We start from the raw sequence: 40,612 nt of genomic DNA on the forward strand, positions 1-40,612 counted from the left end.
CAGCCACGGACACACCCCGGCCGCCTGGACCGGTGTCATCATCTCGTTCATCGGCTTCTGCGTCGCAGGCGTCTTCATGGTCGCGGCCAACCCGGTCGGCTTCTGGGCCGGTTTCGCGGTCATCCTCATCGGCGGAATCGTCGGTTTCGCGATGAAGGCCGCCGGCCTCGGCACGCCGAAGGAGTCGCCCGAGATGGCCGCCGCCCGGGCGCGAGCCGGGCAGGCCCAGGTGTCTTCCTGACGCCGGTCGGAACATCGTGAAAGGCGCAGCCCGGGCCGGGCTGCGCCTTTTCGCGTGAGCGGGGACAATCACCGGGTGGACGCCTCGCCTTCTCCCGCAGACGCACCGGGCCCCTCCGGTCGACAGCCCGCGCAGGCCTTCGTGCCGGTGCCCGGTCAGCCGGCGCCGGCCTTCCCGCCGGCACCCGTGCCCGCGTCACCCCTCCGGCGGCTTGCCACCCCGGTGGCGGTCATGGGCGCCGTCATCGCGGCTTTCGGCTACGTCGGCGCCGTCGACCCCAACCAGCCGGGCCACTACCCGGTCTGCCCGATGCTGCAGGTCACCGGCCTGTTCTGCCCCGGCTGCGGCGGGCTGCGCAGCGCCCACGCCGTTGCCCACGGCGATATCGCCGCCGCCTTCGGCTCCAATGCCCTCGCCGTCGTCGGCTACGCGATCTTCGCTGCCGTCTGGGTGGTCTGGATCGTCCGCGCGAGCAGAGGAATGCCCGTACGGATCAACCTCGCACCGGCCTACTGGTGGGGGATCGGCGCCGTGCTGCTGATCTTCACCGTTGTTCGGAATCTGCCGTTCGGATCAGTACTGGCGCCGTGAATGCCCAGCCAGTGGGACATTCGGCGGCCGGATGCGGGCCCTCGGCCCTCCTGCGGATACCATCGAGATGGCTGATCCTGTTCCCTCATCACCGTCCCGGAAGGGGGCCGCTCGCGTGAGTGTGCTCGACGAGATCATCGACGGCGTCCGCGCCGACCTCGCAGAGCGGCAGGCGCGTGTCAGCCTCGACGAGCTCAAGGAACGCGCGGCGCGCGCTCCGGCGGCCAAGGACGGAGTCGCCGCCCTGCGCGGCGAGGGCGTGACCGTCATCTGTGAGGTCAAGCGCTCCAGCCCCTCCAAAGGAGCCCTCGCGGCGATCGCCGACCCGGCCGCACTCGCCGCGGACTACGAGGCCGGTGGCGCGTCCGTCATCTCCGTCCTCACCGAGGAGCGCCGTTTCGGCGGTTCGCTCGCCGACCTGGAGGCCGTCCGCGCCAAGGTCGACATCCCGATCCTGCGCAAGGACTTCATCGTCACCTCCTACCAGCTCTGGGAGGCCCGCGCCTACGGCGCCGACCTCGCCCTGCTGATCGTCGCCGCCCTCGACCAGGAGGCCCTCGTCTCCCTGATCGAGCGCGCCGAGTCCATCGGCCTCACGCCGCTGGTCGAGGCGCACGACGAGGAGGAGGCGGAGCGCGCCGTCGACGCCGGAGCGAAGATCATCGGTGTCAACGCGCGCAATCTGAAGGACCTCAAGGTCGACCGCTCCACCTTCGAGCGGGTCGCCCCCGAGATCCCGGCGGGCATCGTCAAGGTCGCCGAGTCCGGCGTCCGCGGCCCGCACGACCTCATCGCCTACGCCAACGCCGGCGCCGACGCCGTACTCGTCGGCGAGTCCCTGGTCACCGGCCGCGACCCGCGGACCGCAGTCGCCGACCTGGTCGCCGCGGGCGCCCACCCGGCCCTGCGGCACGGACGGGGCTGACCCGCACCATGTCCGCCGACCGTCCCCTGCCCCGCACCCGGCCGCGCCTGCGCCTGGCCATGGTGACGGCTGCCCGGGACCCGCACGCACCGCTGGCGCGCGGTTGCCGCCCCCGCGGCTGCCGCGCCCCCGCGCGCCGCGTGCACGGACGGCGGGTGCGGTACGTGATCGGCGACGAGCCCGGCCAGGTCAACGGCATGCGATGGCGCACGGGGACCGCGCTGTAGCGAGCCCCGGCCGACGTACTCGCACCACCCTCTCGTACGTACGACCGAACCGTCCGACCGTTCCGGTCGCGGCGGCGCTCTGCCGACGGCGCATACGGTGAACCCACCCGTTGCCATGACGAGGAGCACGTCGGATGTCATCTGACTTCTTCATTCCGGACCCCGAGGGTCTGATTCCCAGCGCCGAGGGCTACTTCGGCGCGTTCGGCGGCAAGTTCATCCCGGAGGCGCTCGTCGCCGCCGTGGACGAGGTCGCCGTCGAGTACGACAAGGCCAAGGCCGACCCGGCCTTCGCTGCCGAGCTCAATGAGCTCATGGTCAACTACACCGGCCGGCCCAGTGCGCTGACCGAGGTGCCGCGCTTCGCCGAGCACGCGGGTGGCGCCCGGATCTTCCTCAAGCGCGAGGACCTGAACCACACCGGCTCACACAAGATCAACAACGTGCTGGGCCAGGCGCTGCTCACCAAGCGCATGGGCAAGACCCGGGTCATCGCCGAGACCGGCGCAGGCCAGCACGGCGTCGCCACCGCGACCGCGTGCGCCCTTTTCGGCCTCGAATGCACCATCTACATGGGGGAGATCGACACCGAGCGGCAGGCACTGAACGTGGCGCGGATGCGGATGCTCGGCGCCGAGGTCGTCGCCGTGAAATCCGGCTCCCGCACGCTCAAGGACGCCATCAACGAGGCGTTCCGCGACTGGGTCGCCAATGTGGACCGCACCCACTACCTCTTCGGTACGGTCGCGGGCCCGCACCCCTTCCCGGCGATGGTCCGCGACTTCCACCGCGTCATCGGCGTCGAGGCCCGACGGCAGATCCTGGAACGGACCGGCCGGCTGCCGGACGCCGCGATCGCCTGTGTCGGCGGCGGCTCCAACGCCATCGGCCTGTTCCACGCCTTCATCCCGGACGCGCACGTCCGGCTGATCGGCTGCGAGCCCGCCGGACACGGCGTGGAGACCGGCGAGCACGCGGCGACCCTGACCGCGGGCGAGCCCGGCATCCTGCACGGCTCGCGCAGTTACGTCCTCCAGGACGACGAGGGCCAGATCACCGAGCCGTACTCCATCTCGGCCGGTCTGGACTACCCGGGCATCGGCCCCGAGCACGCGTACCTCAAGGACATCGGCCGCGGCGAGTACCGCGCGGTCACCGACGGCGCCGCCATGCAGGCGCTGCTGCTGCTCTCCCGTACCGAAGGGATCATCCCGGCCATCGAGAGCGCCCACGCGCTGGCCGGAGCCCTGGAGGTCGGCAAGGAGCTCGGCAAGGACGGGCTGCTCGTGGTCAACCTGTCCGGCCGTGGCGACAAGGACATGGACACGGCGGCCCGCTACTTCGGGTTGTACGACGCGGACGCGACCGTCGAGGCGGACGCGGGGAACGGCGACGCCGAGATCGAGGAGGACGCCAGGTGAGTGGCAACATCGAGCTGTTGAGTGCCACCCTCGCCGCCGCCAAGGCGGAGGACCGTGCCGCGCTCATCGCCTACCTGCCGGCCGGGTTCCCGACGGTGGACGGCGGCATCGAGGCCGTCAAGGCCGTCGTCGCCGGTGGCGCCGATGTCGTCGAGGTGGGGCTGCCGCACAGCGACCCCGTGCTCGACGGGCCGGTCATCCAGACCGCCGACGACATCGCTCTGCGCGGCGGCGTGAAGATCGCCGACGTGATGCGTACGGTCCGCGAGGCGTACGAGGCGACCGGCGTCCCGATCCTTGTCATGACGTACTGGAACCCCATCGACCGGTACGGCATCGAGCGGTTCACCGCCGAACTCGCCGAGGCGGGCGGCGCCGGGTGCATCCTGCCCGACCTGCCGGTCCAGGAGTCCTCGGTGTGGCGCGAGCACGCCGACAAGCACGGTCTCGCGACCGTCTTCGTCGTCGCACCGAGCAGCAAGGACGAGCGCCTCACCGCCATCACCGCGGCCGGCTCCGGTTTCGTCTACGCGGCGTCACTGATGGGGGTCACCGGCACCCGCGAATCGGTCGGCGAGCAGGCGCAGGACGTGGTCCGGCGCACCCGCGCCACGACCGAGCTCCCGGTCTGTGTCGGCCTCGGCGTCTCCAACGCCCGGCAGGCCGCCGAGGTCGCCGTCTTCGCCGACGGGGTGATCGTCGGCTCCGCCTTCGTCAAGCGGATCCTGGACGCCCCCGACGAGGCATCCGGTCTCGCCGCGGTCCGCTCATTGGCGGGCGAATTGGCCGAAGGCGTTCGAAAGCGCTGACATCGGGTGTAATCCATACGGGTGGACCTGGGGCCGGGGAGGCACGCACGTGCCTCCCCGCTTCGTTGCTGCGGGTGTGAGCGAGAAGAACCAAGAGGGAAAAAGGCCCGCGCGCGACCGGCTTGTCCAGCAGCGCGAGCAGGAGAAGGCGCGCGAGCGCCGCCGACGCACGCTGATCGTCTCGGCCGCCGTGGTGGGTGTGCTGGCGCTGGCAGCGGTCATCGGCGTGATCGCCGCGAATTCGGGGGGCAAGGGCAACAAAGCGAGCGAGTCGGGGCCTGCGGTCGCACCGTCCGGGGCGACCGGCAAGGACAGCCTGGTCATCCAGGTGGGTGCGGACGACGCCCCGTCCACGCTCACGGTCTGGGAGGACTTCCGCTGTCCGGTCTGTGCCCAGTTCGAGAATGCGTTCCGGGAAACGATCCACGAGCTGGAAAACACCGGACAGATCAAGGTCCAGTACCACCTGGCCACGCTCATCGACGGCAACCTCGGCGGCACCGGGTCGCTGGACGCGGCCAATGCGGCCGCCTGCGCACAGGACGTCGGGAAGTTCTCCGCGTACCACGACGTCCTCTACCGCAATCAGCCGCCGGAGACCGACGACGCCTTCGGTAAGAGCAGCAAGCTGATCGACCTGGCGGGCAAGGTCCCGGGCCTCGACACGCCCGCCTTCCGCGGTTGCGTGGAGGATGGCACGCACAACACCTGGGTCCAGAAGTCCAACGCCGCGTTCCAGAACGGTGGATTCACGGGCACGCCGACCGCGCTCCTCAACGGTGAATCGATCTTCCCGAAGAAGGGGAACGAACCGATCACCGTGGCGAACCTGAAGAAGTGGGTCGCCGAGGCGAACAAGGGCAAGCAGCCGGCGAAGGTCACCCCGTCGCCGTCCGTTTCCTGAGCTGAGAGCCTGTCGGGCGACCTCTGATCGGGCGAAGGTCACCCGACAAGCTCTGAGGCACCCCGCGGACGTCGGCTCCGGGTCGGCCGGGTGGGGAATGGATGACCGGCTCGTTACCCAGAAGTTGTCGGGCGGGTTGCCGCACCTCCCGCCCGGCAAGGTAGCGTCGACCCTGCCATGGACCTTGCCTACATTCCCAGCCCGTCGACCGGCGTGATCAATCTCGGCCCGATCCCGCTTCGCGGCTACGCGTTCTGCATCATCATCGGTGTGTTTGTCGCCGTCTGGCTCGGCAACAAGCGCTGGATCGCCCGGGGCGGCAGAGCCGGTACGGTCGCCGACATCGCCGTCTGGGCCGTGCCCTTCGGTCTTGTCGGCGGCCGGCTCTACCACGTCATCACCGACTACCAGCTGTACTTCGGCGACGGTGAGAACTGGGTCAACGCCTTCAAGATCTGGCAGGGAGGCCTCGGTATCTGGGGCGCGATCGCGCTCGGGGCGGTCGGCGCCTGGATCGGCTGCCGCCGTCGAGGGATCCCGCTGCCCGCCTGGGCCGACGCGCTCGCCCCCTGCATCGCCATCGCCCAGGCGTTCGGCCGCTGGGGCAACTGGTTCAACCAGGAGCTGTACGGCAAGCCGACGGATCTGCCGTGGGCACTGAAGATCAGCGAAGGTCCCAACCGGGTCGCCGGAACGTACCACCCGACGTTCCTGTACGAGTCGCTGTGGTGCGTGGGCGTCGCCCTGCTGGTGATCTGGGCTGACCGCCGCTTCAAGCTCGGACACGGACGGGCCTTCGCGCTGTACGTCGCGGCGTACTGCGCGGGTCGCGCCTGGATCGAGTACCTGCGGGTCGACGAGGCGCACCACATCCTGGGCCTGCGCCTGAACGTGTGGACCGCGCTCATCGTGTTCGTCCTGGCGGTGACGTACATGGTGATCTCGGCGAAGGTACGGCCGGGGCGCGAGGAGGTCGTCGAGCCGGGAGCGGTCGAGGACACCGAGGGCGTCGAGGACACGGCGCCCGCCGCGGATGCCGCCGGTGACGCGGACCGTGACGGCGACGGCGTCGGCGATGCGAAGGCGCCCGATGCCGAGGTGCCGGAGAAGAACGGCACCGCAGAGGCAGCGAAGAAAGCCTGACGCCACCCAACTGTACGAAAGGCCCCGAACCGAACGGCTCGGGGCCTTTCGCTGTTCCCCCACCGGGGTCTGTGCGCCCGGACCCCCGCTCCTCGATCGCCGGGGAGGCTGGATTTACCGCCGTCACCCCACCCGTTCCGCCAGCGCCAGCGTCCGGCGGGCCGAGGCCACCACCGCCGCGTCCACGAAGCGGCCGTCCGGCAGCGCCAGCGCACCCGCGTCCGTCAGTGCCGCCGCCACGATCTCCTGCGCCGCCTCGATCTCCTCCGCCGTCGGCCGGAATGCCCGTTCGATGACCGGCAGCTGCCGGGGGTGGATCGCCGCCCGGCCGACGAACCCCAGCCCCCTCCCGTGCACGCAGGACTGCCACAGCCCGTCCAGGTCCAGGACGTCCGGGAACACCGACTGGGTCGGCGGGGCGAGCCCCGCCGCGCGGGCGGCGACCACCACCCGGCTGCGCGACCAGTCCAGGCCCATGTCGTCCCGTACGCCCAGATCGGCCCGGAGATCGATCTCGCCGATGGCGATGGAGCGGACCTGGGGGTGGGACGCCGCGATCGCGTACGCGTGCTCGATGCCGAGCGCCGACTCCAGCAGCGGACAGAGCGCGACGCCGGGCGCCAGAGCCGCGATGTGATGGACGGTCGTGGCATGCGTGATCTTGGGCAGCCGCAGTTCGGCCAGGCCGGGCAGTCCGGCCAGGGCCAGGATGTCGGTTTCCGTGTGGACCCGGACGTGCATCGGCACACCGTCCGTGCCGGCGAGCGGTTCGGCGAGGAGTTCGGCAGTGGCGGACCGTGCATACGCCTTGCGGTCCGGCGCGACCGCGTCCTCCAGGTCGACGATCACCACGTCCGCGCCCGAGTCGCGCGCCTTGCGCACCACGTCCGGCCGGTCCCCGGGGGCGTACAGCCAGGTCAGAGGCACCGCTGCAGCCGCCGTCACAGCACGCTCCCCGCTCGCAGTGCGGCGATATCCGGATCGGTCAGACCGAGCCCGGTGAGGATCTCGTCGGTGTCCGCGCCGTGCGGCCGGCCCGCCCAGCGGATCGCCCCCGGGGTCCCGGACAGCCGGAAGAGGACGTTCTGCATACGCAGCGGGCCCAGCTCCGGGTCGGGGACCTCGGTGATGGAGTCCAGGGCCCCGTACTGCGGGTCATCCATCACGTCCCGGATGTCATGGATCGGCGCGATGGCTGCCTCCGCCTTCTCGAAGGCGGAGATCGCGTCGTCGCGGGTGTGCCGGGCGATCCAGGCGCCGACCGCCTCGTCGAGTTCGTCGGAGTGGTCGGCGCGGGTGGCACCGGAGGCGAACCACGGCTCGTCGATCAGTTCCGCGCGGCCGACCAGATGCATCACCCGTTCGGCGATCGACTGGGCGGACGTGGACACGGCGACCCACTGACCGTCGGACGTGCGGTACGTATTGCGCGGGGCGTTGTTGCGCGAGCGGTTACCGGTGCGTTCCTGGACGTATCCGAGCTGGTCGTACCAGATCGGCTGCGGGCCGAGCACGGTCAGGATCGGCTCGATGATCGCCATGTCGACGACCTGCCCCTTCCCGGTGCGGTCCCGCCCGGCCAGCGCCGTCATCACGGCGTACGCAGTGGCGAGTGCCGCGATCGAGTCGGCGAGCCCGAAGGGCGGCAGGGTCGGCGGCCCGTCCGGCTCCCCGGTGATCGCGGCGAACCCGCTCATGGCCTCGGCGAGGGTGCCGAAGCCGGCCCGGTGCGCGTACGGGCCGAACTGGCCGAAGCCGGTGACCCGGGTGAGCACCAGCCGCGGGTTGACGGCGTGCAGCTCCTCCCAGCCGATGCCCCACCGTTCCAGCGTCCCCGGCCGGAAGTTCTCGATGATCACGTCGGTGGACGCGGCCAGCCGCAGCAGGACGTCGCGTCCGCCGGGAGCGGAGAGGTCGAGGGTCAGATTGCGTTTGTTGCGGCCGAGCAGTTTCCACCACAGGCCGATGCCGTCCTTCGCCGGGCCGTGTCCGCGCGACGGATCGGGCCTGCGCGGATGTTCGACCTTGATCACCTCGGCGCCGAAGTCGCCGAGCATGGTGGCCGCGAGGGGGCCCGCGAAGAGCGTGGCGAGGTCGAGGACCTGCAAACCGGTGAGGGGCGCTTCCCCGGGCGCGGTCATGCGGCGTCGATCTCGCTGCGGTACGGCATGGAGGTCGAGGCACCCGGCTTCTGCACACAGAGCGCGGCGGCCGACGACGCCCAGGCCAGCGCCTCCGGCACGGCACGCCCCTCGCCGAGCGCCACGGCGAGCGTGCCGACGAAGGTGTCCCCGGCGCCGGTGGTGTCCACGGCGGTGACCTCGGGCGCGGGAAAGTGGATCTTTTCGCTGCCCCGGGACGCGTACAGGCAGCCCGTCGCGCCGAGCGTGATGACGACCTCGGGGACCTGCCGGAGCAGGACGTCCGCCGCCGCGTGGGGTTCGGAGTGCCCGGAGAGCGCGGCGGCCTCGTGCTCATTGGGAATCAGGAGATCGATGGCGTCGAAGAGTTCGTCCGGCAGCGATTGCACGGGGGAGGGGGTGAGAATCGTCCGTACGCCCTGCGCATGGGCGACCCGCGCCCCTTCCAGCACCGTGGACAGCGGCAGTTCCAGCTGCAGGAGCAGCAGGTCGGCACCCGCGATGGCGGCCTTCTCCTCGGGGCCGAGGGAGGTGACGGTGCCGTTGGCGCCGGGGATCACCACGATCGAGTTGCCGCCCGCGTCGTCGACGACGATGTGCGCGGTGCCGCTGGGGCCCTCCGCGGTGTGCAGCAGGTCGGTGTCCACGCCCGCGTGCTCCAGTGCGGACCGCAGCTGCGCCCCGTAGGCGTCGTCACCGACCGCGCCGATCATCATCACGTCGCCGCCCGCGCGGGCGGCGGCGACGGCCTGGTTCGCGCCCTTGCCACCGGGGACGGTGCGGAACTCCCGTCCGGTGACGGTCTCTCCGCGCTGCGGAGCCCGTGCGACGTAGGCGACAAGGTCCATATTGGTGCTGCCGAGCACCGCGATGCCGGTCATGGGCGGCGTGCCTCCTCGTGGATGAGCCGGTGGGTCATTTCGGCGAGTGCGTCGAAGCCGATGGAGTCGAATCCGGGAACGGACGTGGCGAGCCGGTTCCCCAGCGGGGTGGTCCATCGGCCAGGCAGCGCCTCGGGCCGGCCGGCCAGCAGACCGGTCAGCGAGCCGGCAGTCGCGCCGTTCGAGTCGGTGTCCCAACCACCCGCCACCGCACGGCAGATGGAGTCGGAGAAGTCGCCGTCGGCGTGGGTGAGGGCGGCGGCGAGCAGCGCGGCGTTGGGCAGTACATGGACCCAGTGGTACGTGCCGAATTCGGCGTGCAACCGGTCGACGACCTCGTCGAAGTCCTCCTCACCGCGGGCCGCGTCGATCCCGGTGCGGACCGCGTGCGCAAACCGCGAGCGGGGCGGCACGACGCGCAGACCGGCCTGCAGACAGCCGTGCACATCCGCGTCGCCACCGGCCGCCACGGCGAGCGCCGCGGCGGTGAACATCGCCCCGTACACACCGTTGCCGGTGTGTGTGAGGACCGCGTCCCGGTGTGCCTGCTCGGCGGCGGCAGCCGGGTCGCCGGGGTGGGTCCAGCCGTGCACGTCGGCGCGGATCCGGGCGCCGATCCACTCCCGGAACGGGTTGCGGTGCCGGGCGGTGTCCGGCGGTTCGATGCCATCGAGCAGATTGCGGTACGCGACCCGCTCTGCGGTGAACGTACGGCCGGCGGGGAGTTCGTCGAGCCAGAGCCGGGCGAGATCGGCGGTACCGAACGATGGCCCGTGACGCTGGATCAACAGCAGTGTCAGGAGCGGGTGGTTGAGGTCGTCGTCCTCCGGCATCCCGTCGATGTTCTCGGCGAGCGAGGTGGGTGCGGAGCGACGGTTCCAGGGGTGGGCGGCTGCCAGTCCGGCGGGCAGACCCTTCGCCGTGAACCAGGTGCTGAGCGGCCAGTTCCCGGTGGCCCGGGCCAGCGCACGGATCCCCGCGAGGGGCAGCTTCTCGACGGGTTTGCCGAGCAGGCAGCCGGCCGCACGCCCCAGCCATGCCGCCTCCAGCGGGGCGGTACCGGCCGGTGGAGGGTCCGTGCGGGGCGCCGGCCAGTACGGGCAGGCCGCCCGGATCGCGGCGAGATCCGTCGGCTCGTCGACATGCAGCGGCGAGGTGAGCCCGGCGAGTTCGTCGAGCAGGCGCCCGGCGAGCGCGCGCAGGGCGGGTGGCGCGGGGGATTTCGATGCGCCCGCGCGCTCCGGGGCGGGCGCGCCGCCCGCCGCGTACCACCGGCGCTCGATGTGCCGCGCGTCCCGGCCGTCCTCGGCCGCCTGGCGCAGCTCGTGCCCGATCAGGTCCTCGGGCTGCACCCAGGTGACCCGCACGGTCATGGCGTGCCTGCCAGTGTCGCGAACGCCGCCTCGTGCGCACGCCGCCGGGCGGTGTCCCGTCCGAACACCTCGCGGGCGACGTCCGTCAGCGTCCGCGCCGGTGCGTGCAGATCGAGGCGGCTGGCCTCCGCCACCGTTTTCACCCAGGTGGCGGGGATCGCCGCTTCACCGTGCAGCGCGCCCGCGAGCGCGCCGCTCATCGTGGCGATCGAGTCGCAGTCGCGGCCGTAGTTCACCGATCCGAGCACCGCGTGCCGGTAGTCGCCGTCCGCGACGAGCAGCATTCCGAGGGCGATCGGGAGCTCCTCGATGGCATGCAGCCGGGACGGTCGGCGGGCGCCGAGGGACGGGGAGCGGTAGTCGGGTCCGACGGTGTCGAAGGGGGCCACCGCGGCACGCAGTGGTGCCAGCGCCGTCTCGAAGTCCTGGTGCTGGACGGCCACTTCGCACACGGCCTCGATGGCGGCCCGGGTTCCGTCCTTGGCGAGCGACAGGCAGGTGTCGACGACGTTGGCGGGCGTCGCGTCCGGGGCGCAGGCGGCGGCGACGGCCGCCGCGAAGACCCCGGCCGCCTCCCTCCCGTACGACGACTGATGGGCGCCCGCGAGGTCCAGCGCCTCGGCGTACGCGGCCCGCGGATGCGCGGCGTTGACCAGTCCCACCGGCGCCATGTACATCGCCGCACCACAGTTCACGATGTTTCCGGAGCCCGCCTCGCGCGGATCGACATGGCCGTAGTGCAGCCGGGCGACGATCCACTTCTCGGCGAGGAAGACCCGTTGCAGTGGCAGCGCCTCGGCCTGCAGCTCCGGAATCCAGCGGGGGTTCGCGATCAGCTCCGGTACGAGGTGGTCGGCCACGGAGTACGCGTCGAGATGGTCCCGTACGGCGCCGTACACCCGTACCAGCGCATGGGTCATCAAGGTGTCGTCGGTGACGTGCCCGTCGCCCTTGTAGTACGGGGCGATGGGGCGGGCGGTGCGCCAGTCGTCGCCGTCCCACGGGCCGACGATGCCGGTGACCCGGCCGCCGTGGCGTTCGGCAATCTGCTCGGCGGACCGGCCTTCGACCGGGCCGCCGAGCGCGTCGCCGACGGCGGCGCCGACGAGGGCGCCGCTGATCCGTTCATCGAGGGCGAGCGCGGTGGGTGGTCTGTTCCCTGGAGGCGTCATGAGCTTCATGGGCATCATGTCCGAATTGTCCACCCGGAGGGACTGGTTCCGTGTCTGTCAGCAACCCGGCGAGTTCGATGAGATCCGTGCCCGCGAGTCGGGGCAGCGCACACCCGGCAAGGGTGCGGCAGGCCTCGCGCCAGCCGTCCGGGACGGCGGCGATACCGCCGAGCGCGCCGGTCAGCGCACCGGCCAGGGCGGGTGCCGAGTCCGCGACCCGCGATAGACAGGCCGCCGCCGGAATGGCCTGGGCGATCTCGCCCCGGGCAGCGGTGGCGAGGGCGAGCGCGACCGGCACGGTCTCGGCGGCGGCGATCCCGTAGCTGTACACGTGATCGACGATCTGATGCTCCAGCACCGGTACGAGCGCGAAGGCGCCCGCCGCCTCGCCGACGAAGTCCCGGGCGATCCGGACGGCGTGGGCGGCATTGCGGGCGATCTCGGTGCCGTCGGGGAGCTGGGCGAGTGCGGCGTTCACCACGGCGTCGACATCGGCCCCGCCCAGCGCTTCGGCGATCGCGGCGGCCATCGCACGGGCACCGTGCACACCGTCGCCGTCCTGGGTGTATCGGGCATCGAACTCGGCGAGTTCGGCGGCGGGTCCGGGCTCGCCGGGGTGGACGACCGCCAGCACGGCGGCCCGGACACAGGCCGCGTCGTCGAAATAGTGCGGGTTGTCGTGGCCGGTGGCGGGCGGCCGCAGCCCGGCGGCGAGATTGCCGAGCCCCGCCCGGACCGAGATCCGGGCGCGCAGGGGGAGCACCGCCGACTCGACCTCCGGCGCCTGCGCGGCAGCCGCGGCGACCTCAGCGGCCAGTGCGTTCCAGGAGAGGTCGATGGCGGCCTGCATCCGGCGCTCGGGGGAGAGGTGGTGCAGCGACGCCGCCTCCGAGGCGAGCACGGTACCGGCGGCGAACGCGGCCCATTCGGCATCGTCCGACGGCCCGAGCTGCAGCGGCTCGGGTGGCTGGTTGAGGGCGATCGGTACGGGCAGGGTGGTGGTGGCGTTCTGCTCGGCGAAGGTGTCGAGCTCTCGGGTGAGGCGCCGGGTCCACTCCGGCATCCGGGCCGCCCGGTGGCGCGCGGCGGGCCACCCCGCGGCATCCCCCGAGGCGAGCCCGAGGAGCAGTCCCTCGATCCGGGCGCGGCGCCCCGGCAGGGGCCGGGCAGGGAGGGAGGCGGAGTCGCTGGTGCGGTGAGTGTTGCGAGCAATGGTCATGACACCACCACCGCCGGTTCGCCTGCGTTGCCGACTGCCCCGCCCGCCTTGCCGGTCCCGCCCATCGGGTCCGCCTCGTCCGGGGTGAGCAACTCCGCGATGTCCAGGACGTGGTAACCCCGCATCGACGGCAGACAGCTGCCCCGGACCGGTCCGATCGCCTCGCCCCAGATCCGCGGGATCGCGGACACCCCGTGCAGTGCCCCGGCCAGCGCTCCCGCCACGGCCGCCGTCGTGTCCGCGTCACGGCCCATGTTGACCGCGGTCAGCACCGCCGTACGGAAATCGCCACGCGCCGCCGCGAACGCGCCGAACGCCAGGCCGACCGCCTCCGGAGCCAGATCCGTCCATGGATATCCGCCGACCACCACCGCGGAGCGCACGGCCCGCTCCGTGGTGAGGCGGTCGGGATACGCGCGCTGGGCGGCCGCCACCGCGCGGCGCAGCGAGCGCGCCGTCCAGGAGTCCATCGGTACGACGGACAGCGCGGCCGCGATCACGGACGCGACCCCCGCACCGACCATCGCGGCGGCCACCCCGGCCGCCACCGCCTGGCCGCCGTAGATGCCCTCGCCGTCGTGGCTGACCCGGCCGTCGACCGCGACCAGGCGCGCGGCCTCCGCGGGCCGGCCCGCCGCGAACACGCCGAACGGCGCCGCCCGCATCGCGAGTCCGTCGCTCCAGGCGTGCCGGTGCTGGGCGGAGATCGGAGCGGCGAGACCCCGGCGCAGGTTCTCCAGCGTGCCGCGCTCGCTGAACCCGGCGCCGCGGAACGGCCCCTCGTCCAGGTCGGCGATCCACAGGTGCCAGGCCCGCTCGACCTGGGTGACGGTCAGCGCCGAACCGTGCCGGGCGAGCAGCAGCCCGGAGAAGATCGCGTACTCCGTGTCATCGGTGCCTGCCGGGTCGTCGCTGACGAAGCCCTCGATCCGGCCCCAGCGTCGGCGGATCTCGGACGGCCGCAGGTTCTCCGCCGGTGCGCCCAGGGCGTCACCCACGGCGAGCCCCAGGAGGGCGCCGCGGGCCCGGTCGGCCCGGTCGAGGCGCTCGGCATCGTCCGCGAGGTCCGCATGGGCTGATCGGCCCGTGCCGGGTGTGTCCGCGTCGCGCCGGGCGGCCTCCCCCGCACCGCCTGCGCCCGCACTGCCCGCGTTCGTTCCGCCCGCGCTCGTACGGCGCGTCCGCCGCTCTGCCGGATTGCCCGCAATCGACTCCATCGCGTCGACCCTTCGCTCGTACCGAGCCAGTTCTCGTACCTGTCCGATCTGTGCCACGCGGAGACCCGACAAAGGCCGATAAGCGTGACAAAAGGTCCAGTCGGATGACGAGGCCCCTCTCCTGAGGCAGGCCGTACTTACCTGGTCAGAGGGCAGGTAAGTACGGCCTGGCTTGCTGGCGGGGTGCTCTTTTCGTGCGTACTTTCGATGGTGTTGAGGGGGCGGAGCGAGTGAATCCCGCTGCCGGAGAAGGGGAGAGTTGTGTCCATCATCGAGACCGACGCCGTCCTGCATGAGGCGCATCGTGACAACCACACCCACCGTGATGTCAACGGCGGCTGGCTGCGCCCGGCGGTCTTCGGCGCGATGGACGGGCTCGTCTCCAACCTCGCGCTGATGACCGGCGTCGCGGGCGGCTCGGTGTCCCAGCAGACGCTCGTGATCACCGGTCTGGCGGGCCTGGCCGCCGGTGCGTTCTCCATGGCGGCCGGCGAGTACACCTCCGTCGCTTCGCAACGAGAGCTCGTCGAGGCCGAACTCGATGTCGAGCGCCGCGAATTGCGCAAGCACCCGGTGGACGAGATGGAAGAGCTCGCCGCGCTGTACGAGTCCCGCGGTGTCGAGCCCGGACTCGCCCGCGAGGTCGCCCGGCAGCTGTCCCGCGATCCTGAGCAGGCCCTGGAAATACACGCCCGCGAGGAGCTCGGCATCGACCCGGGCGATCTGCCGTCGCCGCTCGTCGCCGCTGTGTCGTCGTTCGGCGCGTTCGCGCTGGGTGCGCTGCTGCCCGTACTGCCGTATCTGCTCGGAGCGCACGCCCTGTGGCCCGCGGTGCTGCTGGCGCTCATCGGGCTCTTCGGCTGCGGCGCGGTGGTGGCCAGGGTGACGGCGCGCAGTTGGTGGTTCAGCGGGCTGCGGCAGCTGGTGCTCGGTGGTACGGCTGCGGCGGTCACGTACGGGCTGGGCATGGTGTTCGGCGTGGCCGTCGGGAGCTGAGACCGACCCGGCACATGGGGGACGCCGCCTCCCATGTGCCGGTCGGTCTGAGGGCTGTCCGACCCGGCAGGTAATACGGGACAGCCCTTGGGGTCGCTCGTTCGGATCATGCTGGGCTCGCGGGGTTGGGCACGCACCTATGCGGCGCTGCCGTCGGTCTTCGCCAAGCTCTCGGCTTCGCTCGAGCAGGGGAGACCCATTCGCCCCGCAGGGGGGTGCGACCGGGCCTGCGTTCGTCGTTTTGCTCGCAATAAGCCCTCGCAGGCCGGGCGGGATCGGCTGTGGCGCCTGTCCGGCCTTGCGCGTGGACGGTCCGGGGTGTGCGCGTAGATCATGCCGGTGACCCGGGCGCCATTCGTGTGACGTACGTCTTGGCCACCGCCTCTGGGCGGAACCCCGCCGCAGACGTAAAATGAGTCCCTATACAAGGCTCCACATAAGTAGCCGTTACTCGGCGGTTTCGATTCCTTTGCCGCCGGGCATGAGCCGTAGACACCGCAGGCAACGACGCCTGCTCTCTGCGGTCTCCCCGGGCGCCGATCCTCCGACTGCGACCCAAACCCCCGCCGCTCCGCGAGCGGTGTCCGCATGTTGGAACAGCCTTTCCGCTTCTTGAGAAGCGCCCCATTATGTAAACCTGCATGAAATTTCGCAGAGGGCCAACGTCGTCCCTCGGCACTGCATATGCCACGACGACGACGGGAGAGCCGATGCGTTCCGACGCCTGGTCGCCCATGGACGGTCGCCCCGCCCAGCAGGGGATGTATGACCCCCGTAACGAGCACGACGCCTGTGGCGTCGGGTTCGTGGCCACTCTGACCGGTGTGGCCAGCCATGAGCTGGTCGAGCAGGCGCTTACCGTACTGCGCAACCTCGAACACCGCGGCGCCACCGGATCCGAGCCCGACTCGGGTGACGGCGCCGGAATCCTGCTCCAGGTGCCCGACACCTTCCTCCGCGCAGAGGTCCCCTTCGACCTCCCGGAGGCCGGTGCCTACGCCGTCGGTATCGCCTTTCTGCCCGCGGACGACTCCACCGAGGCCGTCCAGAAGCTTGAGAAGATCGCCGCCGAGGAGGGCCTCAAGGTCCTCGGCTGGCGTGAGGTCCCGGTCAGTCCTGACCTCCTCGGCAGCGGCGCCCGCGCCACCATGCCCGAGTTCCGTCAGCTCTTCGTCGCGGACGGTGAGAGCGCCGGCATCGTGCTCGACCGCAAGGCCTTCGTGCTGCGCAAGCGCGCCGAGCGTGAGACCGGGGTGTACTTCCCCTCGCTCTCCGCCCGCACGATCGTCTACAAGGGCATGCTCACTACCGGGCAGCTGGAGCCGTTCTTCCCGGACCTCTCCGACCGCCGCTTCGCCACCACGGTCGCGCTGGTCCACTCCCGTTTCTCCACGAACACGTTCCCGAGCTGGCCGCTCGCCCACCCGTACCGCTTCGTCGCGCACAACGGCGAGATCAACACGGTCAAGGGCAACCGCAACTGGATGAGGGCCCGCGAGTCCCAGCTCGCGTCGAGCCTCTTCGGTACGGAGCAGCTCGACCGGATCTTCCCCGTCTGCACCCCGGACGCCTCCGACTCCGCCTCATTCGACGAGGTCCTGGAGCTGCTCCACCTCGGCGGCCGCTCGCTGCCGCACTCGGTGCTGATGATGGTCCCCGAGGCGTGGGAGAACCACGACTCCATGGACCCAGCCCGCCGCGCCTTCTACCAGTACCACTCCACGATGATGGAGCCCTGGGACGGCCCGGCCTGCGTCACCTTCACCGACGGCACCCAGGTCGGCGCGGTCCTCGACCGCAACGGTCTGCGCCCGGGCCGTTACTGGGTCACCGACGACGGCCTCGTCGTCCTTTCCTCCGAGGTCGGGGTCCTGGACATCGACCCCGCGAAGGTGGTCCGCAAGGGCCGCCTGCAGCCCGGCAAGATGTTCCTCGTCGACACCGCCGAGGGCCGCATCATCGAGGACGACGAGATCAAGGCGGGCCTCGCCGCCGAGCAGCCCTACCAGGAGTGGCTGGAGACCGGCGAGATCGAGCTCGAGGATCTCCCCGAGCGCGAACACATCGTGCACACGCACGCCTCCGTCACCCGCCGCCAGCAGACCTTCGGCTACACCGAGGAAGAGCTCCGCGTCATCCTCGCGCCGATGGCCCGCACCGCCGGCGAGCCGCTCGGCTCCATGGGTACGGACTCGCCGATCGCCGCCCTGTCCGAGCGCCCCAGGCTGCTCTTCGACTACTTCACCCAGCTGTTCGCGCAGGTCACCAACCCGCCGCTGGACGCCATCCGCGAGGAGCTCGTCACCTCGCTGCGCTCCACGCTCGGCCCGCAGGGCAATCTGCTGGAGCCGACCGCCGCGTCGTGCCGCAGCGTCACGCTGCCGTTCCCGGTGATCGACAACGACGAGCTGGCCAAGCTGATACACATCAATGCCGATGGCGACATGCCGGGCATGAAGGCCGCCACGCTCTCCGGTCTCTACCGGGTCAGCGGCGGCGGTGAGGCTCTCGCCGCGCGGATCGAGCAGATCTGCAGCGAGGTCGACGCCGCCATAGAGAACGGCGCCCGCCTGATCGTCCTGTCCGACCGGCACTCCGACGCCGAGCACGCGCCGATCCCGTCGCTGCTGCTCACCTCGGCCGTCCACCACCACCTCATCCGCACCAAGCAGCGCACCCAGGTGGGTCTGCTGGTCGAGGCCGGGGACGTCCGCGAGGTCCACCACGTCGCGCTGCTGATCGGTTACGGCGCCGCCGCGGTCAACCCGTACCTGGCGATGGAGTCCGTCGAGGACCTGGTCCGGGCCGGCACGTTCATCGAGGGCACCGAGCCCGGGAAGGCCATCCGGAACCTGATCTACGCGCTCGGCAAGGGCGTCCTGAAGGTCATGTCCAAGATGGGCATCTCCACCGTCGCCTCCTACCGCGGCGCGCAGGTCTTCGAGGCCGTCGGCCTGGACGCGGCCTTCGTCGCGAAGTACTTCAACGGCACCGCCACCAAGATCGGCGGCGCCGGACTCGACGTCGTCGCCGAGGAGGTCGCCGCCCGGCACGCCAAGGCGTACCCCGCCTCCGGCATCTCCGCCTCGCACCGCGCGCTGGAGATCGGCGGCGAGTACCAGTGGCGCCGCGAGGGCGAGCCGCACCTCTTCGACCCGGAGACGGTCTTCCGCCTGCAGCACGCCACGCGCAGCAAGCGGTACGACATCTTCAAGAAGTACACGGACCGGGTGAACGAGCAGTCCGAGCGCCTCATGACGCTCCGCGGCCTGTTCGCCCTCAAGACACATGAGAACGGCAAGTCGGACCGCGAGGCGATCTCCATCGACGAGGTCGAGTCCGTCTCCGACATCGTCAGGCGGTTCTCGACCGGCGCCATGTCGTACGGCTCGATCTCCCGCGAGGCGCACGAGACCCTCGCCATCGCCATGAACCAGCTGGGCGGCAAGTCCAACACCGGTGAGGGCGGCGAGGATGCCGACCGGCTGTACGACCCGGCGCGCCGCTCGTCCATCAAGCAGGTCGCCTCCGGCCGCTTCGGTGTGACCAGCGAGTACCTGGTCAACGCGGACGACATCCAGATCAAGATGGCGCAAGGTGCCAAGCCCGGCGAGGGCGGCCAGCTGCCCGGCCACAAGGTCTACCCGTGGGTCGCCAAGACCCGGCACTCCACCCCGGGTGTCGGTCTGATCTCCCCACCGCCGCACCACGACATCTACTCCATCGAGGACCTGGCTCAGCTGATCCACGACCTCAAGAACGCCAACCCGGCGGCCCGCATCCACGTGAAGCTGGTCTCGGAGGTCGGCGTCGGCACGGTCGCCGCGGGTGTCTCCAAGGCGCACGCGGACGTCGTCCTGATCTCCGGCCACGACGGCGGAACAGGCGCCTCCCCGCTCACCTCGCTGAAGCACGCGGGCGGCCCCTGGGAGCTCGGCCTCGCCGAGACGCAGCAGACCCTGCTGCTCAACGGCCTGCGCGACCGCATCGTCGTGCAGACCGACGGCCAGCTGAAGACCGGCCGCGACGTCATCATCGCCGCGCTGCTGGGCGCCGAGGAGTTCGGTTTCGCGACCGCGCCGCTCGTCGTCTCCGGCTGCGTCATGATGCGGGTCTGCCACCTCGACACCTGCCCGGTCGGCATCGCCACCCAGAACCCGGTCCTGCGCGAGCGGTTCTCCGGCAAGGCCGAATACCTCGTCAACTTCTTCGAGTTCATCGCCCAGGAAGTCCGCGAGCTCCTCGCCGAGCTCGGCTTCCGTACGATCGAAGAGGCCGTCGGCCACGCCGAGCTGCTGGACACCGACCGTGCGATCACGCACTGGAAGGCGCAGGGCCTCGACCTGGAGCCCCTCTTCCACGTCCCGGAGCTGCCCGAGGGTGCGGTCCGCCACCAGCTGATCGAGCAGGACCACGGTCTCGACAAGGCCCTCGACAACGAGCTGATCAAGCTCGCCGCCGACGCCCTGAACGCGAATACTGCCGAGGCCGCCCAGCCCGTCCGGGCCCAGATCGCGATCCGGAACATCAACCGGACCGTCGGTACGATGCTCGGCCACGAGGTGACGAAGAAGTTCGGCGGCGCGGGTCTGCCGCAGGACACCATCGACATCACCTTCACCGGCTCCGCCGGCCAGTCGTTCGGCGCGTTCGTGCCGAGCGGTGTGACGCTGCGACTGGAGGGCGACGCCAACGACTACGTGGGCAAGGGCCTCTCCGGCGGCCGCGTCATCGTCCGCCCGGACCGCGGCGCCGAGCACCTCGCCGAGTACTCCACCATCGCGGGCAACACCATCGCCTACGGCGCCACCGGCGGCGAGCTGTTCCTGCGCGGCCGCACCGGTGAGCGGTTCTGCGTCCGCAACTCCGGCGCGACGGTCGTCTCCGAAGGCGTGGGCGACCACGGCTGCGAGTACATGACCGGCGGTCACGCCGTCGTCCTCGGCGAGACCGGACGCAACTTCGCCGCCGGTATGTCGGGCGGTGTCGCGTACGTCATCGATCTGGACCGCGACAACGTCAACGTCGGCAACCTCGGTGCGATCGAGGCGCTCTCCGACAGCGACAAGCAGTGGCTGCACGACGTCGTGCGCCGCCACCGGGAGGAGACCGGGTCCACGGTCGCCGAGAAGCTGCTTGCCGAGTGGGACAGCGCCGACGGCGGTGTCTCCCGCTTCAGCAAGATCATCCCGTCCACCTACAAGGCAGTGCTCGCCGCCAAGGAAGCCGCTGAGCTCGCCGGTCTCTCCGAGCAGGAGACCACCGAGAAGATGATGGAGGCGGCGACCCATGGCTGACCCCAAGGGCTTCCTGACCACCGGGCGCGAGGTCGCCAAGACCCGCCCTGCGGGCGAACGCGTCAAGGACTGGAACGAGGTCTACGTTCGGGGCTCGCTGCTCCCGATCATCAGCAAGCAGGCGGGCCGCTGCATGGACTGCGGCATCCCGTTCTGCCACAACGGCTGCCCGCTGGGGAACCTCATCCCCGAGTGGAACGACTACGCCTACCGCGAGGACTGGGCGGCCGCGTCCGAGCGCCTGCACGCCACGAACAACTTCCCGGAGTTCACCGGGCGGCTGTGCCCGGCTCCCTGCGAGTCGGCGTGCGTGCTCGGCATCAACCAGCCGGCCGTCACCATCAAGAACGTCGAAGTCTCGATCATCGACAAGGCGTGGGAGAGCGGCGACGTCACGCCGCAGCCGCCCGAGCGCCTCTCCGGCAAGACGGTCGCGGTCATCGGCTCGGGTCCGGCGGGTCTCGCCGCCGCCCAGCAGCTGACCCGGGCCGGCCACACGGTCGCCGTCTACGAGCGCGCGGACCGCATCGGAGGCCTTCTCCGGTACGGCATCCCCGAGTTCAAGATGGAGAAGTCGCACATCAACCGCCGCATCGAGCAGATGCGCGCGGAAGGCACCAAGTTCCGTACGGAGGTGGAGATCGGCAGGGACATCGATGCGGCCAAGCTCCGCCGCCGCTACGACGCGGTCGTCATCGCCGCCGGTGCCACCGTCTCCCGCGACCTGCCCGTCCCGGGCCGTGAGCTGAACGGCGTGCACTTCGCGATGGAGTACCTGCCGCTCGCCAACAAGGTGCAGGAAGGCGACCTGACGGTCTCCCCGATCAGCGCCGAGGGCAAGCACGTCGTCGTCATCGGCGGCGGCGACACCGGCGCCGACTGCGTCGGCACCGCTCACCGTCAGGGCGCGGCCTCCGTCACCCAGCTGGAGATCATGCCGAAGCCGGGCGAGGAGCGGAACGCCAACCAGCCCTGGCCGACCTTCCCGATGCTGTACAAGGTCACCTCGGCGCACGAGGAGGGCGGCGAGCGGGTCTACTCCGTCTCCACCACCCACTTCGAGGGCGACGAGGACGGCAACGTCCAGGCACTGCACCTTGTCGAGGTGGAATTCAAGGACGGTAAGTTGGAGCAGAAGCCCGGTACGGAGCGGCGGATCCCCGCGCAGCTGGTCACCCTGGCCATGGGCTTCACCGGTACCGACCAGGCCAACGGTCTCGTCCAGCAGTTCGGCCTGGAGCTCGACGGGCGCGGCAACGTCGCGCGCGACGGCGACTACGCCACCAATGTCGACGGTGTGTTCGTCGCCGGTGACGCGGGGCGCGGCCAGTCCCTCATCGTGTGGGCCATCGCCGAGGGCCGCTCTGCGGCGCGTGGCGTGGACCGCTTCCTGACCGGGGCCAGCGCACTGCCGGCCCCGATCCGCCCGACAGACCGTTCCCTGATGGTCTGAGCACCACCAGCAGTACGCATCACCACAACAGCCGTCCCGTACAAAGGCGTACGGAACTGAACGCGGCGCCTGCCCGTCCCCGACCGGACGATTCGGCAGGCGCCGTGGCGCGTCCGGGCCCGGTCCGCCGGCCGAACGCTCACGCCACGGCGCCGCCGGTCAGCTGCGAGGTCTTCAGAACGACCAGGGCGACCAGTACCACGAAGACCACCCCGCACGCGGCGATCTGCACGGCGGTACGGCGCTTCGCCGGGGCGTACGCGAGCGCGGCCATGACGATGCCGCCCGTCAGCAGCCCGCCCAGGTGCCCCTGCCACGAGGTGAACCACGCGGATATCAGCAGCCAGATCAGGAACTGGGCCATGAACCGGTTGACCGCCGCCATGTCCCGGCCGAGCCGCCGGTTGATGACGTAGAACGCCGCCGCCAGACCGAAGACCGCCCCCGAAGCGCCCACCGTCAGGGCGTCCGGTGCGATCAGGTACACCAGCACCGAGCCGCCCAGCGCCGACAGCAGATACAGCGCGAGATACCGGCCCCGGCCCAGCTGCTCCTCGACGACCCGGCCCAGATTCCACAGCCCGTACATGTTGAAGAGGATGTGCAGCACCCCGAACGGCAAGGCACCGAAGGACGACCCACCCGGCGGAAGGTGGAGGAACGCCCCGGTCAGCAGCCGGTACCACTCGCCGTCCACCACCCCGACCGCGTGGAACCCGTGGAAGTCCCCGCTCTCGTACACGTACTGGTCGCCGTGGGGTCCGACCAGAACCGCGCCGAGCATCCCGAACCGGTCGACGATCCCGGGGCGCACCAACTCGCCCAGATACGCCACTATGTTCAGGCCCATCAGGACGTACGTCACGACGGGCACCGCCGTCCTCGACACCGCACCGCCGAAGACCGTGCGCGCCTGCCGGATCGACCGCTGCCCCTCCTTCACGCACTCCACGCAGTGATGGCCGACCGCAGCCTCACGCATGCAGTCCGGGCAGATGTAGCGGTCGCAGCGGGTGCAGCGCACATACGTCTCGTACGACGGATGGCGGTAGCAGGTGGTGACAGCGGCCTCCATGGCCGGCTCCTTCGCGGGGGGACGTTGGCGGGCGGCCGGTGGGGGTCGGCGGCGATCAACATAGCGAACGAGGGCCCCGCGAACGCGGCCGGGTGCGGGCCCGGCCCAGGCGGGAAGAGCCGGGGTCGTCCACAACGCGGCAGCTCGTCCACCACGGTGACGTAACCTCGTGACTCCCTTCTCAGTAACGGAGCCCCGTGTGACCGGCATCAGTCTCCGCAAGGTCGAGGAGACCGCGCCCGCGCTAGGGCGTGTTTCGAAAGGGGCGTCGTCCGCCTGTAGGGCGGGCCTGGCGGCGTCTGGTGCGTGCGATCGCAAGGCGGAGGGTCACCCCGATACTGGGCGTATCGAGGCGAGCCCGACAACGCAGCGAGCGTGCGTGCCAGACGCCGCCAGGCAGGCGGGACTTTCGAAACACGCCCTAGTCGTCTTCCAGACCGACGGCGGCCCGATCAACAAGCTCGCGGCGGAGCGCTATCTCTGCAAGGCGACGAAGCTGCCGCTGTTCTGGCAGTTCACCGGCTTCGGCGACAAGCGAAACTCGCAGTTCAACTACCTGCACAGGCTCGACGAACTGGCCGTGGCCGCGCAGCGCCCCGTCGACAACGCCGGCTTGTTCCACGCCGGACTCGATCCGCGTCAGGTTCCGGACTCCGAGCTGTACGACCGGCTCGTCGCCGAATTCCCCAGCTGGCTGACCGCGGCCCGGGCGCAGGGGACCGTCAAGTGATGCCACGGGTGCTGAGGGCGGCCGACCGTACGGCCGTGCCCTGGAAGAACGGCGGGGGAGTCACCCGGGAGATCGCCGCTTCCCCCGAGGGCGCGCCGCTGGACGACTTCGACTGGCGGGTCAGCCTCGCCGATGTGACCGCGGACGGGCCGTTCTCCTCGTTTCCCGGGGTCGACCGCACGCTGACCGTGGTCGAGGGCGCCGGGATGGACCTCATGGTGGGCGGCGAGCACCACATCGTCGACGAGCAGTACTGGCCCCACGACTTTCCCGGGGACCTGGAGACGGACGGGCAGCTCCTCGGCGGCCCCGTCGTGAACCTCAACGTGATGTACCGCAGGGAGCGTACGGCGGCGGAGGTCGCGGTCGTACGCGGCACCCTCCGGCTGCAGGCGCCGGAGGGCGGCACGGTTCTGGCCGTCGCGCTGGAGGACGGTGCGGCGCTCGACGATCAGGACATCGAACTCGACTGCTACGACGCGGTGTTGACGGAAGGTGCGGCACCCCTGGTGCTGCGCACCCAGGGGTGGGCGCTGGTGATCACCCTGTCACCAGCGGACAGGACCTGCACGACTTCGGGCACCCGGTGATGGTGGGTCGGAACGACCGCCGGAGGCCCCGGCCCCTCAGCGGCCCGCCATCACCCGCTCCCGGCGCTCCCCGGGCGTCCCGCAACGGCCACGCCTACTCACCCGCGAGGAGGCGTCCGGCCGGTACGCCGAACCCTGGGAGGTCGCCAATGTCATCGTCTTCCTGGCCAGCGGCTACTCCTCGTACATGACGGGCGAAGTCGTCCCGGTCAGCAGCCAACATGTCTGACCGGGCACCCGCCGACACGTCCGCGGGCATCGCACGGGCGGAGAATGGGCGGGTGCCTACCAAGAAGAAGCCCCAGGTGACCCCCTCGCCCGAGCGGCGCCGCGAACTCCTCGACACCGCCGCCGAGGTCTTTGCCGCGCAGGGATACAACGCCACCACCGTCCGCAAGATCGCGGACGAGGCCGGGATGCTCGCGGGCAGCCTCTACTACCACTTCGATTCCAAGGAATCGATGGTCGACGAGATCCTCTCCACCTTCCTCGCCGAACTCTGGGAGGGGTACGACGCGGTGCTCGCCGCCGGACTCGGCCCCCGCGAGACCATCGAGGCGCTTGTTACCGAGTCCTTCCGGGAGATCGACCGGCACCGCGCCGCCGTCGCCATCTACCAGAAGGAGTCCAGACACCTCGCCACCCAGCCGCGCTTCGCCTATCTCACCGACTCCCAGCAGAAGTTCGAGAAGGCATGGCTCGGCACGCTGGAACGCGGCGTCGCCGCCGAGGTCTTCCGCGCCGACCTCGACATCCGGCTCACCTACCGGTTCGTCCGCGACACCGTCTGGGTAGCGGCCTCCTGGTACCGGCCGGGCGGACAGCACAGCCCCGAGGAAATCGCCCGCCAGTACCTCTCGATGGTCCTGGACGGCATCGCTCTGCGTACGTAACCCACACCCACGGGCCTCTCAAGGAGCGGCAGTCATGGCCGAGGCCTACATCGTCGAAGCGGTACGTACCCCGGTCGGCCGGCGCGGGGGAGGCCTCGGGGCCGTCCACCCCGCCGACCTCGGCGCCCATGTGCTGAGGGCCCTCGTCGAGCGCACCGGCATCGGTCCGGCGGCCGTCGAGGACGTCGTCCGCGGCTGCCTCGACACCGTTGGACCACAGGCCGGCGACATCGCCCGGACCTGCTGACGACGAGGGGCCGCGCCGCGAGTGCGGCGGCCAGGCGAACGTGACGATCTCGAACGGCTGTGAACCGGTTGCCGCCAAGGCCTTCGCGGGAGTCCGCCGACCGGCGGCGTGGCAAGATCCACCGCTGGTCGGCAAATCGTGCTACGGTGGTCCGGTTGCAGTTTTGGTACCCATGAACTTTATGTGCGCCTGACGGGAATGCTTCCTCAGGCGCATTATTGTTTTCCGGCTTTCTCCGGATGGGGCTCAATGCGGCGACTTGGAATTCGTAAAGTGCGGATTTCCGGCACTGCACCTCTTGAGGAGAATGACATGGCTACTGGAACCGTGAAGTGGTTCAACTCGGAAAAGGGCTTCGGCTTCATCGAGCAGGACGGCGGCGGCGCCGACGTCTTCGCCCACTACTCCAACATCGCCACCTCGGGCTTCCGTGAGCTCCAGGAGGGCCAGAAGGTCTCCTTCGACGTCACGCAGGGCCAGAAGGGCCCGCAGGCGGAGAACATCGTCCCGGCCTAATTGCCGCGACGCGTACCTCGCAGCCGGGGCCCGCACCGTGAAGGTGCGGGCCCCGGCTTGTGCTGTCCCGGGGAAGTGCGCCGAGAGTCCCATATGTACGCACATGCGACCGGAATTCGAACATTCACCGAGAATTCACGAGCCGGTGCGCGCGCTCCGTAGAGTCCCCGGCAGTCCCCAGCAGTCCCAAGTAGTTCCCAGGAATCCCCAGGAGGGCAATTCCGTATGACCCGCTCCGAACGCCAGGACCGACCCGCCCGCACCCGCCCGTCGAGGGGGCGCGGCACGGCCCCGGCACAGGCAACCGCTAAGGGTTCCGGCAAGGGATCCGGCAAGGCGTCGCCCCGTCGCAGGGCCACGCCGCCGCAGGGCGAATTCGCCCTGCCCGAAACCATGACCCCCGCACTGCCCGCCGTCGAGGCGTTCGCTGAGCTGGACATGCCCGCTGCCCTGCTGAAAACCCTTGCCGCGCAGGGCGTCACCGATCCGTTCCCGATCCAGGGCGCCACCCTGCCGAACTCGCTCGCAGGCCGGGACATCCTCGGCCGCGGCCGCACCGGCTCCGGCAAGACCCTGGCCTTCGGCCTCGCGCTTCTCGCCCGCACCGCCGGGCGCCGCTCCGAGCCGCGCGCCCCGCTGGCACTCGTCCTCGTCCCGACCCGCGAACTCGCCCAGCAGGTCACCGACGCGCTCACGCCGTACGCGACATCCGTGAACCTGCGGCTCGCCACCGTCGTCGGCGGCATGTCGATCAGCAAGCAGGCCGGCACGCTGCGCCGCGGCGCCGAGGTGCTCGTCGCCACGCCGGGTCGGCTGAAGGACCTCATCGAGCGCGGCGACGCCCGACTCGACCAGGTGTCCATCACCGTTCTCGACGAGGCCGACCAGATGGCCGACATGGGCTTCATGCCCCAGGTCGTCGGACTGCTCAAGCAGGTCGAACCGGACGGGCAGCGGATGCTGTTCTCCGCGACCCTGGACAAGAACATCGACCGGCTGGTCAAGATGTTCCTGACCGACCCGGTCGTGCACTCGGTCGACCCCTCCGCGGGCGCCGTCACCACCATGGAGCACCACGTGCTGCATGTGGCCGACGAGACCGACAAGAAGGTGATCGCCACCAGGATCGCGGCCCGCGACGGCCGCGTGATCATGTTCGTGGACACCAAGCGCGCCGCCGACCGCTTCGCCAAGCGGCTGCTGGCCAGCGGTGTCCGGGCTGCCGCACTGCACGGCGGGCGCTCCCAGCCGCAGCGCAACCGGACGCTCGACCAGTTCAAGAACGGTCAGGTCACCGCACTCGTCGCGACGAACGTGGCCGCCCGCGGCATCCACATCGACGACCTCGACCTGGTCGTGAACGTCGACCCGCCGACGGACCACAAGGACTACCTCCACCGCGGCGGTCGCACCGCGCGCGCCGGGGAATCGGGCAGCGTCGTCACACTGGTGCTGCCGGAGGAGAAGCGGGAGATGACCCGGCTGATGGCCGACGCCGGCATCGCGCCGCGAACCACCCGGATCAAGTCCAGCGACGAGGAACTCAGCCGGATCACCGGGGCGCGCGAGCCGTCCGGCATCGCGGTCGTCATCGAGGTCCCCCAGCCGACCCAGCCGAAGCCGCGCACACGGTCGGGCGGGGCCGGTGGAACCGGAGGCGGTGCGCCGTTCCGTTCCGGCAGCCGAGGCCGGGGCCGACGCGGTGGGTCCGGCGCCGGAAGCGGGGCCGGGGCCGGAGCCGGAGCCGGGGCCGGGGCCGGGGCCGGGGCCGCGCAGGGTGGCGGCGCCGCACGGGCCGGCGGCGCGGGCCGTGGCAACGGTTCGGGCGCGGCCTCGGGGCGCGCGGGAGGTTCCGGGCGAAGCAATGGCAGCGCGGCCGCGCGGGGTCGCAGGGCGGCGTAGCAGCGTACGAGGTGCGGTGACCGGTCGATCTGGTCACCGCACCGGGGCTCTGCCCCAGACCCCGGTCCGGGGTCGCCGGATCCACGGCAACACATGCATGCCGGACATCCACTCGGGCACCCGCTGCCCGCTCGTCACCGTGCCGCTCACGGCAGGCGCGGACACATCCGTTCCAGACGCTCCCTGACCGGGCCGTCCGCCACACACGCCACCGCGTCGACCGCCACCGCCCGCGCATAACCGTCCGGCTCCGCCTCCTGCAGCAACCGCTCCAACACCGGTACCGCCCGCGGATCCTGACGGCGCGCCAGGCCCTGTACCGCCTCCGCGACCGTGTCCGGATCCGCGTCGTCCAGCCGCTCCGCCAGCGCAGCGCGGAGCACCGGCGTGTCCGTGTCCAGTGCGGCCAGCGCCGTCGTAGCCCAGTCCCGCACCTCCGCATCGGTGTCCCGGCTCAGCCTCACCAGCACCTCGACCCCCTCCGCATGGTCACCGGAGACCAGGTCGAGCAGCGCCAGCGTCACCGCACGGCGCACCACCCGCTCCGGATTCCGCGCATGCCGCAGCACCTCCGGCAGGGCCACCGGATCCCCATGGTGCCCCGGCCCCAGCACCGCCGTGCCCGCCGCCCCGCAGATCGGCAGATCGCCCGCCTCGGGCCCGCACGCCCGGTCCGGATCGGCGCCCGCCGCCAGCAGCAGCCGCACCACAACCGGCTGGTCCGACACTGCCGCCAGATAGAGCGCCGTCGCACCGTTCTCGTCGACCGACTCCACGGGCACCCCCGCGCGCAGCAGCCGCACGACGGCGTCCTCACCCTCGCAGAGGGCCTCGAACAGGTTCCGCGTGTCCGTCATCGGATCTTCCGCCACCCGTCGACTCTACGACGGAGGGCCCCGACGGGTTCAGGTATTGCAGTCCAGTACCGTGCGGCACAACCCGCACCGCGCCCGCACCCGGCCGCGGACCGGTACCCGGATGCGCTGGTGGCAGGTCGGGCAGGTGAACGAGACCCGCCAACCCCCCGGACCCTCCTCGAAGCGGTACGGGGCCCCCGGGGTCGCGGCGGCCCCCGCATGGTCCTGGGCGTACCGCCGGTCCTTCGAATAACGGTGCCGGCCGGCCCAGCCCGCGGCCGCCAGCGGAGGCTGCTGCCCGTCCCGCAGCGCCAGCGCCCGCCCCTTCACGTACGCCGTATACGCCTGCGGACTCGTGAACCACGGCGACGGATCCTCGTCGAACACCAACGCCCGCTTGGCCAGCACGTACCCGAACTCCTCCGGGGTGAGATAGCCGAGCTTCTGACTGGACGCGGCGTCCTCCCGGAACGCGTCGAGCAGCAGCCAGCCCGCCCCCAGATACGCTGCCGCCGTGTCGGTCAGGATCTCGTTGTCCCGTGTACCGGGGAACTCCAGACCCAGCCGGTGCAACAGCACATGCATCACCTCGTGCGACAGCGCGGCACCGATGTCCCTGCGATGAGTGCGGAAGCGGTCGTTGAGCTCGATGAAGTACTCGGGCCCTGCCGCGAGTTCGACACTCCCCGCATGCTCCATCGCCCGGAACCCGACGATCATGCGGGCATCCGGCAGATGCAGATGCCGGACCATCGCCCGCGCCACGCGCTGCGCCCCCAGATGCAGATCGTCCTGGTCGGAGAAGGCCGCTTCGGCGGGCAGCAGGCTCGGCGCGTACCTGCGCACACCGTCGTACGACAGCCTCCGGTACAGCGCGGTGATCGCAGACCGGACGATGTCCAGATGAGGGAAGCCATGCACCACCGGGCCGCCGTCCGTCACGTCCGCACCCCCATCCGTGACGCTCAACCGGCTTCCACTGTAACGGCCTCCTCCGCGGTAGGGAGTGGACTCCCGACGCCCTGCGACTCCGCTTGACGCCGCTCGCCGATCCACTTCCTACCGCGGGGGAGGCCGTAACGGCCGGGAGCCCGCTCGCTATCGTGCACCAGGCCGTAAGCGGACGCGCGGGAAACAGCGGCGAGGACAGCCCCGGACACCGCTCGCACAGGCTGGGCCGACGCCACCGAGGGCGGCGGGACTGCAGCGCTACCTGCTGAAGGCCACCGGCCCGTACGAACCCGGCTGCCCCGGGGTATACAGCGAGGTGCCGGCCTTCGGCGCGACCATCGCCTCCGCGGCAGCCGCACTCCGACGCCCCGGCCGGCCCCACCGCATCAGCCCTGAGAGTCTGTCGGGTGACGTCCGCCCGATCAGAGGTCGCCCGACAGGCTCTGAGCACCCTCAGGTGTCCCGGCCCGGACGGGGACACCCGGACCCAGCTCCACCCACGGATCCCCGGCGCCCTCCACCTCCAGCACCCACACCTCGTTGACGCCCTCCCGTAGAACCGGACCCGGCACATACAGCGTCCGCTGCGGACCCGCCGACCAGTACCGGCCCAGGCAGAAACCGTTCACCCAGACGAATCCGCGCGTCCAGCCCGGCAGTTCGATCCCCGCATGATCCGGAAGACCCGCGCGCTCCGAAACCGCCGACTCGAACGAACCCCGGTACAGCCCGGTACGGCCCCTCTCGGCGACAGCCCCGAAGGGCACCGCGTCCACCGCACCCGGCTCCTCGAAAGCGGCCAGCCGCAGCGCCCGCGCCCGCACCCCGTGCAGATACTGCCGCTCGTGCCGGATGCCGCCCGTGATGCCCTTCGGCTCAGCCAGTCGCGGCCCGTAATTGACCCGGCCCAGCGACTCCACCCACAGCTCGACCGACGCGGGCCCGGCCACCGGCTCGTCGAGGGTGGCGCTCTCGCCGCTCAGCACGCCTTCCCGGACCCCGTCCACATACACCACCGCTCGGTCCCGGAGCCCGGTCACACCCAGCGCATACGGGCGTCGCGAACCCGGAACGGCGACCTCGTACCGCACCAGGCCCCGGTCCACGCCCAGCTCCTCGAACGTCGGCGGAACACCGGACTCCGCCCGTTCCGGGTCGCCCAGCACCTCCAGCACCACAGACAGCGGCGCCCACCCGGTCAGCTCCGCCCGCACCGGCGCCGCAAGCCCGGCCGGCTCCGGCGGCAGCTCCGGGAGCGGACCGTCCGCGAACTCCGCCAGGACCTCCCGGAACAGCCAGAACTTCTCCGTCGGCCGCCCGTACTCGTCGATCGGCGCATCGTAGTCGTACGACGTCACCGTCGGCTGAAAATCCTGGTCCTGCACCGGACCCGAGCGGTTCGCCCCCGCCCAGCCCGCAAAATTCGTTCCCCCGTGCGCCATGTAGATATTCACCGATGCCCCGCACTCCAGAATCTCCCGCAGCGCCTGGGCGGCCTCCGCCGGATCCCGGACCGTCGGCGCGGCACCCCAGTGGTCGAACCAGCCGCACCAGAACTCCATACACATCAGCGGACCCTCCGGCTGGTGCCGGCGCAGCACCTCGAACGCCTCACGCGCCCCCGAGCCGAAATTCGCCGTCGCCAGCACCCCCGGCACGGAACCACCTGTCAGCATGTGGTCCTCCGGCCCGTCCGACGTGAACAGCGGCACGCTCACCCCATGCCCGCGCAGCACCTCCGCCAGCCGCCCCAGATAGACCTGATCGGTGCCGTAGCTCCCGTACTCGTTCTCCACCTGAACCATGACCACCGGGCCGCCGCGGTCGATCTGCCGCTCCACCACCTGCGGCAACAACTCGGCGAACCACCGCTCGACCGCCTCCAGATACCCGGCGTCACGCGTCCGTACCCGCCGCCCGAACCGGCCCGTCACCCACGCGGGCAACCCGCCGTTCTCCCACTCCGCACAGATGTACGGACCCGGGCGCACGATCGCCCACAGCCCCGCCCGGTGCGCCGCGTCCAGGAACCGGCCGAGCGCCGCCACATCCCGGAACACCCCGGGCTCCGGTTCGTGCAGATTCCACGGAACGTACGTCTCCACACAGTTCAGGCCCATGGCCCGCAGCATCGAAAGCCGGTGATCCCAGTGCGCCTCGTGCACCCGGAAATAGTGCAGCGCCCCCGACAGCAGGCGTACGGGTCTTCCGTCGAGCCGGAAGTGGTCGTCCCCCACGGTGAAATCAGCCATCGTGCTCGCACTCTCCTGTTGCGCCGGTCCCACCCCCGGGCCCGCACACCCGGCGCCGCACAACGGCACGCACCACGGAGCGGGCGAACCCGGGAGGAATGTTCCATCCACCCTTGCCCCCTGGCGTACCGCCGGTCCATGGACAAAGATCACTGCTGTTTGGACACAATGCGCAGGTCACCGCGGCCGACCGAGCCGAAGCGAACCCGGCGGAGTCGAGCCCGGCCGAGCTGAGCGGAGGAAGGAAAGCCGATGTCGACGTACCACACCTGGATGCGATTCTTCACGCCCAGCCCGCTCCATCACCGCCTCGGCCTCGTCTGCCTGGGCGTCGGCCTGCAACACGGCGCCCTGCCCACCGTCGGCCCCCGCACCCTCGACCACCATGTCGCCGTCGTCATCAACTCCGGCAGCGGCTGGTTCAGCGGCCCCGACGGCCGCCGCATACCCGTCACCGCCCCCAGCCTCATCTGGCTCACCCCCGGCACCCCCCACCACTACGGCGCCGACCCCGGCGCCGGCTGGGACGAGGCCTTCGTCGACTTCACCGGCCCCGCCACCACCACCTACACCGAACTCGGGTACATCGAACCCGACCGCCCCCTCGTTCCCCTCGCCGACACCGCGGGACCACGCGCCGCCATCAGCCGCATGGTCCGCGCCGCCAGACGCGGCAACCCCCTCCTCGAAGTCGAGACCGGCGCCGCCGTCCACGAACTCCTCGTCGCCTTGCGCCGCGCCCGCGCCGACGTCAGCCCCGACGGCGACCCCGTCCTCCAGGCCCTCGCCCGCGACGCATTCCAGCCCCTCTCCGTCGCCGAACACGCGGCCCGCCACGGCATGACCCCCGCCGAACTGCGCACCGCCGTACGCCGCGGCGCCGGCTGCAGCCCCAAGGACTACCTTCTCGGTATCCGCCTCGGCCGAGCCAAAGAACTCCTCGCCGCAACCGACCTGCCCGTCGCCGCGGTCGCCCGCCGCGTCGGCTACGACGACCCCGCCTACTTCTCCCGCCTCTTCGCCCGCCGCGTCGGCACCGCCCCCGTCCGCTTCCGCGAACAACAGGGCCGCGCCGTTCCCGGCGGCTGGAGCGACCAGGTCCCCGACCCCGAACACCCACCGACGATCACCGCGTGGACCCCGGACGTCTGACGTCCTCCCCCCACGCCGGGAGCCCGCTCGCTATCGTGCACCAGGCCGTAAGCTCGACGACCATGACCCCGAGCGACATCGACGAGTCCGTACGTGCGGAACTGAACCGGCTCCGCGAAAGCATCGACAACATCGATGCTGCTGTTGTCCACATGCTCGCCGAGCGCTTCAAGTGCACCCAGCAGGTCGGGCATCTCAAGGCGAACCACAAACTGCCCCCGGCCGACCCGACCCGCGAAACCGAACAGATCGCCCGCCTGCGCCGCCTCGCCGAGAACGCGAAACTCGACCCCGCCTTCGCCGAGAAGCTCCTGAACTTCATCATCGCCGAAGTGATCCGGCACCATGAGCGGATTGCCGGTGACCCCCCGACCGGCGACGCAGCCTCCGAGAACTGATCCTCCGCACCCGGAACCGTACGGCGGGCCGAGCGCACGCTCCGAGCCCGGCGGGCCCGGGGCCGTCCTTGCTGTGGCAGCACTTACGGCCGGGTGCGCGATAGGGAGCCCGCTCGCTGTCGTGCACCAGGCCGTTACCGCTTCCGGGCCTCCATCACGTCCTGAGCCGGCGACGTTCACGGTGATCACCCACTCCGCGAAGCCCTGACAAATATCAGTCAGGTACGAACACGCAGCGAGGGCCGCGACCTCAAGGCCGCGGCCCTCGCTTCCGTGCCGCTGCAGCGAGTGTCCGAGGGGGTAGGCCTCCCCCGGAGTCACGCTTCGGGTTGACCGCTCGCGACTACAGGTTCCGCACCCGGATGTTGCGGAACTCGATCAGGTCGTTGTTGCTGTGGTTCTGCAACCCCACGTACCCGCTGAGGAACTGACGCAGGTCCGTGGGCGGGTCACCCGCCCGGGACGACGACTTGCCGGGCGTGTTGTCGAACTCGTTGATCACCACGCCGTTGCGGATGATCGTGTAGTGCTGTCCGACCGCGCGGATCTCATAGTCGTTCCACTGGCCCTTGGGGGTCACCCCCGCCTTGTCCAGGCCCAGCGGCTTGAAGTTGTACACCGAGCCGGTCTTCTGGACCTCGCCCGTGGTCCCGTCGTAGATCTGGATCTCCTGACCGCAGTAGATCGCGAGCCACTCGGGGGCGGTGCGAGCCGAACCGACCGTCCCGCAACTGCCGGCCGGACGGTCGGCCAGCGGCGTCCGCGGGTCCGGGAACCGGATGAAGACACCGCTGTTGGCGTTGCCGCTACCCGGAGCCATGTCCCGGAACTGGAGCCTGACCGAGAAGTCTCCGAGCTCCTGCTTGGCGTACCACAGCATGCCCAGGCCGCCTGAGCCGCGGATGGTGCCGTCGGGCTGGAGGGTGAACTTCCCGGGGCCGGCCTGCCGCCAGTCGGCGAGGCTCGCCGCGGTCCCGTCGAAGAGGGGCTGGTACCCGGCGACTTTGCCGATCTTGCTCTGCGCCGCCGCCTTGCTGATCGCCGCCGACTCGCGGTTGTCGAGGACGTCCTTCTTGCGGAGGTCGTTGACCACGGCGTTGACGTGGCTGACGAACTCGCCGTGGTTCGGCCAGGACGCCTCGTCGTCGATCAGGTCGTTGACGGTGCAGCCGCCGCCCGCGCGGTGGTTGGCCACGCCGGTGTCGGTGTCGAGCAGCTTGACGGTCGGACGGGCGTCGGGCGCGGGGCAGCCGGCCTCGGCGTCGAACGTCGCGGTGGCCTTCTCGCCGTCGGCGTAGGTGACCGTCAGCTTCGCGTGGTACGTGCCGTAGTCGGCGTAGGTGTGCGTGGGGTTGGCCTCGTGCGACGGCGCGCTGCCGTCACCGAAGTCCCACTCCCAGGCCACACCGCCGACCTTGGCACCGGAGAACGCCACCGTCTTGGGCTTGCTCTGGGTGATGACGCGCGCCCCGGCGTCCTGCGGCTTCGGGGTGGCCGGCCCTCCCTGGTAGGTGATACGGATGAGCTTCTGGTTGGAGTGCAGGCTGAAGAAACCGCCCGCGTAGTCGAGCATGTACAGCGCACCGTCGGGACCGAACTTGGCGTCCATCCAGCTCTGCAGCTGGGTGCCGCCGCTGCCGGGCGCGATGATGCTGCGCAGGTCCTCGCCGAAGGCCGGCGCGCCCGCGTCCTTGACCTGGCCGGGGTCGACGGTCACCGCGACCCGGTTGTTGGAGTTGGACTCGTCACCGATGAACCACTTGTCCTCCCAGTACGCCGGCCAGGCGACACCGCTCTTGGTGTCCACCTGGGAGCGGTGGTAGGTCGGACCGGACATGATGGCCTGGCCGCCGCCCCTGAGGTACGGCTGGGTGTAGGTGGCCTCGCTGTCGACGTAGCTCGGGACACCGCTGCCGTCGGAGCGCTTGGGGAAGACCGGGCCGCCGCCCTGCGGCGAGTACCAGATCATGTTGTCGCGGGCCGGTGGGATGTCCACCAGGCCGGTGTTGCGCGGCGACTCGTTCTTGAGGTGGTCGCAGTCGTACCAGCCGGTGAGGACACTGGCGTCGGTGTTGCTGCGGTCACGGTACGGCTGCCGGTTGCCCATGCAGTACGGCCAGCCCTGGTTGCCCGCGGAGGTGATGATCGTGGCCGTCTCGTACTTGGCCGGGCCCAGCTCGGGGCTCGGCGCTCCCGCGTCCGGCCCGACCCAGCCGGCGTTCAGCCAGTTGTGCACCGGGTCGACGGAGAGCCGTGCGATGTTGCGGACACCCATCACGTAGATCTCGGGGCGGGTCTTGGCCGTGCCCGGCGGGAAGAGGTTTCCCTTGGGGACGGTGTAGGTGCCGTCGGGCTCGGGGTGGATGCGGATGATCTTGCCGTTGAGGTCGTTGGTGTTGCCGGAGGTGCGGCGGGCGTCCTGGAAGGAGACACCCTTGTAGTCCTGGGTCCAGTTGTTCCCGGAGTAGCCGCTGGAGCCGCCGGAGGAGTTGCTGTCACCGGAGCCGATGTAGAGATTGCCGTCCTTGTCGAAGGACATGCCGCCACCGGCGTGGCAGCAGCTGTGGATCTGGGTGTCCCAGTGCAGCAGGTCCTTGCGGGTGGACTGGTCGATGGACTCGGTCGCGAAGTCGTAGGTCAGCCGGGAGACCGTCCGCTGACCGATCCGCTTGTCGCGGTCGATCGACTCGTGCGGCATCCAGTAGATGTAGATCCACCCGCTCTTCTCGAACTTCGGGTCGAGGGTGATGCCGACGAGGCCTTCCTCGTTCTTGACCAGTTCGTCACCGCTGCCCCGGTTGCCCATGACATCGAGTGTGGTGAGCAGCTTGACCTGCTTGGTCCTGGAATCCCACTGGTGGATGGTGCCGCAGCCCAGGCCGACCTTGGGGTCGTTCCAGGAACTGATCGGGCCGGACGGGCAGGCGGCCTTGCCGATGTAGAAGGCCTTGCCGTCAGGGGCCATGGTGAGTCCGTGCGGCTCACCGATCTGGTCGAGCTGCCCCGACTGGTTCTGGGCGGTCAGCCGCTCGGTCTTGTAGTTGGACGCGATGGTCGCCTGGCAGTCGCCGCGGACCATGCCGGTGGTCCACTGGATGGCGCCGAGGAGGTGGCTCTGGAACTTCGTGTCGGTGGTGTAGCTCTCCTCGGTGCGGCCCATGCCGGTGTAGAAGGACCGGCCGCCGTCGTAGTCGCGGCACCACGAGATCGGGTGGAACGGGCCGTTGGCGCTGATTCCGGGCTTGTACTTCCACTCCTCGACCTGGGCAACGGTGTGGACCTTGCCGATCGGGTTGGGGTCCCAGTTGATCCACTGATCGGAGCGGGTCCAGTTGAGCGGCAGGCCCTTGTTGGCCGGGTGCTGGCGGTCCGTCACGTCGACGACGGCCTGCTGGACCTTGGAATCCTGCGGAGGTGTCGGGTTGGCGTTGAAGAGCCGCAGCTCGGCCAGCTGGGTCAGCGGCTCACCGCTGTTCGCGGTGATCTCCAACCGGTAGTGCTGGTAGGCCTGCTTGTTGGTGAACTGGAACTGCCTGGTCTGGAAACGCGACGGGAAGGTCTCCCCGGTCCGGGTGTCCAGGGTCGTCCAGTTCTCGCCGTCCTGCGAGCCCTGCAGCTTCCAGTCCTTCGGGTCCCGTCCCGTGAAGTCGTTGGCGGAGGTCAACGCGTAGTTGACCACCGCGGTGGGCTTGTCCAGCTTCATGGTGACCCAGCCGGTCGGCGTACGGGCCAGCCACTTGGTGTCGTTCTTGCCGTCGAACAGCTTGTCCTTGGTTTCGTTCGGCGGGTTGTCCGCGTTGACCGCGCTCTCGACGACCTTCTCGGGGTCCGGGAGGCCCAGGGCCGGACGGGTGCCGATCAGCCCGGTGAACCAGGAGGAGTCGGACTGGGCCCGGGCGGCGTCGTGGACGCCGACGAAGCCGCCGCCGTTGTTGATGTACGACTGGAATGCGGCTTCCTGCCCGGCGTTGAGCGTCACGCCGTCGGCCGACAGGAACACCACCCCTCGATACTTGGTGAGGTCGGCGGTGTTGAACACGTTCGCGTCCTCGGACTCGACGACCTTGAACCCGTTCTTCTCACCGAGGGTCTCGATCGCCGCCGTGGCCTTCTTGACCGGGTCGTCCTGCTTGGCGGCCGGTCCGTGGAAGACCAGGACGTTCACCTGGGTTTCGGCAGCGCCCTGGTCCTGGCTGACGCTTTCGACGGGCGGCTGCGCCTGTGCCTGCACGGAAGGCAGCGCGGACAGCCCGACGGTCAGTGCGGCGCTGGACAGCAGAACGACCGCGCGGCGCCAGGGCCACGCGTGACGAGAGGTCCGCGCAGGACGCGACGGCGGTGATCCGCTTCGTCTCGACAGGGCGAACCGGTCTCTCTTGCCCATGTGTGCTCCTTGACTCGATCCGGAAACGGAAGAGCGATCAGGGGATGGAGCGAGGGCTGCCGCATTGGCCCCGCCCGGCATGCGCCGGGCGCGACGGCTTTCGGCGGGCGGTCACGCTGCCCGGGAAGGACGGGGTGCCGGAGCAGGGAGGTCAGGTTCGCCTCCGGTCCTGGCGGGCGAGGACCGACCGGCGGCAGGTTGGTACACGCCCGTCAGGCAGGCCTGTCGGGCGCGGCTTCGGGGGCGGAACACGCCCTAGGAGGGTGCTGAAGATCTTGGCCGGATCAGCGAGCGGCGTCTGGTGCGTGCAGCTGCAAGGCGCCGAGGCCTTATAGCGGAGCTGCCAGGCCGTTTTGGCAACGCCGCAGATGTGCGTGCAAGACGCCGGGAGCCCGGCCAAGATCTTCAGTGCCCTCCTAGTGGTGGGGCATGCCGCCGGGGACCGTGCCGTCGGCCTCGGTCACGAGGAAGATCCCGGCCATGCCCATGTCCGCGTGGCTCTGGACGTGACAGTGGTACATCCAGGCACCTGCGCCGACCCGGGCCCCCGCGATCACCTGGAACCCGAAGGAGTCCGCGGGGCCGACGGTCTTGGTGTCGATGACCCGGCTCACGTCCTGCGGACCCTGCAGGATCCCGGTGCGGTTGTCCACCCAGCGGTGGCCGTGCACATGGAAGGTGTGGAAGAAATCCCCGTGGGTGATGACGATGAACTCCACCCGCTCGCCGCGGACGGCCGTGAAGGTGGGGGTGTCGTGGTGGGCCTTGTTGTTGATTGTCATGTCGTTGAACACGACCGTGAACTGCTTGTCGGGCAGCACGTCACCCTTGCGGCGCACGATCACGGGGCCGTACAGGCCCTTCTTGAGGCCGCCCGTGCCGTGTTCGGTCCCCACGTGGTGATCGTGATAGTGCCAGTAGCCGGCGCTGCCGGCCTCCCACGTCCCGTCGTGGTTCGGTCCCGGGGCGTGAGTGCGCCAGACGTAGGTCCGCCGGCCGCCCGGCTCGACGACGCTGTCGTTCATCTTGGTGCCGTCGCTGGCGACGTCGTAGTCCACGCCGTGCACGTGCAGACTCGCGGCGACGCTCAGGTTGTTGACGACCTCGATGTGCATCGTGTCGCCTTCGGTCAGCTCGATGAGCGGGCCGGGAATCGACGCCTTACCTGGCTCCAGGCCGTAGCCCATCTGCCCGTTCGGCAGGTTCTCCATGTACAGCGTCATCTCGCGGACGGTGCCCTTGTCGCTTCCTTTACCGGGCTTGTCCTTCGGGGCGGCGGCGGTGGCGCCGAGCACCGTGGGCACGACCGCTGCGGCGGCCGCGCCGGTGGCGAACGCTCGCCGGGAGAAGAAGCGTCTCGTGCCTGCGCCTGAGTCGGTCATCGCTCTCCAATCCTCGAAACGCGCGCGTGCCTGAAAGCGTTTCGTGGTCGTGGTGTGAGCCGCCGCCGACGGCAGCTGTCCCGTCACGGCGGTACGCGGTGGTGCGCCGGGCGTTCGGCCCCGCGCGGCAGGCGGGGCGGTCGTCGGACCGGACTCCGGTGGAGACGGTCCGACTTTGCCGGATCCCGGTGGAAGCGGTCCGGCTTGGTTCGATGTGCCGGCTACGGCCGGGATCGGATCGGCTGGGCGAAGGGGATTCGCCTCGGGACCTGGACACCGTAGCGGGCACGCATCCAGTTTTTCCAGGCTCAGGTCAAAGTTGGTTGGATTCTCGTCATAGGTCTTGGCGGATAGTCAAAAGACCCGCTAACTTCCCATCGTTGCCGCATGGTAAAGAGGTTGCGTGAACCCCGTCCTCGGGTTCGCGGTGCCAGCGGCCTCGCAGCGACAGGGGCGGATGCCGCCTGTGCGTGAGTGACGGCGGCCCCCGTCGTCGCGCGCGGGCGATCAACCGCAGCGCGGCAATCGCCCCGTTCCGTCCAGGGCGCCGGTCCGGTGAGTGGAGTACTCGCGTCTCGAACGCGCTCATCCCGGCGGCTGATTGTCCACCCGGCGGGACCGCGAGTCCTGCGCGGTGCCGCACAAGCGAATTCCCGAAAGGTGCAGCGGTGTTCAGAAGACTGCTCCATGCCCAGACGGATCCGCCCCCCTCAAGATCCGCGCTACGTGACCGATTCAGCGAGCATCCGGTGCTGATGGCGCTGATGGCCGTTGTCTTCACGGCTTTCGCATTGGCCGTTCCGGCCGCGTACGCGGCGGTGAATCGCGCGGAGGAGACCGCAGCAACCCAGGTGCTCACCTGGACGGCCGGCGACGATTACACGAAGTACACGTCAGCCCCCGCCACCGCGGTGGCGGGCAAGGCGACCATTGTGTTCGAGAGCAGCGCGGCGACCGGCAACACGACGGGGTTGACGCACACCCTGACGTTCGACGTCTCGAACCCCGACTACAACAGCGACGTCAGCCTCAACATCCTGGCGAGCCCCTTCGACTCCGGGGGAGGCAGGCACACTGCCGAAGTCACCCTCACACCTGGCGTCTACCGCTACTTCTGCGCAATGCCGGGCCACCAGATGATGGTGGGTGAGCTCATTGTCACTGCCGCGCCCGGCGACGACACCACTGCGCCGGATACGTCGGCGACGGTGTCGGGGACGAAGGACTCTGCCGGGAACTATGTGTCGAGCGCGACCGTCACGGTGACTGCTTC

At 70.4% G+C, this 40,612-nt stretch carries 31 protein-coding genes and 6 pseudogenes (1 of these 37 running past the window's edge); 21 read left to right on the forward strand and 16 right to left on the reverse strand.

Annotated elements, in window-relative coordinates; genetic code table 11:
- The 8 genes from ACIBB8_RS02420 to lgt all read left to right on the forward strand — a co-directional run.
- Window positions 1–241: the 3' portion of an HGxxPAAW family protein gene (locus tag ACIBB8_RS02420; protein WP_398948531.1), read on the forward strand. The gene continues 11 nt to the left of window position 1, outside the view; 241 of the gene's 252 nt are visible here — the last part of the coding sequence; its start codon lies off the left edge, out of view; its stop codon occupies window positions 239–241.
- Window positions 242–388: 147 nt separating this feature from the next.
- Window positions 389–832 (forward strand): DUF2752 domain-containing protein, encoded by a 444-nt coding sequence (locus tag ACIBB8_RS02425; protein ID WP_398948720.1) that lies wholly within the window; start codon window positions 389–391, stop codon window positions 830–832.
- Window positions 833–947: 115 nt separating this feature from the next.
- Entirely contained in the window at window positions 948–1,757 is an 810-nt protein-coding gene (gene trpC, locus ACIBB8_RS02430; protein WP_358857986.1) for an indole-3-glycerol phosphate synthase TrpC, read from the forward strand.
- 8 nt (window positions 1,758–1,765) lie between these two features.
- Window positions 1,766–1,984 (forward strand): tryptophan biosynthesis modulator TrpM, encoded by a 219-nt coding sequence (trpM, locus tag ACIBB8_RS02435; protein WP_266986747.1) that lies wholly within the window; start codon window positions 1,766–1,768, stop codon window positions 1,982–1,984.
- A gap of 134 nt (window positions 1,985–2,118) precedes the next feature.
- Window positions 2,119–3,405 carry a tryptophan synthase subunit beta gene (trpB, locus tag ACIBB8_RS02440; protein WP_398948533.1) on the forward strand — a complete coding sequence of 429 codons (1,287 nt, stop codon included), beginning with the start codon at window positions 2,119–2,121 and terminating at the stop codon, window positions 3,403–3,405.
- The gene (trpA, locus tag ACIBB8_RS02445; RefSeq protein WP_398948534.1) at window positions 3,402–4,214 is read left to right on the forward strand and encodes a tryptophan synthase subunit alpha; all 813 of its coding nucleotides are present in this window, start codon (window positions 3,402–3,404) and stop codon (window positions 4,212–4,214) included. Before trpB ends, trpA begins: the two co-directional genes overlap by 4 nt.
- A 76-nt stretch (window positions 4,215–4,290) precedes the next feature.
- Entirely contained in the window at window positions 4,291–5,118 is an 828-nt protein-coding gene (locus ACIBB8_RS02450; protein WP_398948536.1) for a thioredoxin domain-containing protein, read from the forward strand.
- 177 nt (window positions 5,119–5,295) lie between these two features.
- Window positions 5,296–6,261 carry a prolipoprotein diacylglyceryl transferase gene (gene lgt / locus ACIBB8_RS02455; RefSeq protein WP_398948537.1) on the forward strand — a complete coding sequence of 322 codons (966 nt, stop codon included), beginning with the start codon at window positions 5,296–5,298 and terminating at the stop codon, window positions 6,259–6,261.
- 123 nt (window positions 6,262–6,384) lie between these two features.
- On the opposite strand, the gene ACIBB8_RS02460 is transcribed toward lgt, so the two are convergent.
- Genes ACIBB8_RS02460 through ACIBB8_RS02490 form a run of 7 tightly spaced genes read right to left on the reverse strand, consistent with a single transcriptional unit; the run spans window position 6,385 to window position 14,264 of the window.
- Complete coding sequence (locus ACIBB8_RS02460; RefSeq protein WP_398948538.1) at window positions 6,385–7,206, reverse strand: HpcH/HpaI aldolase/citrate lyase family protein; 822 nt, start codon at window positions 7,204–7,206, stop codon at window positions 6,385–6,387.
- Window positions 7,203–8,402, reverse strand: coding sequence for a CaiB/BaiF CoA transferase family protein (locus ACIBB8_RS02465; RefSeq protein WP_398948539.1), 1,200 nt, complete (start codon window positions 8,400–8,402; stop codon window positions 7,203–7,205). The genes ACIBB8_RS02460 and ACIBB8_RS02465 overlap by 4 nt, the downstream gene beginning before the upstream one ends.
- Window positions 8,399–9,283 carry a ribokinase gene (gene rbsK / locus ACIBB8_RS02470; RefSeq protein WP_398948541.1) on the reverse strand — a complete coding sequence of 295 codons (885 nt, stop codon included), beginning with the start codon at window positions 9,281–9,283 and terminating at the stop codon, window positions 8,399–8,401. Before rbsK ends, ACIBB8_RS02465 begins: the two co-directional genes overlap by 4 nt.
- The gene (locus ACIBB8_RS02475) at window positions 9,280–10,656 is read right to left on the reverse strand and encodes an ADP-ribosylglycohydrolase family protein (RefSeq protein ID WP_398948543.1); all 1,377 of its coding nucleotides are present in this window, start codon (window positions 10,654–10,656) and stop codon (window positions 9,280–9,282) included. The genes rbsK and ACIBB8_RS02475 overlap by 4 nt, the downstream gene beginning before the upstream one ends.
- Complete coding sequence (locus ACIBB8_RS02480) at window positions 10,653–11,843, reverse strand: ADP-ribosylglycohydrolase family protein (RefSeq protein ID WP_398948721.1); 1,191 nt, start codon at window positions 11,841–11,843, stop codon at window positions 10,653–10,655. Before ACIBB8_RS02480 ends, ACIBB8_RS02475 begins: the two co-directional genes overlap by 4 nt.
- Window positions 11,782–13,047, reverse strand: a complete 1,266-nt coding sequence (locus ACIBB8_RS02485; protein WP_398948545.1) for an ADP-ribosylglycohydrolase family protein — start codon at window positions 13,045–13,047, stop codon at window positions 11,782–11,784. Before ACIBB8_RS02485 ends, ACIBB8_RS02480 begins: the two co-directional genes overlap by 62 nt.
- Window positions 13,044–14,264 (reverse strand): ADP-ribosylglycohydrolase family protein, encoded by a 1,221-nt coding sequence (locus ACIBB8_RS02490; protein ID WP_398948722.1) that lies wholly within the window; start codon window positions 14,262–14,264, stop codon window positions 13,044–13,046. Before ACIBB8_RS02490 ends, ACIBB8_RS02485 begins: the two co-directional genes overlap by 4 nt.
- Window positions 14,265–14,525: 261 nt before the next feature.
- Here ACIBB8_RS02490 and ACIBB8_RS02495 point away from each other — a divergent pair, with 261 nt between their 5' ends.
- From ACIBB8_RS02495 to ACIBB8_RS02505, 3 genes are all read left to right on the forward strand, one after another.
- Window positions 14,526–15,260 (forward strand): VIT1/CCC1 transporter family protein, encoded by a 735-nt coding sequence (locus tag ACIBB8_RS02495; RefSeq protein ID WP_398948547.1) that lies wholly within the window; start codon window positions 14,526–14,528, stop codon window positions 15,258–15,260.
- 710 nt (window positions 15,261–15,970) lie between these two features.
- A complete protein-coding gene (gene gltB, locus ACIBB8_RS02500; RefSeq protein WP_398948549.1) occupies window positions 15,971–20,557 on the forward strand; it encodes a glutamate synthase large subunit in 4,587 nt (1,528 codons plus the stop codon).
- Entirely contained in the window at window positions 20,550–22,010 is a 1,461-nt protein-coding gene (locus ACIBB8_RS02505) for a glutamate synthase subunit beta (RefSeq protein WP_398948551.1), read from the forward strand. Before gltB ends, ACIBB8_RS02505 begins: the two co-directional genes overlap by 8 nt.
- 139 nt (window positions 22,011–22,149) lie before the next feature.
- On the opposite strand, the gene ACIBB8_RS02510 is transcribed toward ACIBB8_RS02505, so the two are convergent.
- Window positions 22,150–23,085 carry a rhomboid family intramembrane serine protease gene (locus tag ACIBB8_RS02510; protein ID WP_398948553.1) on the reverse strand — a complete coding sequence of 312 codons (936 nt, stop codon included), beginning with the start codon at window positions 23,083–23,085 and terminating at the stop codon, window positions 22,150–22,152.
- A gap of 412 nt (window positions 23,086–23,497) precedes the next feature.
- Here ACIBB8_RS02510 and ACIBB8_RS02515 point away from each other — a divergent pair.
- The 7 genes and pseudogenes from ACIBB8_RS02515 to ACIBB8_RS02545 form a co-directional block, all read left to right on the forward strand.
- Window positions 23,498–23,815 (forward strand): annotated as a pseudogene (locus tag ACIBB8_RS02515) (VWA domain-containing protein); the annotation flags it as partial.
- Window positions 23,815–24,405 carry a HutD family protein gene (locus tag ACIBB8_RS02520; protein ID WP_398948554.1) on the forward strand — a complete coding sequence of 197 codons (591 nt, stop codon included), beginning with the start codon at window positions 23,815–23,817 and terminating at the stop codon, window positions 24,403–24,405. The pseudogene ACIBB8_RS02515 and the gene ACIBB8_RS02520, both read left to right, overlap by 1 nt.
- A gap of 97 nt (window positions 24,406–24,502) precedes the next feature.
- Window positions 24,503–24,634: pseudogene (locus ACIBB8_RS02525) on the forward strand (SDR family oxidoreductase); the annotation flags it as partial.
- 52 nt (window positions 24,635–24,686) lie between these two features.
- Window positions 24,687–25,298, forward strand: a complete 612-nt coding sequence (locus ACIBB8_RS02530; protein WP_398948555.1) for a TetR/AcrR family transcriptional regulator — start codon at window positions 24,687–24,689, stop codon at window positions 25,296–25,298.
- A gap of 34 nt (window positions 25,299–25,332) precedes the next feature.
- A pseudogene (locus ACIBB8_RS02535) lies at window positions 25,333–25,542 on the forward strand (acetyl-CoA C-acetyltransferase); the annotation flags it as partial.
- A gap of 315 nt (window positions 25,543–25,857) precedes the next feature.
- On the forward strand, window positions 25,858–26,061 hold the full coding sequence (locus tag ACIBB8_RS02540) for a cold-shock protein (protein WP_003969786.1): 204 nt from the start codon (window positions 25,858–25,860) through the stop codon (window positions 26,059–26,061).
- A gap of 225 nt (window positions 26,062–26,286) precedes the next feature.
- Window positions 26,287–27,963: a DEAD/DEAH box helicase gene (locus tag ACIBB8_RS02545; protein WP_398948557.1), complete on the forward strand. Its 1,677-nt coding sequence runs from the start codon at window positions 26,287–26,289 to the stop codon at window positions 27,961–27,963.
- A 146-nt stretch (window positions 27,964–28,109) separates the two neighbouring features.
- Here ACIBB8_RS02545 and ACIBB8_RS02550 read toward each other — a convergent pair whose 3' ends face one another.
- The 3 genes from ACIBB8_RS02550 to ACIBB8_RS02560 all read right to left on the reverse strand — a co-directional run bounded on the left by ACIBB8_RS02550 (window position 28,110) and on the right by ACIBB8_RS02560 (window position 32,023).
- Window positions 28,110–28,820, reverse strand: a complete 711-nt coding sequence (locus ACIBB8_RS02550) for a HEAT repeat domain-containing protein (RefSeq protein ID WP_398948558.1) — start codon at window positions 28,818–28,820, stop codon at window positions 28,110–28,112.
- A gap of 48 nt (window positions 28,821–28,868) precedes the next feature.
- The gene (locus tag ACIBB8_RS02555; RefSeq protein WP_398948559.1) at window positions 28,869–29,789 is read right to left on the reverse strand and encodes a hypothetical protein; all 921 of its coding nucleotides are present in this window, start codon (window positions 29,787–29,789) and stop codon (window positions 28,869–28,871) included.
- A gap of 404 nt (window positions 29,790–30,193) precedes the next feature.
- Window positions 30,194–32,023, reverse strand: coding sequence for a beta-galactosidase family protein (locus ACIBB8_RS02560; RefSeq protein ID WP_398948560.1), 1,830 nt, complete (start codon window positions 32,021–32,023; stop codon window positions 30,194–30,196).
- Between the two features lie 252 nt (window positions 32,024–32,275).
- On the opposite strand from ACIBB8_RS02560, the gene ACIBB8_RS02565 reads away from it, so the two are divergent.
- The gene (locus ACIBB8_RS02565) at window positions 32,276–33,175 is read left to right on the forward strand and encodes a helix-turn-helix domain-containing protein (protein WP_398948562.1); all 900 of its coding nucleotides are present in this window, start codon (window positions 32,276–32,278) and stop codon (window positions 33,173–33,175) included.
- A gap of 62 nt (window positions 33,176–33,237) precedes the next feature.
- Entirely contained in the window at window positions 33,238–33,573 is a 336-nt protein-coding gene (locus ACIBB8_RS02570) for a chorismate mutase (RefSeq protein WP_376664642.1), read from the forward strand.
- Between the two features lie 343 nt (window positions 33,574–33,916).
- On the opposite strand, the gene ACIBB8_RS02575 is transcribed toward ACIBB8_RS02570, so the two are convergent.
- The 5 genes and pseudogenes from ACIBB8_RS02575 to ACIBB8_RS02595 all read right to left on the reverse strand — a co-directional run bounded on the left by ACIBB8_RS02575 (window position 33,917) and on the right by ACIBB8_RS02595 (window position 39,339).
- Complete coding sequence (locus ACIBB8_RS02575) at window positions 33,917–34,768, reverse strand: DUF1080 domain-containing protein (RefSeq protein ID WP_398948723.1); 852 nt, start codon at window positions 34,766–34,768, stop codon at window positions 33,917–33,919.
- An 81-nt stretch (window positions 34,769–34,849) separates the two neighbouring features.
- Window positions 34,850–35,050 (reverse strand): annotated as a pseudogene (locus ACIBB8_RS02580) (PKD domain-containing protein); the annotation flags it as partial.
- 9 nt (window positions 35,051–35,059) lie between these two features.
- Window positions 35,060–37,009, reverse strand: a pseudogene (locus ACIBB8_RS02585) (ThuA domain-containing protein); the annotation flags it as partial.
- A 6-nt stretch (window positions 37,010–37,015) separates the two neighbouring features.
- A pseudogene (locus tag ACIBB8_RS02590) lies at window positions 37,016–38,038 on the reverse strand (ThuA domain-containing protein); the annotation flags it as partial.
- A gap of 335 nt (window positions 38,039–38,373) precedes the next feature.
- Window positions 38,374–39,339: a multicopper oxidase domain-containing protein gene (locus tag ACIBB8_RS02595; protein ID WP_398948563.1), complete on the reverse strand. Its 966-nt coding sequence runs from the start codon at window positions 39,337–39,339 to the stop codon at window positions 38,374–38,376.
- A gap of 755 nt (window positions 39,340–40,094) precedes the next feature.
- Here ACIBB8_RS02595 and ACIBB8_RS02600 point away from each other — a divergent pair.
- On the forward strand, window positions 40,095–40,612 hold a 518-nt coding region (locus ACIBB8_RS02600), incomplete at its 3' end, for a plastocyanin/azurin family copper-binding protein (RefSeq protein ID WP_398948724.1).

It is taken from the genome of Streptomyces sp. NPDC051286 (assembly GCF_044455345.1).
Taxonomy (GTDB): Bacteria; Actinomycetota; Actinomycetes; order Streptomycetales; family Streptomycetaceae; genus Streptomyces.

What these genes read in the sequence shown, in the direction of transcription:
- trpM (WP_266986747.1), top strand. Translation starts at nt 1,766, where the DNA reads ATGTCCGCCGACCGTCCCCTGCCCCGCACCCGGCCGCGCCTGCGCCTG.
- trpB (WP_398948533.1), top strand. Translation starts at nt 2,119, where the DNA reads ATGTCATCTGACTTCTTCATTCCGGACCCCGAGGGTCTGATTCCCAGC.
- lgt (WP_398948537.1), top strand. Translation starts at nt 5,296, where the DNA reads ATGGACCTTGCCTACATTCCCAGCCCGTCGACCGGCGTGATCAATCTC.
- ACIBB8_RS02465 (WP_398948539.1), bottom strand. Translation starts at nt 8,402, where the DNA reads ATGACCGCGCCCGGGGAAGCGCCCCTCACCGGTTTGCAGGTCCTCGAC.
- rbsK (WP_398948541.1), bottom strand. Translation starts at nt 9,283, where the DNA reads ATGACCGGCATCGCGGTGCTCGGCAGCACCAATATGGACCTTGTCGCC.
- ACIBB8_RS02475 (WP_398948543.1), bottom strand. Translation starts at nt 10,656, where the DNA reads ATGACCGTGCGGGTCACCTGGGTGCAGCCCGAGGACCTGATCGGGCAC.
- ACIBB8_RS02480 (WP_398948721.1), bottom strand. Translation starts at nt 11,843, where the DNA reads ATGCCCATGAAGCTCATGACGCCTCCAGGGAACAGACCACCCACCGCG.
- ACIBB8_RS02485 (WP_398948545.1), bottom strand. Translation starts at nt 13,047, where the DNA reads ATGACCATTGCTCGCAACACTCACCGCACCAGCGACTCCGCCTCCCTC.
- ACIBB8_RS02490 (WP_398948722.1), bottom strand. Translation starts at nt 14,264, where the DNA reads ATGGAGTCGATTGCGGGCAATCCGGCAGAGCGGCGGACGCGCCGTACG.
- gltB (WP_398948549.1), top strand. Translation starts at nt 15,971, where the DNA reads ATGCGTTCCGACGCCTGGTCGCCCATGGACGGTCGCCCCGCCCAGCAG.
- ACIBB8_RS02505 (WP_398948551.1), top strand. Translation starts at nt 20,550, where the DNA reads ATGGCTGACCCCAAGGGCTTCCTGACCACCGGGCGCGAGGTCGCCAAG.
- ACIBB8_RS02510 (WP_398948553.1), bottom strand. Translation starts at nt 23,085, where the DNA reads ATGGAGGCCGCTGTCACCACCTGCTACCGCCATCCGTCGTACGAGACG.
- ACIBB8_RS02520 (WP_398948554.1), top strand. Translation starts at nt 23,815, where the DNA reads ATGCCACGGGTGCTGAGGGCGGCCGACCGTACGGCCGTGCCCTGGAAG.
- ACIBB8_RS02540 (WP_003969786.1), top strand. Translation starts at nt 25,858, where the DNA reads ATGGCTACTGGAACCGTGAAGTGGTTCAACTCGGAAAAGGGCTTCGGC.
- ACIBB8_RS02545 (WP_398948557.1), top strand. Translation starts at nt 26,287, where the DNA reads ATGACCCGCTCCGAACGCCAGGACCGACCCGCCCGCACCCGCCCGTCG.
- ACIBB8_RS02550 (WP_398948558.1), bottom strand. Translation starts at nt 28,820, where the DNA reads ATGACGGACACGCGGAACCTGTTCGAGGCCCTCTGCGAGGGTGAGGAC.
- ACIBB8_RS02560 (WP_398948560.1), bottom strand. Translation starts at nt 32,023, where the DNA reads ATGGCTGATTTCACCGTGGGGGACGACCACTTCCGGCTCGACGGAAGA.
- ACIBB8_RS02565 (WP_398948562.1), top strand. Translation starts at nt 32,276, where the DNA reads ATGTCGACGTACCACACCTGGATGCGATTCTTCACGCCCAGCCCGCTC.
- ACIBB8_RS02570 (WP_376664642.1), top strand. Translation starts at nt 33,238, where the DNA reads ATGACCCCGAGCGACATCGACGAGTCCGTACGTGCGGAACTGAACCGG.
- ACIBB8_RS02595 (WP_398948563.1), bottom strand. Translation starts at nt 39,339, where the DNA reads ATGACCGACTCAGGCGCAGGCACGAGACGCTTCTTCTCCCGGCGAGCG.